This is a genomic window from Planococcus halotolerans, assembly GCF_003289955.1.
GTDB lineage: Bacteria > Bacillota > Bacilli > Bacillales_A > Planococcaceae > Planococcus > Planococcus halotolerans.
The window spans coordinates 859,239-916,909 of record NZ_QLZR01000001.1 but is presented as its reverse complement, the minus strand read 5'-3'; the positions used below and the strand labels follow the sequence as shown (position 1 = coordinate 916,909).

The following is a 57,671-nucleotide window of genomic DNA, read 5'->3' as shown; positions in this document are numbered from 1 at the left end:
ATGCAGCATTTTGCAATTGCCAGAAGCATGCGACGCGATTTGAAGGAATACCTCGATAAACGCGGAGTTGAAATTCCTTATCCTCGAATGGTGATGATGCAGCGTTCACCCGAAGCTTCGAATTCAGCGGCAATTGCCAAGAAGTGAAGATTGAAGAAATCGAATTTTTAGGGTCGGTTGATACGGAAGGAGAATGGGCGATGGAAATGAAGGAATTCGGTTTGAATGATGTCGTCGAAATGAAGAAAGGGCATCCTTGCGGCGCAAACGCCTGGAAGATAATCCGGATGGGCGCCGATATCCGCATCAAATGTGAAGGGTGCCAGCACAGTGTCATGATTCCGAGAGTTGAATTCAATAAAAAAATGAAAAAGGTTCTTGTGAAGGCAGAAACAGAAGCGGAATGATTAATGGACATTTTAGTGTTCTGTTCCTATAATAGAATGGCTGTATAAAAATAAATCGTTTTTCAAAGAAGAAAGGTCGTGAATCCTTTGGCATTAACTGCAGGGATTGTAGGATTACCAAACGTTGGGAAATCCACATTATTTAACGCCATAACAAAAGCAGGCGCGGAAGCAGCAAACTATCCGTTCTGTACAATAGATCCAAACGTCGGAATTGTAGAAGTCCCGGATGAGCGCTTGGACAAACTGACTGAATTAGTCGTACCGAAGAAAACCATTCCGACAGCTTTTGAATTCACCGATATTGCCGGCATCGTTAAAGGAGCCAGCAAAGGGGAAGGTCTTGGAAATAAATTCCTTTCGCATATCCGTGAAGTGGATGCCATCTGCCAGGTTGTACGCTGTTTTGCAGATGACAACATTACGCACGTGTCAGGAAATGTAGATCCGGTTTCTGATATCGAAGTTATCAACCTTGAATTGATCTTGGCTGATATGGAAAGCATCGAAAAGAGAATTGCGCGCGCAGCGAAACTTGTGAAGCAAAAAGACAAAGAGGCTGTTGCTGAAGAGCCGGTTCTTTTCAAATTGCGTGAAGCATTTGAAGACGGAAAGCTTGCGCGGTCCATTGATTTCACAGAAGATGAAATGCGCATTGCAAAAAACTTGAATTTATTGACGTTAAAGCCTATGCTTTATGTTGCCAACGTGTCTGAAGATGAAATTGCTGAAGCTGACAGTAATCCGTATGTACAGAAAGTACGTGAATATGCAGCTGAAGATAATTCGGATGTCATTGTTGTTTGTGCGAAAATCGAGGAAGAAATGGCCGAGCTTGAAGATGAGGAAAAAGAAATGTTCCTTGAAGAACTTGGCATTAAAGAATCGGGCTTGGACCAATTGGTCAAAGCATCGTACAGTTTGCTTGGCCTGGCTACATATTTTACTGCCGGCGTGCAGGAAGTCCGTGCCTGGACATTCAAAAAAGGAATGAAAGCACCGCAATGTGCCGGTATCATCCACTCCGATTTCGAGCGCGGTTTTATTCGTGCAGAAACAGTGGCGTATGAAGATTTAGTGGAAGCCGGTTCAATGGCTGCCGCAAAAGAAGCAGGGAAAGTTCGCCAGGAAGGCAAGGAATATCTTGTCAAAGACGGCGACGTTATGTTGTTTAGATTTAATGTTTAAGACGTTGGATGTTGCCATGGATACAATTCAAAATAACTAGGGCGACATACCGAGTCAGGAATAATAAACCAAACCGGATGCCTATTTGCATCCGGTTTTATTTTGGGAGGGAAAAAACATGTTGTTATTTGTATACGGAACTTTAAAGACAGGTGGAAAATATCATTTCTATTTGGAAGAAGCATCTTTGAAAGCTGAGCAGGCAGTTGCTGCAGGTTCACTTTATGATACAGGTCTTGGCTATCCGGCGATGAGCCTGGAGGGTACAGATCAAATCCACGGCGAAGTTTATGAAATTCCGGAAGTGCTGTGGCCGGCACTCGATTTTCTGGAGGATTGCACAGGGGATGAATTAACCGATCTTTACGAAAAATCGGTAATTCCTGTTGAAGTTAACGGCGAAGTTCTGGAAGCTACAGTTTACCTGGCAAAAGACAAAAGCCTTTTGAAAACGAAGATTTCGAGTGGGAATTGGGATATTGCGTACGTCTAAGAAAAGCGGAAACGGCCGTTCAGCTCCGACAAGCGTAAGGCAGACCAGCAGAGTGGCGTTCTTTGCCACGGCAGCTGGGTTGACTTACGACTCGAGGAGTTGGCCGTTGGAGTCTGGACAATAGAAAAGCGACGGCACCCGCGAGACATTAAAAAGCAAAAATCCCAAAGAACCAGCACGTCTAAGACGCAGCTATTCTTCGGGATTTGGATACTCATCATATACATGAAGACGGGGCTCGGATGGATCATCAAGGATCCAGGCTTCGTCTTTTTCTTTGCGCAATTCCCGGTACATGAAAAAATCTCCAGCAGCACCGGCTGCGAGCATCGCACCGAGCAGCACAAGAACCTGATCCTGGATCCAGAAGCCGATGATGGTTGGAATTACTGCGGTCGTCCAGAAGGGAAGCAGCAGCACCTGGCGCATTTTTTTGTTTTGAAGCGGTGAACTGGTCGTGGCGTAAGCATAGCCTTTCGAAAGTTCCAATCCATAGGTTAGGGACGAGAACGGCACTCTCCCGAAAATGACGAATCCGATCAAGTGGAATAATTCATGCAAAATGATCAGTACGATATAGCCGATTATGAAATAAGCGATGCCTCGGAGAGAGAATCCGAATGCCAAAGGTTCGACTAAGAAATGATAGGCGGACGCAAAAGCAGCTATCAGCAGGATATTGATCCAAAGCATTTTGGTGACGACTTCTTCGAGTTTCAAGTCAATTACGGAGGACGGTTTCATCGATTCACTTCCTTATGATGTGAAAGTCGGTTGCATGGATTTTAATTCACGTTGGATTGGTCGTCTTTGAAGGCAGTCATTCAACACCAATAAAACACAGCTTCTAATGAAAGTATAGCCGATTTCAAAGTGGAAATGACAGTTGCAGCAGTTATCGAATTGTGATACAATACAGTGATGTGAGTAATATTTTTAATTGCTTGCTCCTTGCCCGCTGGAATCAGTAGGGCCCAAGTCCATAAGGAGGTGACAACACGATGAGAGAGTATGAACTAATGTACATTATTCAGCCTGCAATTGAAGAGGAAGCGAAAAAAGCGCTAGTTGAGCGTTTTAACGAAGTCCTTACTACTAACGGTGCTGAAATCATCGAGTCGAAAGAGTGGGGTAAACGTCGTTTAGCTTACGAGATCAACGATTTGCGTGAAGGTTTCTACCAGATCGTAAAAGCTAACGCTGGATCTGAAGCTATCAACGAATTTACACGTCTTGCGAACATTAACGAAGACATTATTCGCCATATCGCTGTACGCAAAGACGCGTAAGCAGCATATGGAGCTGTAAATAACTTTGACTTAAAGGAGGTTGAATTCTGATGATTAACCGAGTTGTATTAGTCGGAAGGCTTACAAAAGATCCAGATCTTCGCTACACACCAAGCGGTGCGGCGGTTGCACGTTTTACACTTGCTGTAAACCGTACATTCTCCAATGCGCAAGGTGAAAAGGAAGCGGATTTTATCAACTGTACTGTTTGGCGCAAACAAGCTGAAAACACAGCGAATTTCCTTAAAAAAGGGAGTTTGGCAGGTGTTGAAGGCCGCATCCAGACAGGCAGCTACGAGGGACAGGATGGAAAACGTGTATATACGACTGAAGTGGTGGCGGACAGCGTTCAATTCCTTGAACCGCGGAATGCCGGAGCCGGTTCAGACCGTTCAGACCGTTCACAAGGGCAACAGCCATCATCCTATCAGCAGAACCAACCGACAAGTCAGCAAAACAATCATACCCGTGTAGACCAGGATCCATTCTCAAGCGGCAGCGGCCCGATCGAAGTATCGGATGACGATTTGCCGTTCTAAGAACGACTGGCCAGAGGGCTTAAAATTTTAACAAAAAGGAGGTAATTCGATATGGCACCACGTCGCGGAGGCAAAAAGCGTAAAAAGGTTTGTTATTTTACGTCAAACAACATCACGCACATCGACTATAAAGATACTGACCTATTGAAGAAATTCATTTCTGAAAGAGGAAAAATCTTGCCACGTCGTGTTACAGGCACAAGCGCTAAATGGCAACGTAAGTTGACAATCGCTATCAAACGCGCTCGTATCATGGCACTTATTCCGTTTGTTGCGGAAGAAAGATAATAACGAAATGCGAAAGCGCCCATGTAGATTTGCCGGGCATAAGACGGACCAGCGAAGTGGCGTTCTTTGCCACGCAGCTGGGCTGGCTTATGACCCAAGAATCTGGGCGCTGGAGTCTGGACAATAACGATTTCAAAAAGACCGGGAAACCGGTCTTTTTTTATTTTGCCTGAGGGGCGAAAAGGGCTGGCGCGGATAAACCGCCGGATGCTGCGGAAAAATGGAGCATAGCCGCGGATAAAGTGGAAATCGCGGTTGGCAAAGCGGAATGTGAACATCAAGCAAGCCGCTGAAGAAGAAAAAGATGCGGTTTTCACGACGAAAACGTTCTTTGAGCCGCCATATCCGTTTTTTGTTCCCGACTTTCAATCGTGTTACAATTATAAGGATGAAATAAACCCGAAAGAAGGGGAAATACAGCTTCATGCAAAATCAACGAACAAGGCAAATTACGAACGGGGCATTGATGGCGGCAGTGTTTACAGTACTGATGGCTATCACTGTATACGTTCCTATTATTAGTTTGGCAACATTGTTTTTCCTGGCTTTGCCGGTAGCCTGGTACAGCGCAAAATATCCATGGAAACCGTCATTGCTGTTTTCACTGGCAACGTTCTTGCTGAGTCTGATCATCGGCGGAGTTTTTGCAGTGCCGGTGGCGCTTCTATACATTCCATTTGGTTTGATGATCGGCTTGTCGATCTATTATGGGAAAAGCAAATTGTATATGTTCATGGGCTCTTCCATTGTCTGGCTGATATCCGTGATGGTGCAATACGTGGCAATGATCTGGCTGTTTGGCATCAATGTCATTGAAGAGTATATTACCGCTTCCAAAGCTACTTTGAAGACAGGAAGCAACTGGATGGAACGTCTGGGCGGCACTGAAGAACAAATCGAAGAATACAATGAAACTGTCGGCACCATGCTGACGACCTTTGAGACGACGCTGCCGGCTCTGATCATTTTATCGGTATTCGTAATTGTCTGGATTCATCTCCTGATCAATTTGCCGATTTTGAAACGGCTTGGCACAGCGGTTCCGAAATTCCCGCCATTTGCTGATATGAAATTGCCGAAATCTGTATTATGGTATTATTTAATCGTATTACTTATTTCGTTGCTATCAGATTTTGAACCGGGAACTATTGTCTTTTTGGCTTTCGCTAACGCTATGGTTATTTTACAGATGCTTTTATTCCTGCAAGGGATCGCTTTCTACCATTTCTACATCCAGCAGGAAGGCTGGCCGAATTGGGTCAAAGCAATCGTCACTGTTTTGGCGTTCCCGCTGCAGGCATTTACAATAATCGTTGGAATCGTGGACCTCGGATTCGATATTCGGGGCTGGGTCAAAAAGGCACATGATTTTAAAGGAAAATAAGGAGCTGAAATGAATGTCGGCTTTTTTTAGGAAAAGGAAGTTGAGGTACCCGTTATTGGCATTGCTGATACTGGGGCTGGTCGCTTCAATTCTGATCGCATTTGTATCAGAATTGATCGCGGGTATATTCTTTTTTCTTTTCGCTGCCGCTTTTGCATTTACGTGGCTGATTGAAAAAAGGACATATGAAGCAACCGAAAAACATATAGAGACCCTTTCTTACCGGATGAAAAAAGTCGGGGAAGAGGCTTTGCTCGAAATGCCAATCGGTATTTTATTGGCAGATGAAGAATTTAAGATTGAATGGGCGAATCCCTATATCAGCTCAGTACTTGAATACGATACATTGATCGGCGAGTCGATCTATAGCCTATCGGATGATTTCCATACCTTGGTGAAGTCGGAAGAAATCAGGGATTTGACGGTTACGCTCGGCGATCGTAAATACCGTGTCTACTATAAATCGGATGACCGCTTGTTCTATTTGTTCGATATTACGGAGCAAGTGGAAATCGAATCGCTGTATTATGCGGACCGGACGGTTATCGGAATCTTGTTTATCGATAATTACGATGAATTGGCGCAGGGAATGGATGACCAGACACGCAGTAACCTGAACAGCCTGGTCACTTCACTGGTCAATGATTGGGGAGCGACTCATGGCATATTCGTCAAACGGGTTTCGTCAGACCGTTTCATGGCAGTATTCAATGAATCAATCCTGAAGCAATTGGAAACTTCGAAGTTTGCCATTCTGGATGATATCAGAGAAGTGACGGCGAAGGATAATCTGGCTCTTACCTTAAGTATCGGGGTGGGTGCCGGTTCTGCATCGCTTGTCGAACTTGGCAGCATGGCGCAATCGGGCCTCGATCTTGTCCTCGGCCGCGGCGGCGACCAAGTGGCAATCAAGCATCCGAGCGGAAAAGTGAAATTTTACGGCGGGAAAACCAATCCGGTCGAAAAACGTACGCGGGTACGCGCACGGGTCATCTCTCACGCTTTGCGTGATTTGATCCAGGACAGCGACCAGGTCTTTATCATGGGCCATAAGATGCCGGATATGGATTCCATCGGCGCGGCTGTCGGTGTCGCCAAAATGGCGGCAATGAATAAAGTCAAAGCAAGCATCGTGCTCGATTTTGATGAATACGACCGCAGTGTCAGCCGGCTGATGGAGGAAATTGAAAGTGACGCTGATCTTTTCGAGCAGTTTATCACGCCGGAAGAGGCGCTTGCCGATATGACGGATAATTCCCTGCTCGTTGTAGTGGATACCCATAAACCGTCAATGGTGATAGAAGAACGGCTGCTTCAGCGGATGGAACGGGTCGTCTTGATCGACCACCACCGCAGAGGCGAAGAATTCATCACCAATACAATGCTTGTTTATATGGAACCTTATGCATCTTCCACAGCCGAATTGGTGACGGAATTGATCGAATATCAACCGAAGCATGAAAAGCTGTCGATGCTTGAAGCGACAGCGATGCTGGCCGGAATTATTGTAGACACCAAAAGCTTTACGCTGCGTACAGGCGCCCGGACGTTTGAGGCGGCATCCTATCTTCGTGCCAATGGCGCAGATACGGTGCTTGTACAGCGTTTATTGAAAGAAGACATGGATACGTATCTTGAGCGCGCCAGAATCGTGGAAACCGTGGAATTTGTCGGAGATGGCATCGCGATTGCCCATGGTGAGCCGGACCGCATCTACAGCCCAGTACTGATTGCGCAAACTGCTGATATTCTGCTGACGATGAAAGATGTCAACGCATCGTTTGTCATAGCGGAACGAAGTGAAGGCGGTGTCGGCATTTCGGCACGATCGCTTGGAGAAGTGAATGTCCAGGTGATCATGGAAAATCTCGGCGGCGGTGGCCACTTAACGAATGCGGCCACACAAATGCCGGATGCCACAATTGATGAAGCAATTGAAAAATTAAGAGAAACCATATCAGAAATTTATGAGGGGGAGCAAACCGAATGAAAGTTATATTCTTGAAAGACGTAAAAGGCAAAGGCAAAAAAGGCGATATTAAAAACGTGGCGGACGGCTACGCGCACAACTACCTATTGAAAAACAACCTGGCGAAAGAAGCCGATCAGGCAGCAATCAGCCAATTGGCCGGCCAGAAGAAAAAAGAGGAAAAAGAAACTGCGCAGGAACTGGCAGAAGCACAGAAATTGAAAGAAGAACTTGAAAGCCTGACAATCGAGCTGCAAACGAAAGCTGGAGAAGGCGGCCGTCTATTCGGTTCAATCACGACCAAACAGATTGCCAAGGAACTTGAAAAAACACATGGCATTAAAATCGATAAACGCAAAATGGAATTGGATGACGCCATCCGTGCACTTGGGTATACAAACGTGCCGGTAAAATTGCACCAGGATGTAACAGCGACGCTCAAAGTTCATGTAACAGAAGAAGCGTAAGGGGATGGACCGATGAACGAAACAATGGATCGTGTCCCTCCGCATAACCAGGAAGCCGAGCAATCGGTTCTTGGTGCCATCTTCTTAGAACCGCAGTCCCTGATTTCGGTCGCGGAAATAGTCATGCCGGAAGATTTCTACCGCATTGCGCACCAGAAAATCTTCCAGACGATGATTAATTTGTCGGACCGGGGGAAAGCGATCGATGTGGTGACTGTCACTGAAGAACTTTCCGCTAAAAAGGAATTGGAAGATGTCGGTGGGCTGTCGTATCTGACGGAAATCGCCAATGCGGTTCCGACTGCGGCGAACGTCGGCCATTACGCCCATATCGTGGAAGAAAAAGCGTTGCTGCGCCGCCTGATCCGTGTAGCCACTTCCATTGTGGAAGACGGCTTTACACGTGAAGACGAAGTCGAAGCATTGCTTGCTGAAGCGGAAAAGAAAATGATGGAAGTATCCAGCCGCAAGAACGCTGGAGATTTCATCCACATCAAAGATGTACTGGTTAAAACGTATGACAATATCGAATTGCTGCATACGCGCAAAGGAGACGTCACAGGGATCCCTACAGGCTTCCGGGACCTTGATAAGGTAACGGCAGGGTTTCAGCGAAACGACCTCATTATCGTGGCTGCACGGCCTTCTGTCGGTAAGACGGCTTTTGCACTTAATGTAGCGCAGAACGTCGCGACCAAGACGGACGAGAACGTGGCCATCTTCTCACTGGAGATGGGGGCGGAACAGCTCGTCATGCGTATGCTTTGTGCGGAAGGCAATATCGATGCGCAGGTGCTGCGTACCGGTGCTTTGCAGAATGAAGACTGGCGCAAGCTGACGATGGCGATGGGCAGTTTATCGAATGCCGGAATTTTCATCGATGATACGCCGGGCATCCGGGTCAATGATATCCGTGCGAAATGCCGCCGCCTGAAACAGGAATACGGCCTTGGCATGATCATGATCGATTATCTTCAATTGATCCAGGGACCAGGTAAATCCGGTGAAAACCGCCAGCAGGAAGTATCGGATATTTCCCGTTCTTTGAAAGGCCTTGCCCGTGAACTTGAAGTACCAGTAATCGCATTGTCGCAGCTGTCCCGTGGAGTAGAGCAACGACAGGACAAGCGCCCGATGATGTCGGATCTTCGTGAATCAGGAAGTATTGAGCAGGATGCCGATATTGTATCGTTCCTGTACCGCGAAGATTATTACGATAAAGAAACAGAAGATCAAAACATGATCGAGATCATTATTGCCAAACAGCGTAACGGTCCGACCGGTACGGTGAAGCTGGCATTTGTGAAGGAATACAATAAATTCGTCACCATCGACTGGAGTCAGCACGAATCCGGCGGAGATTTCTAAACACGAACGTTTAAATGTGGAAACACATTTACGTTCGTGTTTTCTTTGATTTTTGATTGACTAAAGCCCTTTTCATTGATACAATTAACCCTGTTTGAAACAAGGGCGCAAGCCTGACGGAGGTGCGGACAATGACATCAGTCGTAGTAGTAGGAACGCAATGGGGAGACGAAGGAAAAGGGAAAATCACGGATTTTCTATCCGAGCACGCAGAAGTGATTGCACGCTATCAGGGCGGAAATAACGCTGGGCACACAATTATTTTTGGCGGAGAAACGTATAAATTGCATTTGATTCCATCAGGGATCTTCTATAAAGATAAAATTTCAGTGATCGGCAACGGCATGGTCGTGGATCCGAAAGCATTGGTAAAAGAATTGAAAGGCCTTCACGACCGTGGAGTGACTACCGAAAACCTGCGTATTTCCAACCGTGCGCACGTTCTTCTGCCTTATCACATCAAGCAGGATGAAGTCGAAGAAGCGCGCCGCGGCGCCAATAAAATCGGTACTACAGGAAAAGGCATCGGGCCTGCGTATATGGACAAAGCAGCGCGAGTCGGAATCCGTATGGCCGACTTATTGGATCATGTCGTATTCGAAGAAAAACTTCGCATGAACTTGAAAGAGAAAAACCGTCTGTTCGAGAAATTCTACGAAACAGAAGGGTTTACTGTTGAGGAAATCATGGAAGAATATTATCAATACGGCCAGGAAATCGCCAAATACGTAACGGATACTTCTAAAGTATTGAATGATGCATTTGACGAAGGACGCCGTGTCCTATTTGAAGGTGCCCAAGGAGTCATGCTCGATATTGACCAGGGGACTTACCCATTCGTTACATCATCCAACCCGGTTGCCGGCGGTGTGACTATCGGAGCGGGCGTTGGACCAACTACGATTTCCCATGTTATCGGTGTCTGCAAAGCCTATACTTCACGAGTGGGCGACGGGCCTTTCCCGACGGAATTATTCGATGAAGTGGGCCAACAGATCCGCGAAGTCGGCAAGGAATACGGCACAACGACAGGCCGTCCGCGCCGCATCGGCTGGTTCGACAGCGTTGTCGTGCGCCATGCGAGACGTGTCAGCGGATTGACAGACTTAACGGTCAACTCGATCGACGTTTTGACGGGTCTTGAAACAGTGAAAATCTGTACAGCATACAGTTATAAAGGCGAATTGATCACGGAATATCCAGCGAACCTTCGCATGCTGGCTGATTGTGAGCCGGTTTACGAGGAACTTCCAGGCTGGACGGAAGATGTAACGAACTGCAAATCGCTTGGCGAATTGCCGGAAAACGCGCGCCATTACCTGGAGCGCATCGCACAATTGACAGGCGTTCAAATTTCCATCTTCTCTGTGGGACCTGACCGCAACCAGACCAATATTGTGACTAGTGTTTGGAGATAGTATAGAAAAGCGGAAACGGCCGCTCAGCTAAGAGTTGGGCGAAGGTAGTTCGGCCGACTCTTTGCGACGAAGCAAGCGATGCAGGAGCAGCGGTCATAAAAAGCTCACACTAATGACATTCTTTGCCGCCTAGCCAGAGAGACTTACGACTCGAGGGACTGGGTCGCGGAAGTCTAGACACCGAGAAAAAACAAATAGCAAGAAGCCGGACACTTATGTCCGGCTTCTTTTTTTTGTTATGTCAATAAAACGTTAATATTTCAACTTCTAAAATGCTGGAGAAACATGACGAAAAAACCTGCTAAAACCCTTTTATATCCACTTAATGGACTTTAAAAAGATAATTAAATCCAAATTAAAAAAGTAAAAAATAAAAATTCTCAATTAAAGTAATAAACCGGAAGGATTAATGCAGTTTTATTATCCAAAGCATATTCCTGTTATTTTGATATAGAATTGTGATAAAGTGATTGAGGTTTGATTATAATTGGAAATTTAATGAGCAGACAGAAGAAAGGATTGTGAGTGCAAAATGAGAGACTTTTCTATAAAGGGCTTAAATATTAGCGGCTCGAATCTTATTAAAATAATAGCATCCGTATGTTTGGTGGCAGGTTTGAATACGAACCCTGCATCGGCAGCGACAATGAGCAAAAACAACTCTGAAACAGTCGAGAAAGAAGATAAAATACTTTTTACCGGAAAATCGCAGCTTAGACAAAATGAATTGGTCTTGAAAGGCGCTAAGGCATTGCCTTCAGTAGGGTCAGGAAATTTCGTATGGCCGGCACAGGGCGGCTATATTTCAAGTGAAAGAGGGCCGCGCTGGGGCAGACAGCATAAAGGCATCGATATTGCCCAGCCGGACGGTTTTGATATCCTGGCAGCAGATCACGGTGTGGTCAAAGCTGCCGGTGCGGATGGCACATTCGGCAATCGCGTCGTTATAGATCATGGCAATGGCTATGAAACGATTTATGCACATCTCAAATCCATGAATGTCAAAGTCGGCGATAAAGTACCACAGGGGACCAAAATCGGCGTAATGGGAACTACCGGCCGTTCCACTGGAATTCACCTGCATTTTGAAATTTCCAAGAACGGAGCAACCAAAGATCCGTTGAATTATGTAAAACAATAAAATATGGAGTGACTATCGAATTTGCCTAAGCGAGTTTTGATGGACAAAGTGAATGCCGGTGAAAAGGAAATGCTGTTTCTGCTTCGCTGGCATTACTTTTATGTTTGGACAACCAGCGGTTTCTGTAAATTAACAGGCTATTCCGCCAAAAAACAAACAATTATTTCCCGGGAAATATCGCGTAATGAATGAGAGATGCTAAACCGCCTGAACAGTGATAAAGTTAAGGTAGAAAAGTTTACGATCAGGATGGGAATTTCTATTCAAAAAAGGGGAGATCATTGATGAATAAGACGATTTTGGTAGTGGATGATGAAAAGCCGATTGCAGATATTCTGCAATTTAATCTTAAAAAAGAAGGATTCAATGTTGTCTGTGCTTATGACGGGGATGAAGCGATCAAATTAGCGGAGGAAGTAAAACCCGATTTGATGCTTCTGGATATCATGCTGCCGAACCGCGATGGCATGGAAGTATGCCGCGAAGTACGCAAGAAGTATGATTTTCCGATTATCATGCTGACAGCGAAAGACTCGGAAATCGACAAAGTACTCGGCTTGGAATTGGGCGCGGATGATTACGTGACAAAACCGTTCTCGACGAGGGAATTGGTGGCACGCGTGAAAGCCAACCTTCGCCGCCAGAATATCGTTCCTTCTGAAGAGGCCGGACCGAATTCAAACGATATCCAAGTGGGTGCCCTGACAATCCAGCCGGATGCCTATCTGGTTCTTAAACGTGACGAAACGATTGAATTGACGCACCGCGAATTCGAATTGCTGCATTACCTCGGCAAGCATATTGGCCAGGTCATGACGCGTGAGCATTTGCTCCAGACAGTATGGGGCTATGATTATTTTGGGGATGTACGCACAGTGGATGTAACCATTCGCCGCCTGCGTGAAAAAATTGAAGATAACCCGAGCCATCCGGCATGGATCGTTACACGCCGCGGAGTAGGGTATTATTTGCGAAATCCTGAACAGGAGTAGACTGAATGCAGAAAGTGACTTTTTTTAAATCAATTCATGTGAAGATCGTGCTGATTTATATTCTGCTAATCCTATTGGCGATGCAGATTATCGGCCTTTATTTTGTACAGCAATTGGAACAATCGTTGATCACCAGCTTTGAAGAATCCCTTAACGACAGGATTGAAATTATCGAATTCAGTGTGCGGGAAGAGATGATCAGGAACCGGACAGATGACGATTTGACAGTGGAACAAAGCCTCCGTTCAGTATTGAACGGCTTTAAATCCGATGACATTTCTGAAATTCGCGTCGTGAATTCACAGTACCGCATCATCGGCTCTTCAGCCATCGAAAAGCAGCCATTGATCGGACAGCGGTCTGCGGATGAACTGGTAAGGGAAACAATCCTCAGCGGTGAACCTAAACAGCAGATTAAAATAAACAGAGACACTGAACGCCGGGTGTGGGTCGCTACTCAGCCGATTATGACGGTTGGGGGCGAACTGCTCGGAACGCTGTATATAGAGGCAAAAGTGGAAAATGTCTATGATCAAATGGATGAAATCAACTCGATTTTAGCCGGAGGGACGGCTTTGTCTCTGCTCATTACAGCGATTCTTGGAATTCTGGTGGCACAAACCATTTCCAAACCGATTTCGGATATGCGGAAACATGCCCAAGCCATGGCAAAAGGGAATTTCTCCCGTAAAGTCCGGGTTTACGGCGACGATGAAATCGGGCAATTGGCAAAGGCATTCAACCATTTGACGAACAGATTGCAGGAATCCCAGCAATCGACAGAAAGTGAACGCCGAAAACTGGCTTCCATTCTGGCGAATATGACGGATGGCGTATTATCGACGGATCGCAGAGGAAGAATCATCCTGATTAACGATCCGGCATTGCGCCTATTGAATGTTTCACGTGAAACGGTGATGAACCGGCCGATTACTACAGTTCTTGGACTCGAAAGTGAATACACATTCGAAGATTTGATCCATATGAAAGATGCGATTACTCTCGATTTCGGTACTTATGAACAGAGTGCTTTGCTGCGGACAAATTTCTCGGTAATCCAAAAAGAGACCGGATTTGTGAACGGCTTGATCGCTGTATTGCATGATAATACGGAGCAGGAAAAAATCGATATGGAACGCCGTGAATTCGTGGCGAACGTGTCGCATGAGCTGCGTACGCCGCTTACTACGATGCGCAGTTATCTTGAGGCGCTTGCTGAAGGCGCATGGCAGGACAATGATTTGGCTCCGCGTTTCCTTAATGTGACGCAAACAGAAACAGAGCGCATGATCCGTTTGGTAAATGACTTGCTGAAGCTGTCGAAAATGGATTCAGGCGAAACCGAACTCAATAAGGAAATGGTTGATTTCAAAGTATTCTTTAACCGCATCATTGACCGGTTTGAGATGTCGAAATCACAGAATGTCACATTTGAACGCGATATGCCTAAAACTCCTTATTTTGTGGAAATTGATACGGACAAGATGACGCAAGTCTTCGATAATATCATTTCCAATGCACTGAAGTATTCACCTGACGGCGGCAAGGTTTCATTCCAGGTAAAAGAAGTGGATGGCCTGCTGCAAACGAAAATCAGCGACCAGGGGATGGGAATTCCGAAAGAAAATCTTGATAAGATATTCGATCGTTTCTATCGTGTCGACCGGGCGCGTTCAAGGGAAATGGGCGGCACCGGACTGGGGCTGGCGATTTCCAAGGAAGTTATCAATGTCCATGGCGGCACCATTTGGGCGGAAAGTGATTATGGCAAAGGGACAACGATTTTCTTCACGCTTCCATTTGAAACAGACGACGGAGGTGAGTGGGAATGAAATATATCGAACAAATAAAGTCGATCGTCTTGTTCTTGCTTGTATTTCTCAGTCTTGGCTTGACGTTTACAATCTGGAATTTTACGCCGAAGACTTTGGATGCGATTGATGATCCGGCACCTTCACTCGAATCGGCGATTGTCGAAACGAAAAAAATCGAGCAGGTAGTCAGACCGTTGAAAATTCTGATTCACGGGGAAGAAAGTGTTAATGGGACAGTCAATAAAGACCAAATCGACTCATTTTTAAAGTCGATGAACCAATGGGATATAAGTGATTTGACCTTATTGTCGGACGAAGCGACAGTCAACGAGATGAAAGACATTATGCATGATCCGGCACGCGCGGTTGTATACTATCCGGGTGCTGTGCCATTTCCGGTATTCGATGCGATGATGAATATTTCCGACACCAATGTGCCGGAAGCAACTTTTAACCGGATGGTTGTGAACTGGGAAAGTTCTTCGAACGGAGCTCTTGCCGTTTATTTCGTTAATTCGGACTCTGGACGCATCTACGAAGGCACTGTTCAATTAGGTGATTTTGGAAACTTTGAAGAAAGTTTTATCGTGCCTGCTGAAGAATATCCGCTTTATATAACCGATGAATCGATTGGCACTTTGCCGATTTATGTACCGGAGGAACCGGTTGATACCTCGAGCTATGTCTATTTATATGAAGAAACGCCAATGGAAGTATATGCGGACAGGCTCTTTGACGGAACGGTGGACAGTCTTCCCGACGGCGGGTATACAGATAATACCGGTGCCTTTCTGGAAAGGTCAGAAGCCGTTAAAGGGTTGAATTTTGTTCAGTCCAAGGCGGAAACTACAGATCCAGCGATTCCATCGGAACTTGTTTTCAATACGACGAAATTCATCAACGATCACGGTGGTTGGACAAACGATTATTATTATTTTGGCATGGAGCCGATCAACCAGGAAATTGACTACCGGTTATTCATAAATAATCTTCCGGTATTCGGTTCTACTGTATCGACTGCTATAGAAATGCAGTGGGGAACGGCTGAAGGAGAAGAGGATGTCTTCCGCTACGACCGGCCGATATATATATTGGAACCCACAGGCAGGACAGTGACGAAGGATCAGGCATCGGGTTCAGCGGTTCTTGCTGCCTTGTCGCGTTTGAGTGAAGAAGAAAAAGCACAGGTAAAAGAAATTATGCCAGGCTATGAACTGACCAAAAACTCGAACGAACCGGACCGGCTGATGATTGTCGAGCCGAATTGGTATTTCAAAATAAACAACACATGGCTGAAGTTAACGACTGAAGTGTTAGGGGGAGGACCATTTGGACTGGAGTAGAACAAAGTCGATTTTCATCATCGTCTTTTCCATTTTAAATATCTTTTTGTACACCCTGTATTTGGAAAGTTACACAGAAGCCGAAAACTTTTCCGTTCTCACAGAATCAGCGGTGGACGACCGGCTGGCCGGCGATAAAATCACTTATCCGGATGATTTAGAAACAGAACCGGGTGAGGAATCATATATCAGCGGTACCCGGAAAGTGTTCACCAAAGATGATGTGCTGGTTGAAGACACCCGGGTTGCAGTAGAGGATAGATACCTGCTGAATGTGGCATTCAATGAACCTATCCGCATTGGAGACGAAAAAAACAAGGAAAGCCTTGAAGCTTTTCTTGCTGCGAATGTCTATAAAGGCGGAGACTACGTATTATGGGATGTTATTGAAGAAGAAAACAAGGCAATCTTCTATCAGGAAATCAACGGGAAAACGTTGTATCATAGTGATAGCGGAAAAGTGACGCTCCTCTGGAATGGTGAAGGGGAAGCAGTTCGCTACGAACAGACCATCTTTACGGATCTTGTGGAAAATGCCCAAAACAAAGATCTTATCCCACCTAAAAGAGCAATCGAAACTCTTTATGGAAAAGGGACATTGCAGCAGAATTCCGAAATCACTTCAGTGACGCTAGGCTACTCTGTATACGTTGCCGTTTCCGATGATACACGGATGTTCCTGCCAACGTGGCGAGTTAGCGTGGAACTTGAAGACGGTTCGACAGCGGATTATTTTGTGAATGCCATCAAGGATGGGGTCATTGAATTTAACAAGCCGGAAGAAGAAGGTTCTCAATAAGGAGTTTTTACTATGCGTTTTAGTGTATTGGCAAGCGGCTCGAGCGGCAATGCCATCTATATAGAAAATGACCAGCATTCATTTCTCGTGGATGCGGGTCTGAGTGGCCGTAAAATGGAAGAATTATTCGCTTCCATCGGCAAAAAAATGAGTGACCTGGACGGCATCCTTGTCACTCATGAACACAGCGACCATATTAAAGGGCTGGGAATAGTGGCCCGCAAACATAAAGTACCGATTTACGCCAACGCCAAAACGTGGCTGGCGATGGAAAATCTGGTCGGTGCCATTCCGGTTGAACAGCGTTTCCATTTTGATATGGATAGTGTGAAAAATTTCGGTTCATTGGACATCCAGTCATTCGCGGTATCCCATGACGCCGCCGACCCGATGTTTTATGTATTCCACGAAAACGGACGCAAGTTGACGCTGATCACGGATACAGGCTATGTCAGCGACAAGATGAAAGGCATCATCCAGGCATCCGATGCATACGTGTTCGAAAGCAACCATGATGTCGGCATGCTGCAGATGGGCCGCTATCCATGGTCGGTCAAACGCCGTATATTGAGCGACGTCGGCCACGTTTCCAATGAAGACGCTGCAGTCGCCATGAGCGAAGTGATGGCTGAAAAGCCGACAAAAATTTATCTGTCGCATTTGAGCAAAGATAATAATATGAAGGATTTAGCGCGCATGAGCGTAGAGCAGACGCTGCAGACCAAAGGCATCATCGTTGGCGAGTATGTCGATCTGCTGGATACGGACGCGAATGTGCCGACGAAATTGGTGAATGTGTAAGAAAGGCTTCGCACCTGCGAAGTCTTTTTTATATCCTCTTTTAAAGAGGGCTCAAGCTTGCATTGTCAGAATTCTATTCATAAAATTAGAGAAAGAAGTTTTCTGAGAGGATGGAGCAGATGGGGTATTACGATCAGACACCTAATGGAAGACGGCGTTCGAAAGGAGGACGCACATTTTTGGCGGGATTGGGCGGCGTGCTGGTTGGTGCATTGCTGATCTGGCTGCTGTTTAATTCGCGTCCGGATTTAATGCCGGGCAACAGCGCGCAAACGTCACAAAACCAGACTGAAACTGTTGAAACCAGCGAAGAGGGGCAGACGGAGCAGCGTTCAGTGGAAGTAACGAATGACGTCACCGAGGCTGTGGAAATTGCCGATGATACCGTTGTTGGCATTACAAACCTGCAGGCGGGATCGGATTTCTTCTCCGAATCTCCAAACCAGGCAGTGGGCACAGGCTCAGGAGTTATTTATAAAAATGAAGACGGCACAGCGTTCGTAGTGACCAATCATCACGTCGTGACTGGAGCCACTGATATTGAAGTAACGATGCCGGACGGCGCAAAAAAAGCGGCGACGCTTGTCGGCAGTGATGTCTGGACAGATTTGGCCGTCCTCAGCATGGATGGTGAAGGAATAGGAGACATTGCCGAATTCGGTGATTCGGATGTTCTGAAACAAGGGGAAACGGTCATTGCCATCGGTAATCCGCTTGGACTTGATTTTTATGGATCGGTAACGACCGGCGTTGTGTCCGGTAAGGACCGGGCAGTCCCTGTCGACATCGATGGAGATAACGTGATCGACTGGCAGGTTGATGTGCTCCAAACAGATGCGGCCATCAATCCTGGAAACAGCGGTGGTGCACTGATCAATATCAGCGGCCAGCTGATTGGCATCAATTCGATGAAGATCAATGCGGCAACTGCGGAAGGCATTGGTTTTGCGATTCCGATCAACACAGCAATCCCAATTATTGAAACGCTGGAGTCGGAAGGACAGATGATCCGTCCGGCAATGGGCATCACCTTGATGGACTTAAACGAAGTGCCGCAGATGTACCGGGAAGATACACTGAACTTGCCAGCTGACGTTACTTCCGGTGTCGTGGTCAATTCGGTGATTCCGGATTCCGGAGCTGCTGAGGCGGGTCTGCAGGAGTTTGACGTCATTGTCGAAATGGACGGCGAACCGATTGACGGCAGTATTGCACTGCGCAAACATCTTTACGAAGAAAAGGAAATAGGCGAAACGCTGCAGGTAAAAGCGTATCGTGACGGTGAACTACTGGAGTTCGAATTCGAGCTTGTGGACAATTCATCTTTACAATAATAAAGAAAAGCGTAAGCGACCGTGTAGATTCGACGGGCATAAGACGATCTGGCGAAGCGGCGTGTTTTTGCCGCATAGCCAGAGTGGCTTATGACACTAGAATCTGGGCGCTGGAGTCTGGACAAGGTATATCGCTCTTTAAAGCATTATCAAGTTATAGAAGTGAATACTTTCTTTTCTTAAAAGAATGAGCCGGAGAGAAATCTCCGGCTTTTTGTATGCAGGAAAAATGGAGTTTCAGGCGAAATTAATAGAGAGCAGAAATAGAAGAACGGAGGATGGAAATGTTCAGATCGATGGATGATTTTTATGAAGTCTGGAGAGATGAAGCCAAAGGGACACAGCAGGTACTCGAGTCATTGACGGATGAATCGCTGCATCAGGAGTTTACAGAAGGCTACCGCAGTCTGGGGCGTCTGGGCTGGCATCTGGCAACAACTCTGGAGGAAATGGTTTCGCTTACGGGTCTTCAATTTTCAGGAGCGGATTTCAGCAAGCCGGTACCCGATACGGCAGAAGAAATTGCAGAAGCCTATAGATTCACCAACCAATCAATGATTACGGCAATGAAAGAAAACTGGACAGACGAAACACTGGATGAAGAACACGATCTGTACGGTGAAACATGGACGGTGGCCACTCTTTTGAAAGTGCTGCTGCTGCATCAAGTGCATCACCGGGCACAGATGACTGTATTAATGCGCCAAGCTGGATTGAAAGTGCCGGGGCTCTATGGACCCGCTAAAGAAGAATGGGCTGCGATGGGTGCAGAACCTCCAATAGTATAAGATTTACCGTGGAGCTGATGAGCTCTGCGGTTTTTTACTGAAATTTTTTCTTTCTCTTCTTTTGCTTTGTAACATTATTGTAAAATTTGTTAAGTAAAATCATAGAATACAGTTGTATCGTTCGGAAAAGCATAAAAATGACATGTGGATAACTTTCATGCGAAATGAGAAACAGCAACTATCCACAGAAGGAAAAAAAGATGATTATACGTAAACGCTTTCTTCTGTTACAATGACTTGTGGATAAAAGTGAATGAATTGTGCATAACTGTGTTGAATATTCGGAAATCGAAAGGAATGGAATTTATGGAGATTAAATGCTGCAAAACCCACGTGGAACATGGCTTGGATGTGTTTGTCGCAAAGACAGAAAGTTATCCTATCCTAACAGAATTATCAGAAGACGAAAAGTTATCCACAAAATGCGAGTACTGTGAAGAGCCCGCTTTGTATCTTGTGGCCAGTTCTTAATTCGCCACAACATGTAGAAATACTTGTGGATATGTGTATAACAATGGTGGATAACTTGTTTGTAAATTTACTGTAAAGGGGGATATCTTGTGAATATCTCAATTATCACTGTAGGAAAACTGAAAGAGAAATACCTGAAATCAGGAATTGAAGAATATACGAAGCGGCTGGGGAGCTACAGCAAAATAAGCGAAATCGAAGTGGCGGACGAAAAAGCGCCGGAGCAATTGAGCGATGCGGACATGGAAATCGTCAAAAAGAAGGAAGGCGACCGAATCCTTGCAAAAATCCCAGCCGATGCCTATGTGATCGCATTGGCAATCGACGGCAAGATGAAAACATCAGAAGGGCTGGCGAAAGACCTGGAATCCCTAATGACTTACGGACGCAGCAAAATCGTCTTTGTCATCGGCGGATCGCTCGGCTTGCATGATGAGGTATTGAAGCGGGCGGACGAGAAGCTGTCATTCTCCAAGATGACGTTCCCGCATCAGTTGATGAAGTTGATATTAGTGGAGCAAGTGTATAGGGCGTTTAGGATTATGAAGGGTGAACCGTACCATAAGTAAGCACAAAGTTTTTATTATATGAAGCGTCAAAGTATAGTTCAATTGCTTTGACGCTTCTTTCTGTTGGTGAATTTCCTTCGTAAATAGTAATTTTACTAATTATTGAGTGAAGAAACACTTTTTGTTTTTCCACTGGAATTGTAGGTAAAATACTAGAAAAAGTTTTCAAAACTTCCTGTATCTTTTCTGCCGAAGCTTCCTTAATAACTGGCTCATTTAATTTGAATTCAACGCTTTTTTGAATTTCATTTAATTTGTTCTTTTCATGGTCAAGTTCCCTAATCTTATCAAGAAGCGAAGTGGGAGGAGAATCAGTTTTTTCAATTAGGGATAAAAACTTTTTTATATTCTTCTCTACTTGTTTTAACTGGCTAGAAATATTAGCTTGTTGGTCTAAGAGTGGCTTTTTAACATCCACAATTTTGCTATTAACTTTTCCAACTAAAGATTCGAGTAAAATTGGGTTTGAAGTAACTTCTCCTAGTTTGTCAAAAACAAATTTTTCTACATCATCAGCCCTCACCAAATTGGAATTGCAAACTGCACTACCTTTGTAATGAAAATCACCACATTGATAGTATCTTCTATATTCATTAGTGTTTTTATCCTTAACCCTGTGTCCTATCATACCTTGATTGCATTTCGGGCAACGCAGAAGAGTTGTTAATGGAAAATGACCGTGAAAAACTTTGGTTGGTTTATTCGATTTTTGTTCGAATTTAACTAAGGTTTTTTCCCAAATTTCTTCACTAATAATTGGTTGATGTTCACCCTTTACCAAAATAACATTTTGCCCTTTTCCAGCTCTTCTTTTCTCATTCCAGTTTTCATAGTGATTAAAACGAATATAACCTACATACATTGGATTTGTAATGATTTGTCTGATTGAATTGATAGAGAATTTTGCATTTCTTTTAGTAGTATAACCTTCATGATTTAACTGATTTGCAATTGCTTTAAAACCTTTTCCGCCTATATACAAGTTGAAAATATGTCTTACAAGATTTGCTTCCCTATCATTAATTTCTAGTTTTTTTTCTTTCGACGAGTATCCTAAGACACTTCCGCCATTCCATTTACCTTCCTTTGCTCGTTGATTCATGCCCATCTTAACGTTATCGATTATGATATTTCTTTCAAGTTCAGAAAATGTCCCCATTATTTGTAGCATAGCTTTTCCCATGGCTGTTGTTGCATCAATATTTTCGCTATAACTAAAAAATTCAATATCATTCTTATTCAGTAAATCCATTATATTCAAAAAATCAATTTGACTACGTGATAATCTAGAGACTTTCCAAACGACGAGCATATCAAACTTATTTTTTTTGTATCTTCAAGGAGTAGCTGCAATGCAGGTCTATCAGTAGATTTAGCACTTAGTCCCTCATCTTTGTAAATTTCCACCACGGTAAAATCATTTTTTCGACAGTAGTCCATTAAATTTTGTACCTGTCCTGCAATTGAATAACCATCCAAGGCCTGTTCTTCTGTAGATACCCTTACATAAAGGACAGCTCTTTTATTTTTCATTCTGACTCTCCCATCTCTTCAACAATATTTCTACTGTTGGTTTTTTTGTAGTATTGTTTAACCGTGTTTAAAAGGATATCCCTATTTTCATCACTTAAACGAGAAAAATCATTCTCAAAAAGCGAGAAAAAGAAAGCAGCATTTTCTTCTGTTTCCATTAATTTGTTTAAGTTATGTAAGACTAAATCTGCCTTCGTACTATCATATTGTCCTAGTACAGACAAATTCTTATCAGCCAATTCCAAAAACCTACTTTTCTTCTTACCGATCTCCTCGAACTTTTTTACATAATAATAGGATTCGATTTTTTCATTTAATTCTTCATGAAGTTTAATTCCTGACTCCACATAACTACGCTTTTCTTCTTTCGAATGAATACCATAGTAAGTTAACAGTTTTTCAGCGTCTGTCTGGTTAAGACCTAACTTGACTAGTATTTCCAAACATGTGTCATATGAAGGGTTTTTTATTTTTTCTCTTTCTAGCTGGGAAACGTAGGTCACTGCTTTTCCTACTCTTTGTGATAAGACTTTGGATGGTATACCAGCCTGTTTTCTTAAATTTTTAAGCTCTTGACCAAAACTAGAATTACTCAATTTACCCGCTCCTTTTCCGTTGTTAAAACAAATATAGCATTAAGGTAGCATGTTGTCAAATTAAAGTAGCATATAAATTTGACTAAATACTACTTTAATGCTACTATAAGTTTATAACCAGAAAGGAGGAAATAAAATGGAGAAAGCAAAAGGCAGTCAGTATGATTTGTTTCTCGAAAATTTAGCATCAATAATTTTTGATTTAATTGCAAACGCCGAAGTAGCATCCTAAAAAGTACATATAGTGTTTCTTATAACATATGAAATTTACTCTCATATTTAAGAAAGAAGTGTTGCCAATTGTTTGATACAGTAAAACTGAAATTGGAAAGCATACATATAAGTGAGACGAAGCTACAACAATTAAATGCTAGTAAGGTAGTTACATACTATAAAAAAGAAACTGGAGAATTGATCGATAAGTATCAATTCTCCACATTGGATATCCCTTTTATAATTTATTTCACTGATTCACAACGGTTACTACTTCAATTATCAATTCCCAAATTTTTATTTGGTGAAAATGTTACTAATATTAAACCTAGAGATATTGATATTTTTTGGGAGAAGCTAAAAACACAAATGTACGAATTGTTAGGTGTTGAAGTCGAAAAGGAGGAATGGGTAATACAGAGGGTAGATATTTGTTGGAACTTTCAAGTGGGAAGTAAAGTTTCTGAGTATATTGATCATCTAGGAAAAAAGAAACTACCTCGCAAAAACACAATTTGTATAAACCAAAATGAAACAGTAATGTACAAAAACAAAAGCAACAGCATTATGTTTTACGATAAACAAAAAGAGTGTGAAAAGCGTAAACAAAACTCAGAAATAATACATAAGGCTAAAGGGATTTTAAGACTGGAAATTACTCCCTCAATGCACGATGTCAAAAAATATATTGTCAGAAGACAAGCACATCAGGTTTTAAGTGTTAAATTTTTTAAATTTATTGTTGAAAAAACCTTGCGATTAATTTCTCTTAATGAAATATCAGATGACAAAGTAAAAATAACTCAGGAGTGGTTAAATGGGAAAAAGCATGCCAGAGTAGAAACAGTTTTAGGATTTCAACGTATTCACCAATCAATAGGTGTAGTTAGAACCAAAGAGCTTTACGGTTCTACATACTATTCAAGAATTAAGTTGATTGAAGAGATAGGTTTTCCGATTGATAATACGCTGCCGCCATTAAAAATAAAGTGGGAGGAACTGAGCGTTACTGAATAAAAGTAGAATTTTATCCATTTGTACATACTCTTCCTTCCAATCTGTTATCCAGAAAATATTAAAAAGCCGACAAAAGTGGCTTAGAATCCGCTCTATTGACACGTTTCTTTCGTGTGAAATTTGACGTGGAAATATAGACACTTTTACAACAACCAAAAACAGTTGAATATGCATAGTTTATAAAGGTATACCTTTAAGGATGGTATACATACATTTAATTCGATGTTTATAAAGGTCTGTTTTGTGATTTATAAACGTTTTTAAATTAGCTAGTATCTTTTTAAACATAATGAATATTTAAAATTAATTCGAAGATTAAAAGGAGTGGTTATAGTGGAAAAAAAGACTTTTTATTATATACGAGTCTCCAGTAAAGATCAAAATGAAGCAAGACAGCTTGCTGAGATAAAAGGCTTAGGAATTAATGAACGAGATGTTTTTATCGATAAAGAGAGCGGAAAAGATTTTAACAGAACTGGTTATCAAACTTTAAAGAAATGCTTACGTGAAGGTGATTTATTATATGTTAAATCGATTGATCGTTTTGGTAGAAATTCGAAGGAAATAAAAAGAGAATGGGAAGAAATAACTCAAAGTATTAAAGCAGATATAAAAGTTTTAGATATGCCCTTGTTGGACACAACTCAGCATAAAGATATTTTAGGAACTTTCGTTAATGATTTAGTGCTTCAAGTATTAGCATTTGTAAGTGAGCGAGAAAGAGAAACTATACTACTACGTCAGTCGGAGGGGATTGCAATTGCTAAAGCAGAAGGTAAACATTTAGGGAGACCTTCAATAAGTTTAAATAGTCTTTCGCAATCCCAACTTCAAACTCTTAGTGAAAAGTATGCTGTCTGGAAAGCTAGAGAGATTACGGGAACTTACTTTGCAGACTTATTAAAACTAAAAAAGAATACTTTTTATAAAATTATAAAAGAATTCGAGGGTATTGAGAGAAATAAAAAATAAATGATTTTACGCCGTGTATTACGTTATTTACAGGGTGTAGTTTTAACCTTTTGTTGCATGTAAATGTTCACACAGAGGATAGGCACTTCCATCTCTCTAATCGAAGCCCTTAGCGAAAATATATAATAAAGATCTGCAAAGAAATAATCCCTTGTCTTGATAGTGATCGGAATATAAGGTAAAATCTTCATTAATAAGAACTTATGTTCTGTTTTTTAAAAGGAATAATAAATGAGGTTATCAGAAATAAAACCAACTAATAGAAATAGTTGGTTTTATAATTGTATTAAATTATTCGAATGAAAAAGTCGGTAGTAGTGATTTGGTAGAGTTCAAGGGTGCTTCCTCTTAAATCTCTTGTCCTCAAGGCTGCATTGGCACTTCCCCAGTGCAATAAGGTTGGGACATTCCCTTGGCTAGCGACCCGGTGTGGAGCATGGCTGATCATTAAATCATAAGGACCGTGATTTACGCCGAAAATTTCTATTGTGAAAGTTCCTATTGCTTCCTCTTTCGGGGGTGAAATACTACTCCAAGATAAGGACCCAAATATATCATTTCTAAAATAAGTTTGCCAAGGAATTAAGTTGCCCCTTACCTCAAAATCAGCTTGAGAAAGGCGGAGATTCCCGGTTCTTTTAGTGCTACTGCCAGGAGAAACATATTGAGCGTCAGATTGTGATAAATCTAATTTCCTCCATACAAGCACACCTGGAGGAGCAGTACCAGGAACAGGAGCAGTACCAGGAACAGGAGCAGTACCAGGAACAGGAGCAGTACCAGGAACAGGAGCAGTACCAGGAACAGGAGCAGTACCAGGAACAGGAGCAGTACCAGGAACAGGAGCAGTACCAGGAACAGGAGCAGTACCAGGAATAGGAGCAGTACCAGGAATAGGAGCAGTACCAGGAACAGGAGCGGTACCAGGAACAGGAGCAGTACCAGGAATAGGAGCAGTACCAGGAATAGGAGCAGTGCCAGTACCTGGGGGAATTAAGGACGAACGAGTATGATTGGTTGGCCTTAAACTAGCTTGTATTCTTGGGGTAGGTGTACTCGTACCGGAAGCTGCTGTTCCAGAGGTGCTGCTTGAATTAGTAAATGATCTAGAAGGTGCATTTTCATTCTCTAATTTACCATTAAGAAAAAGAGCATCAATGTCTGTGACATCATTTATTCTTTGAACGTTATTAGGGTGATTAGATATTAAATCATTAAAAGGCTGAGTAAGAGAATTTAATAGTTCGGAATCCTCTGTAACAGTTAAATCTAAGGAAATTACTAAATTTCCCTCGAAATTTCTAGATAAACCAGCACCAGTAAAATTTGAACTTCCAATAATAATGTAAGCACTATTTGGACTTAGTCCAAGATACATTTTAGGATGGAAAATGATATCAGAACTCCCGGTGTCTACTGTAAATACAGTCACTCCTAGATTATGTAATTCTAATATAGCTTGATAGGAAGTTACTCCATTATCTATTGCAACATAAAAAGTAGTATTGTGAGCAAAACTTGATAATTGAGACTGAAAAGCTAAAACAGCATTGCTTCTCAAGTAAGCGGTACTAAAAATAACATTGGACGGGTTAGTAGCAAATAAATTAGTGATTTCACTTTCTGTATTAATTGTCGGATGAATACCTTGTAAATAAAAGTTTAAATTAGCCATCAATATCTCCTTTCTTTTTTATAACTTAATTGTAAAATTTATGCATACTAAATACAATATCACATAAAAATAAAAATAAATTATTAGTCATGGAATAATTTAAAAAGAAAAGCTAATTCTAATTAAATCTAGTATCACTTTTTTCTTGCATTATATTTCTTAAGCTTATACACCTCGTTGATGTTAGGTTTTTGTATATTACATGAAGAACGAATGTACTTTATCTAATTAATATTACTTTATTTAAAATATGTTAGAATCAAGGAAGGTGATAAATAAATGAGATTAAGAGAAAATGCATCAGTTGAGAAATTGGCAGGCAGGTACTATACTCCTTACGAATTAGCAGAATTCATTGTTAAATGGGGTACTTCGGATATCGATGTCCAGAATATATTAGAGCCAAGTTGTGGGGATGGCGTATTTTTGGAAACTCTGCGAAATATTGATTTAAAGTTTAACTGTACAGCAGTTGAAATATTCGAAGAAGAGGCCCTTATAGCTCAAAATCGATTGATTTTAGATGATAGATTTAATATTGTAGTATCAGATTTTTATGAAAGATATACTAATTTTTTACAGCACGAAAAATATCAATTTATAATGGGTAATCCGCCATATATCAGGTATCAATATCTGTCTCCAGAACAAAGAGATATTCAATCAAATATTCTAAAAATGAGTGGAATGAATGCAAATAAATTAATAAATGCCTGGGTTGCTTTTGTAGTAGCTGCTATTAATGTAATGGATGAAAATTCTAAGATAGGATTTATTATTCCAGCCGAATTATTACAAGTGAAATATTCTGAACAATTGAGAATGTATTTGATGAGAGAGCTAAGTGAAATTACTATTATTACTTTTAACGAATTAATATTTCCTGATGTAGAACAAGAAGTTGTAGTTTTAATGGGAAGAAAAAAAGCAAATCATATAGGTAGCCATGTTATGAAAATACTAGAGTTCGAGAATGTTCGTGATTTAATAACCAACTATAAGCATGTAGATTCAACTAGTCATTTTCAAGCTATAGATATGAATACAGTAAAATGGACTAAATATTTTTTGAATTTAGAAGAGAATAAATTAGTTCAAGAAATTAAGAACAGCACTAACTGCTTAACTTTTGGAGAAATTGCAGAAGTAGATGTTGGCATAACAACCGGAAATAATAAGTTTTTTTGTGTTGATCATACGACTGCTTTAGAATATGATCTATTAAAAGTTTCAAGGCCATTAATTGCTAGGAGTGTTAATATTCCCGGTGTAACCTTTGGAAATGAAGATTGGCAGTTCAATATCCAAAAAGGGGCTAGAACTTATCTTCTGGATTTTAATAATATTTCAGAAGATCAATTAACAGAAGGACAAAGAAGATATATAAGGCAAGGAGAAGAAAATGAAGAAAATGTGGGTTACAAATGTCGGATTAGACAGAGGTGGTATGTAGTTCCTTCTATATGGGAACCAGATGCATTCTTTTTAAGAAGAAACTACCACTATCCTAAATTTGTAATCAATCAAAATAACACAGTAAGTACAGATACGATGCACCGTGTAGCTTTTAATATAGGAATAGATTCTAAAAGAGCTGTTTTATCATACTATAATAGTATAGGTTTTGCTTTTACAGAATTGGAAGCAAGAAGTTATGGTGGTGGAGTATTAGAAATCCTACCGAGAGAACTAGAAAATGTTCGTATTCCTAATTTGTTCGATATAGATATAGAAGAAGAAATAGTAGACATGCTTTTTGATGCTCTAAATAATACAATTCGTGAAGAAAGAAATATTGAAGAAGCACTAGATTTAATCGATGAACTAATTCTTGTAGATCGATTGAATTTTTCAAGAGAAGACATTCAAGCTTTTAGAGGAATATGGCACAAACTAAAGAGTAGACGATTAGGTCGTGGAATCAATCCTGAAATAATAGAAGTCTAATGTATATGTGATATTTATGAATATATTTTGAGCCTTAGCAAAGTGAAAATTGCTAAGGTTTTATTATTAGTAAGATAATGAAGCTATTTCAATAGATTTATTCCCAGAGAGTAAGGTAACAAGTAGACTATCAGGAGATTTAAAATCATAAAATACTGTTTAGTTTTAAAATAAATTAGTGTAGCTTAAGGAGCTTTTAATTAAAAAGAGAAATTACAATTTTAGTTCGCTTAAGCTAATATATTTATAAAAATTATATTTGCCGAATTGACCGTGTTCTTGGGTGATGTTCGGTGAGCCGTATCATAAGTAAATGAGGTTTATACTATTAAATAAACTCTAACTTATATATGATTTTTCCAAATGCTAAAGGCAATTCAGTTTTTAAACCGAATTTTAATGTTTTCTTTACACCGATAAATCAAATTAATTCAGTTATTGAAACTATCTAGTGGAAACAGGTTTTTATCATTTGGATATGCTAACATTGGGTTAAATTCTGTTATTTTAGTCGAATACATCCATGGTAAGGCTACTGTGCTTATTGGGATAACCCAAACAATGAAGCAATTGGACCGATTTACTTTTTTTCAAAAATTTATAATAATAAAGAATGGATTTTTATTTGGTAGTATCTCTCAAGGCGTTTTTATCACTCGGGTTAAGAGAGCTTGAAGCATAGAAGGCGGGACTGAAATTAATGAAAAAAATTGGATTTGATTCGGAGAAATATTTGCAGGAACAATCAACCTACATCCTAGAACGGGTGCAGCAGTACGATAAACTTTACTTAGAATTTGGCGGAAAATTGATAGGCGACAAACATGCCAAGCGTGTCTTGCCTGGATTTGATGAAGATGCCAAAATCAAACTATTGCATACGCTGAAAGAAAATGCGGAAATCATCATTTGTGTGTACGCTGGAGACATCGAACGAAACAAAGTCCGTGAAGATTACGGCATCACTTATGACCAAGATGTCTTGCGCTTAATCGATGAATATCGGGCATATGGCATTTCTGTCAACAGTGTGTTGATCACGCGGTATCAAGGGCAACCAACAGTCAAAGTATTTATGACAAAGCTTGAGAGAAGCGGAATTAGCGTCTGTATTCACCGCGAAATCGAAGGTTATCCGACAAACGTGGACGCGGTCCTTGGGGAAGAAGGATTTGCGACGAATCCTTATATTAAAACGACAAAGCCAATCGTGGTAGTAACGGCCCCTGGCCCGGGCAGCGGAAAGCTTGCCACCTGCCTTAACCAAATGTACCATGAGAATAAACTGGGAAATGAAGTCGGCTATGCCAAGTTTGAGACTTTTCCAGTTTGGAACTTACCGTTAAAGCACCCGGTAAACATCGCTTATGAAGCGGCTACCGTCGATTTAAAAGACGTAAATATGATTGATAATTATCACTATGAAGCATATGAAAAAGTAGCGGTCAATTACAATCGTGATATTGAGACGTTTCCTGTCATCAAACGGATCATCGAAAGGATTACCGGCAAAGCGTCTGTTTACAACTCACCGACTGATATGGGGGTTAATCGTCTGAAATCAGGCATCACGGATGATAGCGTTGTACAGGAAGCTGCCAAGCAGGAAATCATTCGGCGCAGTTTCGTCGTAGAGAACGATTTTAAAAAAGGGCTTGCCGATGAAGACAGTGTACGCCACATGCAAGTGATTCTCGAAGAGACCGGTTTAAAGAAAGAGGACCGGGCACCTGTATTGCCGGCCCGTCATTATGCGAAAGCAATCCAAGCGCAACTTGACAGTACGAATTTACAAGCCGTAATTGCGATGGAGCTGCCGAATGGAGAGATGATCACCGGTCGAACGACAACGTTGATGGATGCTTCGGCAGCCGCGATTCTGAATGGGTTGAAGAAATTGACCAATATTTCCGATGAAATTGATTTGTTGTCGCCGATGATTTTACAAACGATTCAACGTTTGAAAACCGATGACTTGAATAGCCGCGTCCCGACATTAAGCGCCAATGAAGTGCTGATTGCACTGGCAATCAGTGCGGTCACCAATCCTACTTCTGAATTGGCTTATAAGCAGTTGCCAAATTTAAGAGACACCCAAGCGCATTCTACGGTTATATTGAATAGAGAAAACGAACAGACCTTTAAGAAGCTTGGTATCGACATCACCAATGATCCGGTATATCCAACTGAGAACCTATATTACAATTAGATTTTAGAAAACACCTGCCTTTTTCTTCTTACATAGAAGTCTGAGGCAGGTGTTTTTCATTTATAGAGCTTACTAGAAAGGTTCATTCTTCTTTTAATGAGAAGACGGCACCTTTTTGCTTTATTGAATTAATCAAGCGCTACTTGCGAAAGACTGTAAAAAATAACTTTACTTCACCAGACAGGAAATAAACCTCTCTATGTTAAATAGTTAAGATAATCCTATCCTGCTTCGTGAAATCTTTTAAACTTTCAGGATCGCCGGCTTATGCTTTATGAATACGATTTAGACAGCTTTCAATCGCAATCGTCTTATTTAAAACTACGTCATCCATCTCTGAAAACACTGCACTTATACTCATTATTAATAATAAGAATATACTTCCGAAAAGTAATTGAAGAAGAGCTAAATTCAACCTTGATTTATCAAATTGAAGATTTAAAAAATATTACAATAGAAGCCCGTGAAGTTTTTGAGCTATCTTCAAGTGTTTTGGTGACAGTAAATAGCGCAAAATCCTTATATAATTCCATACAGGAAACGGGGAAAAACACACTGGATGCAGTTCAGTTTTGGAAAGACAATAAAGAGATTGCTGAAATTGAAACAGATATAAAAAAGGATTTTAAAAAGGATTTAGCAGCTTCTCAAGAGAAGCTTGAAAATTTACCTGATGAATTAGCTTTACAATCCATAGACACTGTTACATCAATAAATAATATTCAAAAGGAGCTGCAAACTATAAAGGTAGCTCAAATGATCATTAGTCAATAAAGATAAAGGTATTAGAATCCTTCTTTTTAAACTTTTGAATGTAAATTATAAATGAAGGACCACACGCTAAATAGCGAATAGTAAAAGACGATTCCTAATAAATCCAGGAGTCGTCTTTTGCTATTACTTTCAATCTTCAAAGATTTTAAAGTCGGCAAAATAAACTTCGTTCAAAGCAGAAAATCTTTAGAAAGCTATAGAACTGTAAAATTCCCTTTATCAATTATTTGAAAATAAAGAAACTTATTCGTATACTTAGTTCGGGGTATAAACAAAGTGGAATGAGAAAAAATTTTATCTGCGCAATACAAAAAATATAGAATATCTTATGTTACGGATCAGAAAATGGAGGGGTTAGATTGAAAAAGATAGTTGTAACAGGCGGAAGTGGCCTGCTTGGCCGAGAGGTTATAAAAGAATTTTTAGACCATGGCTATGAAGTGGTCAATGCAGACATCAAGCATCCCAAAGAAGTTCTTTGCAGAACAGTCATAACCGATTTAACGAATCTGGGTGAAGTATATGGTGTACTGGCTGGTGCGGATGCAGTTGTCCATCTGGCGGCGATTCCGGTTGCATACTCACATCCAAACGAAGTGACTTTCCAGAATAATGTCATGTCCACTTATAACATTTTAGAAGCTGCTGGAAGCTTAGGGATTAAAAAGGCTGTAATCTCATCGAGTGAGTCGTCTTACGGGATTTGTTTTTCAAAGCAGGATCTGCAACCGCAATATGTACCTATAGATGAGGATCATCCGCGACTGCCTGAGGAAAGTTACGGTTTATCCAAGATCGTAAATGAAAACACGGCTGATATGATCCACCGCAGAACGGGTATGCAGGTGGTTTCCTTCAGATTGGGAAATGTCATTGCCCCTGAAATGTATCAGAATTTCCCTGGTTTCATCCACGATCCTGAACAGCGAAAAACGATTTTGTGGAGTTATATTGATACACGCGATGCGGCTGCTGCTTACCGATTGGCTGTTGAGGCTGATGGACTCGGTTCCGTCGCCCTTAATATCGGAGCGGATGAAACGAGTATGGATATCGAGAGCAAACAATTGATGGAAACTTGCTATCCGGATGTAAAAGACTTCCGAAAAGAACTGACAGGCTTCGAGCCGTTATTAAACAGCGAAAAGGCGAAGAAACTGCTGAATTGGAAACCTGTTCATAAATGGAGAAACTATGTAAGCCTGTAAGCCCATGTATTGAAATTTTATAAAAGGAGTGATCAGTATGTTGAATCATATTCAAAGTACAACCACCTTACATAATGGTGTGAAAATGCCTTGGCTGGGCCTGGGTGTCTTTAAGGTCGAAGACGGGGAAGAAGTGGGGAATTCAGTAAAAGCCGCGCTTGAAGCCGGCTACAGAAGTATTGATACGGCCGCCATCTATGGCAATGAAGAAGGAGTCGGCAAAGCGATTGCTGAATCCGGTGTACCCCGAGAAGAATTATTCATTACGACAAAAGTTTGGAACGCCGATCATGGCTATGAAGAGACCCTTGCTGCTTTTGATGCAAGTATGAAGAAACTGGGCTTGGACTATTTGGATCTTTATTTAATTCACTGGCCGCTTCCTTCTCAAGGGAAATCACCAGAAACCTGGAAAGCGCTTGAGAAGCTTTATAAGGACGGACGTGTCCGGGCTATTGGAGTGAGTAACTTTAAGGTTCATCATCTTGAAGAAATTATTGCAGATGCTGAAATAACGCCGATGGTCAATCAAGTGGAATATCATCCCCGGTTTAATCAGCAGGAATTGCATGATTTCTGTAAAGCGCACAAAATTCAACTTGAAGCGTGGTCTCCTTTAATGCAGGGAGGATTGCTTGATGATCCTATTTTGATTGACATTGCGGCAAAATATAATAAATCCACTGCCCAAATTATTATCCGCTGGGATATGCAAACGGGAGTAGTGACGATTCCAAAGTCAGTAAAACCGCATCGTATTGCTGAAAATGCGGATGTGTTCGATTTTGAGCTTTCCCCGGAAGATATGGACAAAATCAATGCCCTTAATAAGGATCAGCGTATGTTTGCAGATCCGGATGAGTTTGACCGGGTATAGGTGCTGAATGAAGACTTGAATCATCATGGATTTCACGGTCCATTGAAATGAGTTCATAGTGAAAGAACGGACACAGCTGCAACACCTGAGTTGCCATTGCACACAATCAAACATTGTTATACTAAAGGAGCACCAGAAGCTGCGTAACAGCACTGGCTGCTCTTTTTTTACATATGCTATTCTTTAGTCAGAGAAGGAGTGAGCAACATGGCTTTTAAGGAAAGCGTATATATTGATGCACCTGTGGAAACCGTATTTGCCATCATAACGGATTTTGAACAGGCTCCAAAGATTATGGATAATGTAATAAAAGCGGAAAAGCTGACAGAGGGAACTCTGCAGGTAGGAACTCAAATCAAGGAAACCAGAAATGTAAGGGCCAATGAAATAGTTACCGTCCTTCATGTCATTGAATTTATTCCAAATCAAAAGTATACGGTGAAAAGTGAGAGTGGAGGTATGACGGTGATATATCAGTATCAGTTCCTGGCCAATGAGAATGGAACGACCGTTGACTTCACTGGCTCAATAAAATCAAAAGGATTGAAAAATGCTTTTATCAGACCTTTTTTCGAAAAGATCTTAAAAAAAGAAGATGAGAATCATTTGGTGAGGTTGAGGGAGTATATTGAACAGGAAAAAACCGACTGAATTCCATTGAACATTTACGAGGAGGGCTCAAAAATGATCACCGAAACCGATTTAAAACATTTGCACCGTTGTGTGGAATTGGCGGAAACGGCTTTGGAGAAAGGCGACGAGCCGTTCGGATCCGTGCTGGTTTCAGCCGATGGCGAAGTGCTTTTTGAAGACCATAACCATGTGGCGGGAGGCGACCATACGCAACATCCGGAATTTGCGATTGCCAGGTGGGCGGCCAATAACCTGTCTCCTGAAGAACGAAGCAAGGCGACGGTTTATACGTCTGGCGAACATTGCCCGATGTGTGCAGCGGCTCACGGCTGGGTCGGTCTTGGCAGGATCGTATACGCAAGTTCATCTGAACAATTGGCCGGCTGGTTAAGTGAGTTGGAGGTTACGCCGTCGCCTGTCCGGAATTTGGCCATTGAAGATGTAATTAAAGCCCCGGTAGTCGATGGCCCGGTCCCTGAATTGGCAGAACAAGTCCGTCTGCTCCATCGCCAGTTACATGCAAGGAGAAGGTAAACAGGTCGCTTTATAAACGTGTACACTGTTTACATACCATTATTCATGCCAGTTATTTTTATAATTAGGAGAGCATCTGAAGCTGAAGAACAGCTTTAGATGCTCTTTTTTTGCAGAGTGGTTTTTCTTTAAAATTCAATCCACAGGAAGAAGTCTGCTGGAAAACAGCACCGATTTTTCTACTGTGAAATTCAATTTTCAGTTGCAGAAATTGCCTAGATGAATGTCACAAACTTACAAAATATTTTTATATATGACTTTGACACAAATAAAATAAAGAAGTAAACTATTCTGAGTGGATTAGTCGGATTAACGCGTTAAAGTGTTTGCGTTTCGATTAATTCTATTACAAGTGAAGGAGAGTGGATACAGGTGGATATTTTGTTTGTTTTATTGAATGTTTTAATTATGCTCGCACTTATCGGTATTTTATTTTACATGCAGAAAAAACATGTTTCTTTCAGTAAACGTGTACTTACCGGGCTAGTTCTTGGTATATTGCTGGGGACATTTTTGCAGATGGCTTATCAGCCGGACTCTGCGGTAGTCAGCACCACCACTGACTGGTTTAATATTGTCGGCAGAGGCTATGTAAGCCTATTGATGATGATTGTAATCCCGCTTATTATGGTGTCGATCATTCAGTCGATTATCAATTTGGATAAGTCTTCTGATTTAGGGAAAATGTCAGCATGGATCATCGGTATCTTGGTGGCAACCGCAATGGCAGCAGCACTTGTCGGTATTGCTGCCGCTTCAGTCTTTAACTTGGATGCTGGACAAATCCAGGCCGGACAAGCGGAAAGTGATCGGGGCATCGCTTTGGAAGAAAGATTAGGTACGGTTGAAGATATGACGATACCACAGCAAATCTTAAGTTTTATCCCGTCGAATCCATTTTTGGACATGACAGGCGCCCGTGCCACTTCCACAATCGCAATAGTCATTTTTTCAATTATTGTCGGGGTTGCTGTTCTTGGAGTCCGCAGAAAACAAGAAGAGCAGGCACAGGTTTTTATTAATTGGATGAATGCCATTTATGCGATTGTAATGCGGATCGTTACACTGATCCTTCGGTTGACGCCATATGGTATTTTAGCGTTGATGGCAAATACAGTCGCAAGCACGAATGTCGGAGGAATTCTGGAATTAGGTAAATTTGTGGGGGCTTCTTATGCGGCCTTATTAGCGATGTTTATTATACATTTAATCGTAATCGGCTTGTTTGGACTCAATCCGTTAACATTCCTCCGGAAAGTACTGCCAGTGCTCGGCTTCGCCTTTACATCACGCTCGAGCGCAGGTACGATTCCGCTTAATATTCAAACGCAGAAAAATAGCCTTGGAGTAGATCAGGGCAGTGCCAATATGTCTGCCTCATTCGGGGCGACCATCGGTCAAAATGGATGTGCGGGAATCTATCCAGCGATGTTGGCTGTTATGATCGCTCCATCGCAGGGAATCGATCCATTCACTCCTATGTTCATCGCTCAATTGGTTCTGATCGTTGGAATAACCTCGTTTGGTATTGCCGGAGTTGGCGGCGGTGCAACTTTTGCAGCGTTGATCGTACTTTCTTCCATGGGTCTTCCTGTAGCTTTAGCGGGTCTGCTTATTTCTGTAGAGCCATTGATCGATATGGGCCGTACAGCATTAAATGTAAATGGAGCAATGTTATCAGGTACATTAACTTCCAAGATCATGAAGAAGCTCAATATAAAAACATTTAATGATACTGGGACAATAGAAAAAGAAGTGACTATTTAAAAGCTGTGCTTTTCCTGGTTCCCTAAATGAACAAAATGAAGTGAAGGACCTCTATCAAATGATGGAGGTCCTTTTAAAATGAATCTTTATCAGCGGTGGCTCCGTTCAGGAAAATGTTCCAGGCATAAATTGGCTTCTTTGTTGATATTGGAACAATGACGGAAGTCAGGAAGTGGGTGAATCGAAAAAACAAAGCTGCTTCCGATATTAGAAAACTGACTTTTAAGAGCAGCCCTTTCTTCGCTCCAAAACTTGTTATAATGTAAGAGCACCAAAAGCTGACTCAGCTTTGGATGCTCTTTTTTTGTACGCAACACGGATTTTACTAGCCAGGGAGTTGGAATAAAAGATGAATAAGAAAGACATAGCCGATATCCGCAAACGGTTTAAGCTGGATACGGATTTATTGAAAATCGCTGAAATTTATAATGTATATATCCAAAAGGAAAGCAGTGAAATTTTTCACGAAGAGAGCCGCTCCTTTTCTTTATTGGACCGCGAGCAGCAGGAACTGTTTCTTGCTAACTTCAAAAAGGTATTGGGCGGAAAGCTGGATCAGAAGCTGTTTGAAGTGAAGTTCCAGCCACAGGAAGAAGGACAGACGGACCACACGCAGCATCTTCTTTATGAAGGGCTTGAGGCGGATGACACGGCCGAGTGGCAAGAGAATATGCAGCATCTTGCGTTGAAAATGGTGCAGGACAAGCAGTATGAAAAGGACATGGTCGTCACGTTCATTCGAGGGACTTATTTTAAGGCGACAAAGCGCGAGGCGGATGAAACGGAAATCGATATGCGTGATGAAGTGTTCACGACGCCGTTCATCTTGTGCAGCATGAACACGACCGAGCTGCCGAAAAGTTCGCTGGTGTTCGATTTCGTCGAGAAGGAATTCAAGTCGAACCTGGTGACGGATCCGGTCATCAAATTGACTTCGCCGATCGGTGGATTCCTGTTCCCGAGCTTTACGGACAACGCAGCCGACATTCATCACGTACTTTACGCGGCGAGCAAAGCGAATAAACCGGATTTCCAGTTTATCGAGAATGTGCTGAACGGTGATGAAATCGTCACGGCCGAGGAAGACAAAGCGGTGTTCGAGGAAATCGTCAAAGCCGTCATCGGGGACGAAGTAAATTCGAAAACACTGGCCAATGTTTACGATGAAATCAACGCCATGCTGGTGGTCGATGAGGAGTACGACGACGAAGACGAAGATGCACCTGTACTGGATGCGAAAGAGATGGAGCGTGTGCTGAAGGCGAGCGGCGTGAAGGATTTGAGCACGGAAAAAGTGGAGCGGGCATTCCAGCAGGTCGTAGAAGACCGCAATTACGAGATGAAAGCCAGCCACATTGTGCCAAGCTATGCTTCAAAATCGATTAAGATCAGCACAAAAGTAGCGGATATCAAGATCAGCCCGCAAGACTTACGTTACGTCAAAGAAGTCAATTACAACGGCAAGCGCTGTTTGCTGATTGAAGTGGAAGAAGACACGATCATTGAAGGATTTAAGCTGATTGCTGAAGAGGAATTGGAGTAGAGGAGGAAGTTGGCTTTCTCATTCAGCACTTATTTTACAACAAAACGCTTTAAATTAAATTGACTTTTCAAACAACAGAATGTAGGATAATGAATAACCAATTGAATAATGACTTTCTTATCAAGAGAGGTGGAGGGATTTGGCCCTTTGAAGCCTCAGCAACAGACTGCAAAGTACTGTGCTAAATCCAAAAGCGCTACAGCTTGAAGATGAGAAGAGAATTTTGACTTTATAATGCCAAACCCTCTTCTTTATCCAGGAAGAGGGTTTTTTATTGCCCTCTATCCATAATCCCCAAGGAGGAATTTTATATGACCATCAAAACACTGGAAACCATCGAAGCCATCAAATTGCTGAAAGAAAAGAGCTGGGTTGACCTGACCCATGCATTCGGACCGGATTCGCCGCATTTTTCGGCTTTCGAAGATGCAGAATTCGAAACCTTGTTTACACATGACGATGGATTTTTTGCCCAGCGCTTCACATTTCCCGGGCAATATGGAACTCATCTGGACGCACCGATCCATTTTGTGCGTGATACCCGCTACCTCCATGAACTGGAGTTAAAGGAATTGGTCTTGCCGCTTGTAGTAATCGATAAATCGAAAGAAGTGGAAGAGAACCATGACTTTACGTTAGGGATTGCCGATATTGAACAATTTGAAGCGCAGCACGGAACAATCGAGGAAGGTACTTTCGTTGCGCTGCGCACAGACTGGAGCAAGCGTTGGCCGGATAAAGAAGCATTTGATAATAAAGATGGAGAAGGTGTTAGCCATGCTCCGGGTTGGTCAGTAGAAGCATTGAAATTCCTCTTTGAAGAAAGAAGGGTACAGGCAGTTGGACACGAAACCTTCGACACCGATTCCGCCAGCGACTACCGGAAGAACGGAGCTTTGCTCGGTGAGTATTACGTGCTCGATCAGGATACTTATCAGGTCGAGTTGCTTGCGAACCTGGACCAGGTTCCGGCTAAAGGGGCGGTCATATTCAATATCGTCCCGAAAGCCGAAAATGCTTCAGGATTCCCGGTGCGTTCATTCGCCATATTGCCGTAAGGGATGAACTCAAAAGAGCAGATAGCGCAAGAAACGCTGTCTGCTCTTTTACATGCTTAAACTATTTTGTCCTGAATCTTTCAAGAGAAAAGATGGAAATATCATATTGACTCTGACCAGCCACAGCCATCTGGCTCAAAACTTCTCCCATCACACTGCCGAATTTAAAGCCGTGTCCTGAAAAACCGCAGGCAAAAATGACGCGGTTATTGTCCGGATGAAAATCTATGATGAAGTTATTGTCGCTTGATATGGTATATAAACAAGTTTTCCCTTGATTGAGTTTGCCGTTTGCGTGAGGCATATAGGTTTCAAGTGCCGTCCTTAACTCACCTTCATCCGTTTCGTAATGTCCGAAGTTCTGCGTTTGCATGTTGGGGTCAATGGCATGTCCACCATCTGATCTTCCGATTTTAAGACCGTCACCGTTCAAGTCAGGAAAACCGTAATACTTTTTGCCATGGTCTTCTACATAAAACGATGGAAAGTGGGCTGCATTATATAGTTCTGCAGGTGATTCAAACCATCCGACAGTTTTCCTGGTGGGCTGTATAGGAAGGTCCAGATCCGGCAGCAGTTTTGCTGCCCATGCACCGGCAGTGACAATTACTTTTTTTGCATAAAATGCCGTATGTTCAGTAATAATCTTCACGCCATACTCGTCGTTAGCATCAATGTGCTGAACAGCTGTATTGGTAACAAGCGTTGCGCCGTTTTTAATAGCTGTTTCTTTATAAGCGCGGATCGCGTTTTCGCTGTATATAATGCCTGATTGGGATTCAAAGCACCCGATAAAATCGTCGGGCACAGAAAAACCGGGCCACCTCTCTTTAATTTCAGCGCTATTCAATATCTCCAGCGGCAAATCGTATTTTTTGGCAGAAACCATTGTTTCTGCAAGAAAAGTGGAGTCTCCTGGACCAAATCCAAGGATGCCGGTTTTTTCGAATATTTTATAGCCGGTCTGCTTTTCAAGTTCTTCCCATAATTGCTGTGCACGCTTCACTAACGTAACGTATTGATGTCCTTCGCCGTATGCATGCCGGATCAGGCGGGTATCGCCGTGGTGGCTTCCTTTTATATGAGGTGGATCGAAGGCGTCGATCAATAAAGTTTTTGCATCTTGTTGGGCTAAAAATGCACCGGCAGCCATTCCCATTGTGCCGGCACCGATTATTGCGACATCATAAACTATGTCTTTTGTCATCGTCATTCCACTCCGTTCTTTATTGGAATCAAATCTTTTCTAAGCTTGAAAAGTTATGGAGAACTTTATCATAAATAATGACGGAAAAATATATTCGAATGCTGAAAAAATATTGCAACGGCTAAAAGAAAAGTATAATGAATTGAAATGAAATTTATTCTACCAAACTTGTCAGGAGCTAATCCAATGAACGAAATCATCCAACAAAAATTAATGGATATAGAAGAGAAACACGGAGTTAAAATTCTATACGCAGTGGAATCAGGGAGCAGGGCATGGGGCTTTCCTTCAAAAGACAGTGACTACGATGTGCGGTTCATTTATATCAATCAGCCGGATTGGTATCTGTCGATTGACCCGCAGGGAATCGGTACAAAACGGGATGTAATCGAAGAGCCGATCAATGATTTGCTTGATATCAGCGGCTGGGAAATTACAAAAGCGCTGCGATTGTTCAGGAAAAACAACCCGCCTTTGCTGGAATGGCTGAGAAGCGAGATTGTTTATTATCAAAAATATGCCTTTGTCGATAATATGCGGACATTGGAATCCGATGTGTTTTACCCGAATTCGATGCTTTATCATTATTTGAACATGGCGAAAAAGAATTACCGGGAGTATCTGCAGGGACCAGAAGTGAGGATTAAAAAGTACTTTTATGTCCTGCGGCCAGTCATGGCTTGCAAATGGATTGAGAAATATAATATGACACCGCCGATCAGTTTCCATGAGTTGCTGGAGGATACTGTTCCGGAAGGTAAATTGAAAAATGAAATAAACCAGCTGTTGAAGCGCAAGCTGGCTGGTGATGAATTTGATATTGAACCGCGTATTGACGTGATCAATCAGTTTGTGGAATTTGAGATGGAGCGGCTCGAAGAATATGCCAAATCACTCAATATCGAAGTGAAAGATCCAACGGAACTTTTAGATGGATTGTTCAGAGACACCTTGAAAGAGGTTTGGCAGGAATATTAAGCATTAAGTAATCATGAAAAATTGACCTTACCTGAGTGATAAGGTTTTTATTCGCCAAAAACCAATATCAGAACATTCCTATTAATGTTATTATTTATCGTAAGGAGTGATGAATTTGGAATTACAGGATGTCATACATAATCATAAATCGATACGCGAATACGAAGACCGCGAGATCAGCCAGGAATTGCTGGATGAAATATTGGAGGCTGGCATACGGGCTTCTTCGAGCGGCAATATGCAGACCTATTCGATTGTTGTGACGAAAGATAAAGAGCTGCGCGGAAAATTGTATGAAGCGCATATGGAGCAGTCGATGGTGGTGGATGCCCCGGTCCTGGTGACGTTTTGCGCGGATTTCAACCGGATGAGAAAATGGCTGGTGCTCAATGATGCACCGGTTCATTTCGATAATTTCATGAGCCTCATGATCGGCGCCATCGATGCCACTTTGGCGTCGCAGAATTGCGCGCTGGCAGCAGAGAATCGGGGACTGGGGATTTGCTATATGGGATCGACGCTGGCGAACTGCGACCAAATCGGGGAACTGTTGAATTTGCCGGAAAATGTTGTGCCGATTGTCGGCTTTTCGCTCGGATATCCTGCAGAAGATCCGGCACCGCGTGACCGTTTGCCGCTGGAGGGAATCGTCCATTACGAGCAGTATCAGGATTACGCAGATGACGACATTCTGAAAATCTATGAGGAACGGAATGAAAAAGGGTGGAACCGGTATATGGCTATTCCACGACTGAAAGAAATGGTGGAAGAGCTGGGTGTGAAAAATCTGGCCCAGGTGTATACGATGGCGAAGTACACGAAAGAATCGCATACCGGCTTTTCGCAGAAAGTGCTCAATTATTTGGAGAAGCAGAATTTCATGAATAACGATTGAGCTTCTTTAAAGCTAGTAAAAGCCCGCAGTCCGGATATATCGGAATAGCGGGCTTTTGAGTTGTGGTTTTATTCTTATGCCAATTTGCATCACCTTCATAGGAAATTTATAGATTTATTGAGCTAGCTAAAGAATTTTACGTTCATACCCTATAAAATAGGTAGCTTTTCTTTATTGCAGCCTGGAAATGGTATATAATTATCATTTAGAAGTAGAACTATTTACTTTATGGCAAGTGGCGATAGATTTTACGAAAAACTGAGGCAAAGAGATGACTTCCGGAAAGACTGGCTTGAGCACGAATAAGGCAGGATGGCCGGCATTTTTTTGCAAATATATGGGATAAGGAAGGGTATAATGAGCAGTGTACCAAAGAAAACAGACGTTATCTTAATCGGAGCCGGCGTGATGAGCGCGACATTGGGTTCAATGTTGAAAGAGCTGTCACCGGACTGGGAAATCAAAGTATTTGAGAAGCTCGAAAAAGCGGGAGCGGAAAGCTCCAATGAGTGGAATAATGCAGGTACAGGACATGCAGCGTTATGCGAATTGAACTACACGCCGGAGAAAGCGGACGGCTCGATCGAGATTGATAAAGCGATTAAAATCAATGAACAGTTCCACCTTTCCAGACAGTTCTGGTCGTTCCTTGTAAATAAAAAACGCATCAGCAACCCACAGGACTTCATCATGCCGATTCCTCATATGAGTATGGTGCAGGGCGAAGACAATGTGCGATTCCTGAAAAACCGTTTTGAAGCGTTGACGCAGGTTCCATTGTTCAACGGCATGGAATTCTCGGATTCACCTGAAAAGCTGAAAGAATGGTTCCCATTGATAATGGAAGGCCGTACGACAACGGAGCCGATCGCGGCAACGAAAATCGACACTGGAACGGATGTTAACTTCGGCGCATTGACTGAAATGCTGTTCGAGCATCTGGAACAGGAAAATGTCGAGGTGAATTATGAGCATACCGTCAAAAACATCAAACGTTTAAGCGACGGCACGTGGGAAGTTAAAGTCCACGATGTGAAAAATGACAAAATCGAATACCATACATCAAAATTCGTCTTTATCGGCGGCGGCGGCGGAAGCTTGCCTTTATTGCAGAAAACAGGCATTCCGGAATCCAAGCAAATCGGCGGATTCCCGGTAAGCGGCTTGTTCCTTGTCTGCAACAAACCTGAGCTTGTCAATCAGCACCACGGTAAAGTCTACGGTAAAGCGAAAGTCGGCGCACCGCCGATGTCCGTGCCGCATTTGGACACGCGCTATATCGACAATAAAAAATCGTTGCTGTTCGGACCATTTGCAGGCTTCTCACCGAAGTTCCTGAAAACAGGCTCGAACTTGGACTTGATTGGATCGGTTAAACCGAACAACGTCTTGACGATGCTTGCAGCTGGAGCAAAAGAAATGGGCTTGACGAAATACCTCGTTCAACAGGTTATGCTGTCAGATGAAAAACGCGTCGAAGAATTGCGCGAGTTCATCCCGAACGCAAAACTTGAAGACTGGGACGTAGTCGTAGCCGGCCAGCGCGTCCAGGTCATCAAAGACACAGACGATAAAGGTAAAGGAACACTTCAGTTCGGTACGGAAATCGTAACAGCTGATGACGGTTCGATTGCCGCACTTCTTGGCGCATCTCCGGGTGCTTCTACAGCAGTGCATGCAATGCTCGAGATTTTCAATAAATGCTTCCCGGAACAAAAAGAAGCATGGGAGCCAAAAATCCGTGAAATGGTGCCATCTTACGGCGTATCGTTAGTGGACAACCCTGAATTGTTCAAGGAAATCCATGAAATGACCGACAGAGCGCTTGGTTTGAATAATACTGAAGTTGATACGAACGAAACAGTCGGAGCAGGAGCTCAGTCTGTTAAAGAAAAAGCGTAAATAGATGAATGAAGGAGGAAGTCCCGGGTGGGGCTTTCTCTTTTTTTGGTTTGTGTGCGGAAAATGGAATTTGTGCGCGGAAAACGAAGTTTGTGCGCGCAGAACCATTTTTGTGTTGTTTTTGATATTTTTACGCTTTCAATCAAGCTTTCAAATTCCCACATCAAAGTTCAAAAGCCTGGAGCGGATGTTTTTCGCCACGCGAAAAACTCCAATGTCTTGAAGGGAGCTTTCGCGTTCGCGAAAGCTTTTTCATCTTAAAGCTTTTAATTTACCAATAAAGGGATTTACATATAATGCATAGAAACACTATAAATTGGTATATTTAAGTGGTTGGCTATTATATTGTTCAACTAACGAAGCAATTTAGCATAATAAAAATGAATATTTCAGAAAGAGATTTTTGTAAAAGGAGAATGTTATGGATAGAAAAATCTGCATTGCTTTAATTGTTTTTGTCTTTTTCTTAATATGGCTGTACTTAGCGATATATGAATCTTCAATAGAGCATTGGTGGTCAGTCAATGAGGTAGAACAGACAACTGAAGATTCCGTTCAGATAGGTGTCTCTTTCATAAAAGTGTTAGGTGGGACAGTTATATTTATTGTTAGTGCCTTTATATTTTATTTATTTACGGGAAGAAGGAGTTAAAGCTTATTTTTCAAAAGAGGCTTTAGGTTGATACTCAATATTTCGATACAAGCAATTAGCAAACATTAAAGAGCAGATCATATAAGGGAGCGGAAATGAATGGAGTTCAAACTTGGAGGCGGGAGGCTTATGCTGCCTTCTTTGCATGTTATGATTATGGCAATCATTATTATTTACCTATTGGTAAAATGGAGCAAGGAACTGGAGATGCGCCAGTTTACGGTTTATTTTTATTTTTTGATCAGTGCCTATATCATGCCGATTTACTCCCGCTATTCAGAAGCAGAAGGTGAGTTTCAACTTTGGTTCCCGGTAGGATTTGTGGTCGTTTTCTTTTACTCATTCCGCAGTGAAAGGTATCACCGCTCTAAAATGAAAGCCTGCTTTTTAGGACTGGGCATTGCATTCTATCAGATAATTTCCCACTATATTGGATAGATTGTATAAGCAGTAATCTCTACGTATATATATATATATATATATATAAGTTGAACTAATAATTTTTAATAAATGATATTCCACAAAACACTTTCGCTTGGTCCTCAAGCGTCTCTGCTGTTTTGCTTTATGTCTATAGAAGTTTCTCTCAGCAAAGGCGCGGTTCCGGACTGGCCGGAGCAATAAGACGAGTGCTCTTCTCGGCTTATTGCGGGAGGCTTGTCCATAGCGGCGAAGCGGTATTTATTCTATTTCTTATGTTAAACCTATTTAGATACTCGAGAACGCCCCACTACATATGCAATTATGATGACACATAAAAAGGAGAAAGCTTCAATTTTAGAAGCTCTCTCCTTTATTAATTTATTTTTGGAAACCTCTCTTAAAGAACGGCACTTTCTTCAATACGATAACCACCGGAATGGCGACGATGATGCCGACAACGTTTTGGACCAGGTTGCCCGGGATTGAGGCGGCTGGAATGATCAAGTTGCTGAAGATGATTGCTTCACCGATATAATAGACGGCAAGCATGACTGGTATTGATGCAATGGCTCCAAAGATGTTGAATGCTTTGCTGCCACCCATGCGGCTCGCGGACCAGGCGATTTGGCCGACGATATAGCCCTGCAGGCCGCGTGCAATGAATGAAATCGGCGCCCATGCTGTCCAGCCGGATACCAAATCGAATAATCCCATTCCGAAAGCGCCGGCAAGAGCCGCTTTTTTAGGGCCGAATAACATGGCGATGATGAACAGCATAGCTGTTCCGAGGTGGACGAGTCCGCCGTTTGCGGCAATCGGCAAACGGATGTTCAATAATAATGTAGCTACAAATACCAGAGCAATGGCCATCGACGTGAGGATCAGGTCGAATGTACTTTTGCTGGAAACCCTTGTTGGTGCAGTTGTTTTTTGCATGAGTTTTACCTTCTTTCTTTGATTCTCTTGTCTGTCTTGCATTCCAGCTAAGAATAGCAAAGCGTTGACCCAGTTAAAAGTGCCAATTCCGTTAAATTCTTAGGGGTCAGATTAATAAGTCATATTGACCCGCGTATCAGCGGGTTCTTTTTGGTAAAATGTAGGAAGCAACTGAACCAGTATCAGATATGGAGATAAATTCAGAGCAACGCAATTTTAATTTGCCTTAGATAGATTGGAGAATACTTGTATGGAAAACGAACAGTCGCGATATTCGAGGCTTGCCAATATAACACAAATCATTAATACGAAATTGGAGTTGCGGGAAGTTCTGCAGCAGGTGACAACGGCTATTTCAGAGGAAATTGTCCAATGCAGTTCGGTCGGAATCTATTTGCCTGAGGGGGACGGAACTTATCGTGGTTTTGCAGGAAAACCGGAGCAGATGGGCGGAATGACTCTGCAATCGCAGGTGATTGACCCGGCAACAGATCCTCTCGCAGCGGAAGTGATCGAGACCCGGAAAACCATTTATATACGGGACACTTCAACCGACCAGCGTCCGGATCCAAGATCGGTTGAAGCTTTCCAGATCAAGTCTTTACTGGCGTTGCCGATATCCTTTAACGAGGAACTATTCGGTCTTGTGTTCCTGTTCGATTACGGCACGCCGATGAACTTAACGCAGGCGGAGATTGAAAGCGTCGAAGCTTACGTGAACATGGCGGCCGTCGCGATTCAAAACGCGAAGTCCCTTTCCCAGAAAGAAAAATTGCTTGAAGAAAAGCAATTGCTGCTGGATTTGACTCAAGAGCTGTCGCTGTGTTCCACGATTCGGGAAAGCTTGAAAACCTGCTTTGCCTATTTGGAAAAAACGGCTGCCGGCTGTGATTTTGCTGCCCATATTGTAAAGCCTTCTTTGGCCCAAGGCGGCAAGCAGACAGCATTCTATAAAGCAGGCGAAAAGACGGAAGCGGAATGGAATGAAAACCTGAAACAGCTCGGTTCGCTGGCAAACTATACGGACTTGCTGAATGATGCGGTTTCACTCCGTAAGCGGATGCGTTTAGTGATGGCTGACGATATGGATTTGATGCTCTTTCCGCTGGTTTCGATGGGAAAAGTGCAAGGAGTTATTTCAGCAATAAGCCCGTTGGAACGAAAGGATTATATTAAAGATCCGCAGATTCTCCTGGCGCAATCGATTGTAGACGCGACTGCGCCTGTGTTCTCGAATTTATTGTACATGGACCAATTGGAAGTGATGGTCGAAGAGCGGACGAGTGCGCTGTACGCTGCAAACAAGCGGGTCAACAGTGTCGTCGAGAGTATTACCGACGGATTTTTCGCGCTGAATAAAGAATGGGAATATGTTTATATGAATCAGCATCATTTTCTGCCTGGAGGAAGAAGACCAGAAGATGTGATGGGCAAAAATATCTGGGAGGTTTTTCCGGAAATCGTGGATACGGTAATTTATACGGAATTTCACCGTGCGATGCACGAACGGGTCACGGTGCGTTTTGAGACGCTATCCGAAGAAGAAGATTATTGGTATGAAGTAACGGCTTATCCTTTTGATGACGGCATTTGCTGCATGCTGAAGAATATCAAGGAAAAGAAAAAATATGAAAAAGAGTTGAAGAGATTGGCGAACCTGGATTTGATTGGCCAGATGGCAGCGGGAATCAGCCATGAAATCCGCAATCCGATGACGACGGTCAGAGGATTTCTGCAATTGTTGAAAACGGATGAATTATTGGTGCCGCATGCCGGACATTTCAATTTGATGATTGATGAACTGGACCGCGCAAATGCAATCATCACCGAATTCCTGTCGGTCGGCAACACGCGGACTTCAGACATGAAAATGATGAATCTGAACACCATCATCCATGACATTTCACCGATAATAAAAATTGACACCTTCAACCAAAACAAACATCTTGAGATTTACACGCAGGAAATTCCGGACTTATTGTTGAACCATAACGAAATCCGGCAAATGATCATTAATTTGTACCGCAATGGCCTTGAAGCGATGGAAGAGGGGCAGACGCTGACAATCGGGACGTATGTGGAGAACGATAATTGTGTCATGCTGGCTGTGCAGGACCAGGGAAGCGGCATAGATTCCGAGATTATCGAGAAAATCGGAACGCCTTTCTACACAACAAAAGACGAGGGAACCGGCCTGGGTCTCGGCATCTGCTACGCTGTAGCGGCGCGACACAATGCCACGATTGAAATTGAAACCGGACCTGAAGGCACGATTTTCTTCACACGATTTCCTATTGATAAGACGGATTGAAAAAGGCTAAGGGGGATGGGCAATGAGACAGCTTTATATGAAACAGAAAGTGTTTAGTCTAAGCGGCAAATTCACGGTTAAGGACAAGGAACAGCAGGATGTCTATTACGTCGAAGGCAGCTTCCTGCAAATTCCGAAGACGTTTACCATCATGGATCCCACCCGCAAGGACATCGCGTTGATTACCAAAAAAGTATTCAGTCTGTTGCCGAAGTTTTTCGTGGAAGTGGACGGCCGTGAAGTGTTGACGATCAAAAAGGAATTCACTTTTTTCAAAGCGAAATACACGATTGATGCTGAAGGCGTCGAAGTGCGCGGCAATTGGTGGGATATGAATTTTGAGGTATTGCAGCACGGCAAAGTCGTCGGTTCCGTCAGCAAGCAATGGCTGACCTGGGGCGATACTTACGAGGTCAAGGTGCTGGATGAAGAGATGGAGCATCTGCTTATTGCGCTTGTCGTGGCAATCGATTGTGTGAAGGCGGATGAAGCGGCTACGGCTGCGGCAACATGATGGACGACCGGTATATTTTCGAATCCGAACGGCTCGGTTTCCGGAGATGGAAGTCTGACGATAGGGGAGCGTTTGCCCGCATGAATGCGGATCCTCAGGTGATGGAGTATTTTCCGAATATGCTAACGCAAATTGAGTCGGACAAGCTGATTGAGCGATTCGAGCAGCATACAGAGGAAAAAGGCTTTGGAATATGGGCAGTCGAACGCAAGGAAGACAGGGTGTTCATCGGCTTTATCGGATTGCTTGAAGTCGGCTTTGACGCCGGTTTCCAAGGTGCCGTTGAAATCGGCTGGCGGCTGGACAATAAATTCTGGAAACGGGGCTATGCCACAGAAGGAGCAAAATCTTGTCTGGATTACGCATTCGGCGTTTTGGGCATGAACGAAATTGTGTCATTTACAGCGACACTCAACCATCCTTCCGAAACGGTCATGCAGCGGATCGGGATGAAAAAAGCGGGCGAATTCGACCATCCGAAATTGGAAGAAGGCAGCCCGTTGAAAAGGCATGTGTTGTATAAGATCACGGCGGCAGAATACGCCTCGCAGTGAGCGAAATACATTGACTTATTGCCTGTTAGGCCTTATTGTTAGAGACGCGATGAGCTCATTTGCGTAAGACGGACAAGCATTCCCTAGAGGAACACGTTGTGGAGCGTGGCTTGGACGCCGCAAATATCGATACACCCTGCCTTTTGGCGGGGTGTTTTTTGTTTTTCAGGCGGATTGAAACATTTACGTGCGATTAAGTCAATTTGCGTGCGTTCACCCAAAATCTCCGTGTCAAATCCTCTCTTCAGAAATATATTTGTGATTTTTCTGACTATGTGATAATCTTTGAGGGAACAACTGAATACATGCACCACTGGGGGAGCCGGTTACCGGCTGAGACGAGCAACGCTCGGACCCTTTGAACCTGATCTGGATTATACCAGCGGAGGGAAGTGGGCGAGCGTATGCCGGATTTCTCTATTCCTTTGTGTATATGATTGCCGCTTTCCTTTACTGGAAAGCGGTATTTTATTTTGCCTGAAAGGGGCTGGAGAAGATGAAATTTACACAGGAAGTGCGACAAGAGTGCGAGGGGTTATGGCAAGCGAGTTTTGATCACCCATTTGTGAAAGGGATTGCGGACGGCAGTTTGCCGGTGGAGATATTCCGCTATTACGTGATGCAGGACGCTTATTATCTGACGAATTTTGCGAAGATGCAGGCGGTCGGCGCACTCAAGGCACCGGATCTGGCCACGACGAAAAGCTTTGCGCATCACTCGGAGCAGACGTGTGCGGCGGAAATGGCGCTTCATGAATCATTCATGGGCATGCTTGGAGTAACGGAGGAAGATTGGAAAAAATTCGAACCGTCGCCGAGTGCATATGCTTATGTGTCGCATATGTACCGGGCGATGGAAGGTGATCTTGCGGATGTACTGGCAACGATTTTGCCGTGCTACTGGCTTTATTATGAAATTGGAGAGAACTTGAAAGATGCCGAACCGGGGCATCCGATTTACGACCGGTGGATCGAGACTTATGGTTCGGAATGGTTTGGCGAATTGGTGCAGGAGCAGATCGGACGGATGGATCGTTTGGCGGAAGGGCTGTCGGCGGTTCGGCGTCAGGAATTGAAGGACCGTTTCCGTCGCAGCAGCTATTACGAATGGAATTTCTGGCAGCAGGCCTGGACGATGGAGACATGGGAATTGCCGGTGCAAGTAAAGGCAGGTGTGGGATATGATCAATAAAATCCGCAGCGAAAACCCGATCATCCATTGCATCACCAATCACGTCGTCTCAAATTTCCAGGCGAACGGCCTGCTCGCAATCGGCGCTTCTCCGATCATGGGCGAGGCACAAGAGGAAGTGGAAGAACTTGTCGCCATTTCACGCGCCTTGTCATTAAATATTGGAACGTTGAATAAAGACACGCTGGACAGCATGGTACTTGCCGGGAAAAGAGCGAATAAGGAAAAGATCCCGGTGGTTTTGGATCCGGTGGGAGCAGGAGCAACCGCTTTTCGGAGAGAAGCCGTGCAGAAGCTTTTAACGGAAATTGATGTCAGTGTGCTACGCTGCAACGCGGGTGAACTTGCCGCAATCGGCGGCGTGGAATGGGCGTCTAAAGGTGTCGATGCCGGGGAAGGCAATATCGACCTGGTGGAACTGGCGACTCGAGTGGCAAAAGAATATAACTTGGTTGTGGCGGTGACAGGCGAGACCGATATTGTGGCCGACGGTTCGCGGGTGGAGAAGATTACAGGCGGCGACCCGATGATGGGTTCGGTAACCGGAATGGGCTGCCTGCTCAGTGCTGTAACAGCCGCTTTCACGGCAGTATCTCCTGACGATCCAACAACTGCGGTGATTGAAGGTCTCAAGTTTTACGGGGCAGCCGGTGAAAAAGCAGCGGCATCTTCGGAAGGACCCGGCAGTTTCCGCGACACATTCCTGGATGTTTTATTCGGCATGGAAATTGAAGAAGACGGCTTCGACTTTGAAAAAGGGGAAGGAGTGGATGTACTGTGGCAGCGATCAAGCAGGTATTGACGATTGCCGGTTCGGATTCCGGCGGCGGAGCGGGCATACAGGCGGATATAAAGACATTCCAGGAGCTCGGCGTTTTCGGTACATCGGCCATTACAGTGGTAACGGCGCAGAATACATGCGGCGTGCACGGGGTCTATCCCATGCCTGTTGGAGCAGTGAAAGCACAGATTGATGCAATCGGAGCGGATTTTGCCATTAAGGCAGTGAAAACAGGAATGCTCTTCGACGCTGAAATCATAGCTGAAACGGCGGCCGGAATCGAAAGACACGGTTGGCATAATCTTGTCGTGGATCCGGTGATGATTGCAAAAGGCGGCGCAACGTTGCTGCAGGAAGAAGCACTCGAGGCAATGCGGACATTACTATTACCATTGTCAGCGGTCATCACGCCGAATATCCCGGAAGCGGAAATGCTGAGCGGCATGGAAATCCATGATGCAGCAGACAGAAAAAGAGCGGCTGAAGCGATTCTCGCTTTTGGAGCGAAAGCCGTTGTCATCAAAGGAGGACATGCCAACAATCCGCTGATTGCAGAAGATTATTGCCTCGATCAGAACGGTGAATCATTTGTGCTGCGTTCTGTGCGCATACAAACGCAACAGACGCACGGCACCGGCTGTACATTTTCAGCGGCTTTAACAGCTGAATTGGCTAAAGGGCAGACATTGCCGGAAGCTTTGGTGACGGCAAAACGCTTTATCCAGGCGGCTCTTACGCATCAATTGCATATTGGTGCAGGACACGGCCCGACCAACCATGCCGCTTTCCGCCAATTTACAACGGAAGGGGATGTGCAATTTGTTCAATAAACCTTCTGTCTATTTCATTATGGGCACGCAGAATGCTTCAGGAAAAGATCCTTTAAAAGTATTGGAAGAAGCTTTAAAAGGAGGCATCACCCATTTCCAGCTTCGTGAAAAAGGAACTGGAGCTTTGCGGGGGCAAAACTTGGTGGAGTTTGCGGAAAAATGCCAGGAGTTATGCACCCAATATCAAATACCTTTCTTAATCAATGATGATGTCGACTTGGCGTTAGCAGTCGGTGCTGATGGTATTCATATAGGACAGGAAGACATGGATTGCGGGCAGGTGCGGGCGCTGATCGGCAAGGAAAAAATGTTGGGTGTTTCCGTTCATTCACTCGAAGAAGCAAGGATTGCCATCGATGCCGGTGCAGATTATCTTGGCATGGGTCCTGTATACGGTACGCGGTCGAAAGCGGATGCCAAACGTCCGGCAGGCACAGTCGGCATCGAAGAAGTCATCGGTCAATTTCCGCACATACCAGTCTTCGGCATTGGTGGAATCACACCGCAAAATGCCCCAGCTGTCTGGCAGGCGGGAGCTTCTGGTGTGGCAGTCATTTCGGCGCTGTCAGGGGCTGACGATATCGCTTTGCAAATCGCGCACTTCAAGAATTCATATAAAGGGGTATTGATATGAAAACAAAAAAGCTTGTCGTAATGTCAATGTTCGTGGCACTGGCGGTCGCAGGTTCGGCGTTTGTATCGTTTCCGGCAGGAATAGCACGCGCTTATCCAATCCAGCACGCCATCAATGTCATCGCGGCTGTACTTTTCGGGCCCATCCCTGCCGTAACGATAGCCTTCGTCACAGGTGTCGTACGGGTGCTGACAGGCACAGGATCGCTGTTGGCATTTCCGGGAGGCATGATCGGCGCATTGCTTGCCGGATTACTATATAAAATGTCCGGGCGCATCGGACTGGCGGCAGCGGGCGAAATCATCGGGACCGGCATCATCGCATCATTGATTGCAGTGCCGTATGCCAAATTGTTGATGGGCACTGAAACCGCAGCGCTATTCTTCATGCCGCCGTTTCTTGTATCGAGTATCAGCGGGGCGATATTGGGTGTAGTGCTGGTATACAGATTGGAAAAAACAAAAGCGAAGGAATTATTGTATTGAACAGATGAACTACTAACGATCCGGCGGGACCTCTTCAGGTCTCAGCCGGTTTTCTAATTGTAATAAAAAGGTGAATTTAAAGCGGATAAAATCGGGTAAACAGGAGGGAAATACGTATATAAATCATGTGAGAGCTTAACCATCACAAAAGAGGTGAAGAACGATGGATCTGCAGAAAATTATACAGAATCAAAAAGCGCATAAGCATATGTCGCAGGATGAAACGGCAGCTGCTAAATACGGCATGGCAGCGAGTGCGATAAAAGAAGCGACGGAAATTGGGGAACAGGTACTCGAAGATGGCGGCAATGCAATCGATGCCATTATCGCCATCCAATTTGCGCTGTCTGTAGTTGAAGGGATGAATACCGGGATCGCTGCGGGCGGTTTCCTGATTCATTATGACAATGAAAGCAAGAAAACAATCGTCATCGATGGCCATAGCCAAGCACCTTCCGAAGTGACGCCGGAACTTTTCGTCAATGAAGAGGGCGAAGCGGTTCCTTTTGATGAACGTTCCACCAGTGCCAAGGCTGTAGGCGTGCCGGGTATTCTGAAGATGATGGGCGAAGCGCATGAAAGATATGGATCTATGCCGCTGGAACGGCTGGTGGATCCTGCGATCGAGCTGGCTGAAAATGAATTTGAGGTAAATTCGTTATGGGAAAGAACGATTGAGCAGTTTAAAGACAGAATGGGCGAAGAAACAAAGAAAGTCTTCGTGCCAAACGGCAAGCCATTGAAAGAAGGAGACAAAATCCGGCAGCCTGATTTGGCGAAAACATTGAAGATTATAAAAAAACAGGGCTTCAATGCCGTCTATGAAGGCGAAATTGCTGATGCCATACTTGAAACGATTGAAAGCCATGGCGGCCTGATGACGAAAGAAGATGTACAGAATTATAAAGTGGCTATTCGAGAGCCGCTTTGGAGTACGTACAAAGAACTTGATCTTGCCTTTCCGCCGCCTCCGAATGTCGGCGGATTCAGCATTGCACAAATGCTGAAAATACTAGAACCCTTTGAAATTGAAAAACATCATCCCCATTCTTGGGAAAAATATCATCTTTTAAGCGAAGTCATGCGGCTGACTTTAGCGGACAAAGAAGCGTATATGGGTGATCCGGAATTTATTGATATTCCGATGGAAGGGCTTTTCCATCCGAAATATATAGAAGAACGCAGAAACCGTATCAGCTTTGATGAACGCTTGAAAAAGGTGAAAGAAGGCAATCCATGGGATTACGAGGAGAGGGATTCCACCAATAAACTGCATGGTGTGCATTACGAGGAAGGAATGGAAACAACGCATTTCACAGCGGTTGACCGCTGGGGTAATATAGCGGCCTGCACATCGTCGATTGAGCGGATTTTCGGTTCAGGCATTATGGTGCCGGGCTACGGATTCCTGTTGAATAATGATTTGACCGATTTTAATCCTGAACCGGGAACGAAAAATGAACCGAATGCGAAGAAATACGCCATCAGCTCCAAAGCGCCGACCATCGTTTTCCATGAAGGCAAGCCATTCTTTACACTTGGCTCGCCAGGCGCGACAACGATTGTTGCATCCGTTCTTCAAGTGTTATTAAATGTTGTTGAGTACAAAATGGATTTGAAGGAAGCGATTCAGGAACCGCGAATTTACATTACGCCGGATTTGAAAATCCAATGGGAAGACGGCATTAATGACGAAGCGATGGAGAAATTGACGGAACTCGGATACGAATTGGACCGAAGCTATACGGAAGTGACGGCGGATACCCGTGTGGGTGATGTTCAGGCCATTTTGATTGATCCGGAAACCGGGCATACGTATGGAGCAGCTGATTCACCTCGTCCGGGGGAAGCGGCAGGACCGGATGAGCCGCCTGAAGAGTGAAATATGGATTAATCTTGGGAAGGCTTGGGAGTTAAGTTATTGGCTCTCAAGCCTTTTTGGTGTTTGGTTGAAATCTTGCGGGCGATTAAAATTTTTTGTGGGCGATTAGCACACCGATACGGGCGTTCCAGCATAAATCAAACCAAAAAAGAGCTTGAGCGGTATATCGCTTAAGCTCTTCGAACGATAAAGCCCATATGCCGGCCGCTTTTTTTGTCTTCGCGATAGGAAAATCCTTCGGGGTTCATATACGTACATGTCTGATCGATTGAAATATTGCCCGTAGGAATTCCTGCCAGTTCACATTGTTTTTTGACGGTCAACTGGTTATCGATATGGTATTTGCCGGTTTCCACGTTATGGTACATGAATTCGTCAGCATAGCCGAGTGCTTTGAATTTCAAATAAACATCTTCATCCACTTCAAATTTTTCCTGGTTCAACGCAGCACCAATCTGGACATGGAAATCTTCCGGATTGCAGTCTTCCTCTTGCTTCAAGTGTTCGAAAAGCTTTAACGTCACTTCTTTGATGGTGCCTTGCCAGCCGGAATGTACGGCTCCGATGAGTCCTTTGGTTTCATTGTACAAAAGGACCGGCACGCAATCGGCTGCGAATGTACATAGAAGAACATCGGTTTCATAGCTGTATAATGCATCGGTATCCGCAACAGCATGCTCGGTATCAGTGGAGCCGCGTCCTTTGTCTGCGGCCTCGACACGATAAAAGTTAGCACTGTGTGTCTGGTTGGCGCACACGAAATTGGTCAAATTGAGACCGAGGAAATCCGCCAGTTTTCTGCGATTTTCCACAATCAGCGAAGGATTTTCGCAGGCATGGAGCGCCATATTATTAAGTTCGAATTCGTCAGCATCTTTCATGGTAAGACCGGCTGTAAAATTTGCCGAATTGACATAGAGTTTTGTTTTCATAAGATCACCTGCTTCTACTATATAAGAGCTGATTTTCATTGTATAGAAAAATCCATAAGAAAAAGGAGGGCAATTTGCCCTCCAATTTCCTGTTACACAATAAGCGCTTACGAATTGTTGCCTCCGCTGTGGCTATTTTTTCCGCCTTTGCGGCCGGCTTCTTCGCGGCTCATCTTGTTGCCCCCGGAATTATTGCCTCCGGAGTTGTTTCCGCCACTGTTGCTGTTCTCTCCACCTTTGGAACCGATTTCTTCATAGAAATCGCTGCCTTGGTTTTGGGAAGTGGCTTGTCCACCTTTTTGGCCAATATCTTCATAGAACCCTTTATCATGGTTCTGTGAAGTGGCCTCTCCGCCTTTTTCCCCAATATCTTCGTAGAATTCTTGTCCATGGCTGTTCGCAGTCGCTTCTCCACCAAGACGTCCAGCTTCTTCGCGACTCATTTTGTTGTTATTGTTATTGTCTGCCATTTCTAACTCCTCCTTTGATAGTATTGGGTGTTACATTAACTGTTCTTCCCGGCTAACAATCACTCAAACATTTCTTCCCCCTTTGTAAAGTGCTTGTAATATTTCCTATATTGCGTAAACCATTAAAGCTTTACGGCAACAAAAAACGCCATTTGTATGGCGGAGTGAGTACACAGAATCAATTTTCAATTTTACTTATTGGTCCTAATAAAAGAACCACATAGCTAATGATGATTCATCCTTCCGTCGGAAGCATAAATATCCGAATTTTTCAGAGTTGTTCGTTTTAATTTGTATATGGGTTAAGAAAGGGAATTGCGAGAAGACTTCGATTTTTTTAGATAGTTGTTAAATTCTATGGTATACAGAAAGGGATTGAGCAGAACTTCATTATAAATAATATCTTAATAGTAGTATATTATTCCTGCTGCTTCCTGATAGAATAGGAATAAAGAGAAGAAAAAATTGCGGAAGTGGGAACTACATGGAAAAGGCGAACCAGATCGGTTTGGATTATGAATATTGGGCAAAGAAAATCCTTTATTTTTATGGCTTGCTGGCTATAGTTGCAATCGGGGGCCAATTAGTCGGTCTGATTGTCACGGTTTTTTATTATTCCTATTATATAGAAGACTATATCTCATTGCGTATGATCTGGCCGACCAGCTTCATCAT

60 protein-coding genes and 2 riboswitches (2 of these 62 cut by a window edge) are annotated in these 57,671 nt (G+C 43.2%); of the genes, 51 read left to right on the top strand and 9 right to left on the bottom strand.

Annotation, left to right across the window (positions count from 1 at the left end; all coding sequences use genetic code 11):
- The 4 genes from DP120_RS04545 to DP120_RS04530 form a co-directional block, all read left to right on the top strand.
- On the top strand, window positions 1-147 hold the 3' portion of the coding sequence (locus DP120_RS04545) for a mechanosensitive ion channel family protein (protein ID WP_112222346.1). The gene continues 708 nt to the left of window position 1, outside the view; only the last 147 of its 855 coding nucleotides appear in the window; its start codon lies beyond the left edge, outside the window; its stop codon occupies window positions 145-147.
- A 53-nt stretch (window positions 148-200) separates the two neighbouring features.
- On the top strand, window positions 201-407 hold the full coding sequence (locus tag DP120_RS04540; RefSeq protein ID WP_084243437.1) for a DUF951 domain-containing protein: 207 nt from the start codon (window positions 201-203) through the stop codon (window positions 405-407).
- 87 nt (window positions 408-494) lie between these two features.
- Window positions 495-1,595: a redox-regulated ATPase YchF gene (gene ychF / locus DP120_RS04535; protein WP_112222344.1), complete on the top strand. Its 1,101-nt coding sequence runs from the start codon at window positions 495-497 to the stop codon at window positions 1,593-1,595.
- A 118-nt stretch (window positions 1,596-1,713) separates the two neighbouring features.
- A complete protein-coding gene (locus tag DP120_RS04530) occupies window positions 1,714-2,088 on the top strand; it encodes a gamma-glutamylcyclotransferase family protein (RefSeq protein ID WP_112222209.1) in 375 nt (124 codons plus the stop codon).
- A 192-nt stretch (window positions 2,089-2,280) separates the two neighbouring features.
- Here the strand turns inward: DP120_RS04530 and DP120_RS04525 are convergent, their stop codons facing one another.
- Window positions 2,281-2,832, bottom strand: coding sequence for a DUF3267 domain-containing protein (locus tag DP120_RS04525; RefSeq protein WP_112222207.1), 552 nt, complete (start codon window positions 2,830-2,832; stop codon window positions 2,281-2,283).
- Window positions 2,833-3,089: 257 nt separating this feature from the next.
- Here DP120_RS04525 and rpsF point away from each other — a divergent pair, with 257 nt between their 5' ends.
- The 20 genes from rpsF (at window position 3,090) to rlmH (ending at window position 20,862) form a co-directional block, all read left to right on the top strand.
- Window positions 3,090-3,377 carry a 30S ribosomal protein S6 gene (gene rpsF, locus DP120_RS04520; protein ID WP_112222206.1) on the top strand — a complete coding sequence of 96 codons (288 nt, stop codon included), beginning with the start codon at window positions 3,090-3,092 and terminating at the stop codon, window positions 3,375-3,377.
- A 50-nt stretch (window positions 3,378-3,427) separates the two neighbouring features.
- Window positions 3,428-3,916: a single-stranded DNA-binding protein gene (ssb, locus tag DP120_RS04515; protein ID WP_112222204.1), complete on the top strand. Its 489-nt coding sequence runs from the start codon at window positions 3,428-3,430 to the stop codon at window positions 3,914-3,916.
- A 51-nt stretch (window positions 3,917-3,967) separates the two neighbouring features.
- Window positions 3,968-4,204, top strand: coding sequence for a 30S ribosomal protein S18 (gene rpsR, locus DP120_RS04510; RefSeq protein WP_084243442.1), 237 nt, complete (start codon window positions 3,968-3,970; stop codon window positions 4,202-4,204).
- A 255-nt stretch (window positions 4,205-4,459) separates the two neighbouring features.
- Complete coding sequence (locus tag DP120_RS18370) at window positions 4,460-4,726, top strand: hypothetical protein (RefSeq protein ID WP_165843716.1); 267 nt, start codon at window positions 4,460-4,462, stop codon at window positions 4,724-4,726.
- Window positions 4,695-5,588: a YybS family protein gene (locus DP120_RS04505; RefSeq protein WP_240611966.1), complete on the top strand. Its 894-nt coding sequence runs from the start codon at window positions 4,695-4,697 to the stop codon at window positions 5,586-5,588. Before DP120_RS18370 ends, DP120_RS04505 begins: the two co-directional genes overlap by 32 nt.
- Before the next feature lie 13 nt (window positions 5,589-5,601).
- On the top strand, window positions 5,602-7,578 hold the full coding sequence (locus tag DP120_RS04500; RefSeq protein WP_112222200.1) for a DHH family phosphoesterase: 1,977 nt from the start codon (window positions 5,602-5,604) through the stop codon (window positions 7,576-7,578).
- A complete protein-coding gene (rplI, locus tag DP120_RS04495; RefSeq protein ID WP_112222198.1) occupies window positions 7,575-8,024 on the top strand; it encodes a 50S ribosomal protein L9 in 450 nt (149 codons plus the stop codon). The genes DP120_RS04500 and rplI overlap by 4 nt, the downstream gene beginning before the upstream one ends.
- A gap of 12 nt (window positions 8,025-8,036) precedes the next feature.
- Window positions 8,037-9,392 carry a replicative DNA helicase gene (dnaB, locus tag DP120_RS04490; RefSeq protein WP_112222196.1) on the top strand — a complete coding sequence of 452 codons (1,356 nt, stop codon included), beginning with the start codon at window positions 8,037-8,039 and terminating at the stop codon, window positions 9,390-9,392.
- Window positions 9,393-9,523: 131 nt separating this feature from the next.
- On the top strand, window positions 9,524-10,810 hold the full coding sequence (locus tag DP120_RS04485; RefSeq protein WP_112222194.1) for an adenylosuccinate synthase: 1,287 nt from the start codon (window positions 9,524-9,526) through the stop codon (window positions 10,808-10,810).
- Between the two features lie 607 nt (window positions 10,811-11,417).
- On the top strand, window positions 11,418-11,951 hold the full coding sequence (locus tag DP120_RS04480) for a M23 family metallopeptidase (RefSeq protein ID WP_276310392.1): 534 nt from the start codon (window positions 11,418-11,420) through the stop codon (window positions 11,949-11,951).
- Between the two features lie 39 nt (window positions 11,952-11,990).
- The gene (locus DP120_RS18365) at window positions 11,991-12,143 is read left to right on the top strand and encodes a hypothetical protein (RefSeq protein WP_165843715.1); all 153 of its coding nucleotides are present in this window, start codon (window positions 11,991-11,993) and stop codon (window positions 12,141-12,143) included.
- A gap of 92 nt (window positions 12,144-12,235) precedes the next feature.
- Entirely contained in the window at window positions 12,236-12,943 is a 708-nt protein-coding gene (gene yycF / locus DP120_RS04475) for a response regulator YycF (protein WP_033543226.1), read from the top strand.
- A gap of 5 nt (window positions 12,944-12,948) precedes the next feature.
- The gene (gene walK, locus DP120_RS04470; RefSeq protein WP_112222190.1) at window positions 12,949-14,775 is read left to right on the top strand and encodes a cell wall metabolism sensor histidine kinase WalK; all 1,827 of its coding nucleotides are present in this window, start codon (window positions 12,949-12,951) and stop codon (window positions 14,773-14,775) included.
- On the top strand, window positions 14,772-16,100 hold the full coding sequence (locus DP120_RS04465) for a YycH family regulatory protein (protein ID WP_112222188.1): 1,329 nt from the start codon (window positions 14,772-14,774) through the stop codon (window positions 16,098-16,100). The genes walK and DP120_RS04465 overlap by 4 nt, the downstream gene beginning before the upstream one ends.
- On the top strand, window positions 16,087-16,899 hold the full coding sequence (locus DP120_RS04460) for a two-component system regulatory protein YycI (RefSeq protein ID WP_112222186.1): 813 nt from the start codon (window positions 16,087-16,089) through the stop codon (window positions 16,897-16,899). Before DP120_RS04465 ends, DP120_RS04460 begins: the two co-directional genes overlap by 14 nt.
- A gap of 12 nt (window positions 16,900-16,911) precedes the next feature.
- Window positions 16,912-17,700: an MBL fold metallo-hydrolase gene (locus DP120_RS04455; RefSeq protein WP_112222184.1), complete on the top strand. Its 789-nt coding sequence runs from the start codon at window positions 16,912-16,914 to the stop codon at window positions 17,698-17,700.
- A gap of 119 nt (window positions 17,701-17,819) precedes the next feature.
- On the top strand, window positions 17,820-19,034 hold the full coding sequence (locus tag DP120_RS04450) for a S1C family serine protease (RefSeq protein ID WP_112222182.1): 1,215 nt from the start codon (window positions 17,820-17,822) through the stop codon (window positions 19,032-19,034).
- Window positions 19,035-19,318: 284 nt separating this feature from the next.
- Window positions 19,319-19,822, top strand: coding sequence for a DinB family protein (locus DP120_RS04445; protein ID WP_112222180.1), 504 nt, complete (start codon window positions 19,319-19,321; stop codon window positions 19,820-19,822).
- Window positions 19,823-20,119: 297 nt separating this feature from the next.
- Window positions 20,120-20,293: a CxxH/CxxC protein gene (locus tag DP120_RS04440; protein ID WP_338066462.1), complete on the top strand. Its 174-nt coding sequence runs from the start codon at window positions 20,120-20,122 to the stop codon at window positions 20,291-20,293.
- A gap of 89 nt (window positions 20,294-20,382) precedes the next feature.
- Window positions 20,383-20,862 carry a 23S rRNA (pseudouridine(1915)-N(3))-methyltransferase RlmH gene (gene rlmH, locus DP120_RS04435; protein WP_084243459.1) on the top strand — a complete coding sequence of 160 codons (480 nt, stop codon included), beginning with the start codon at window positions 20,383-20,385 and terminating at the stop codon, window positions 20,860-20,862.
- On the opposite strand, the gene DP120_RS18760 is transcribed toward rlmH, so the two are convergent.
- Genes DP120_RS18760 through DP120_RS04420 form a run of 3 tightly spaced genes read right to left on the bottom strand, consistent with a single transcriptional unit; the run spans window position 20,834 to window position 22,991 of the window.
- Window positions 20,834-22,174, bottom strand: coding sequence for a recombinase family protein (locus DP120_RS18760; RefSeq protein WP_112222176.1), 1,341 nt, complete (start codon window positions 22,172-22,174; stop codon window positions 20,834-20,836). The two genes, rlmH and DP120_RS18760, sit on opposite strands and share 29 nt — an antisense overlap.
- Complete coding sequence (locus DP120_RS18755; RefSeq protein WP_112222174.1) at window positions 22,120-22,395, bottom strand: recombinase family protein; 276 nt, start codon at window positions 22,393-22,395, stop codon at window positions 22,120-22,122. The genes DP120_RS18760 and DP120_RS18755 overlap by 55 nt, the downstream gene beginning before the upstream one ends.
- Window positions 22,392-22,991, bottom strand: a complete 600-nt coding sequence (locus DP120_RS04420; RefSeq protein ID WP_165843714.1) for a helix-turn-helix domain-containing protein — start codon at window positions 22,989-22,991, stop codon at window positions 22,392-22,394. The genes DP120_RS18755 and DP120_RS04420 overlap by 4 nt, the downstream gene beginning before the upstream one ends.
- Before the next feature lie 300 nt (window positions 22,992-23,291).
- Here DP120_RS04420 and DP120_RS04415 point away from each other — a divergent pair, with 300 nt between their 5' ends.
- A complete protein-coding gene (locus DP120_RS04415) occupies window positions 23,292-24,221 on the top strand; it encodes a phage/plasmid replication domain-containing protein (RefSeq protein ID WP_112222170.1) in 930 nt (309 codons plus the stop codon).
- 333 nt (window positions 24,222-24,554) lie between these two features.
- Window positions 24,555-25,193 (top strand): recombinase family protein, encoded by a 639-nt coding sequence (locus DP120_RS04410; RefSeq protein ID WP_112222168.1) that lies wholly within the window; start codon window positions 24,555-24,557, stop codon window positions 25,191-25,193.
- A 286-nt stretch (window positions 25,194-25,479) separates the two neighbouring features.
- Here DP120_RS04410 and DP120_RS18600 read toward each other — a convergent pair whose 3' ends face one another.
- On the bottom strand, window positions 25,480-26,868 hold the full coding sequence (locus DP120_RS18600) for a phospholipase D family protein (RefSeq protein ID WP_205854501.1): 1,389 nt from the start codon (window positions 26,866-26,868) through the stop codon (window positions 25,480-25,482).
- A gap of 279 nt (window positions 26,869-27,147) precedes the next feature.
- Here DP120_RS18600 and DP120_RS04400 point away from each other — a divergent pair, with 279 nt between their 5' ends.
- The 10 genes from DP120_RS04400 to DP120_RS04355 all read left to right on the top strand — a co-directional run bounded on the left by DP120_RS04400 (window position 27,148) and on the right by DP120_RS04355 (window position 39,418).
- On the top strand, window positions 27,148-28,815 hold the full coding sequence (locus DP120_RS04400; protein ID WP_112222166.1) for an Eco57I restriction-modification methylase domain-containing protein: 1,668 nt from the start codon (window positions 27,148-27,150) through the stop codon (window positions 28,813-28,815).
- Between the two features lie 700 nt (window positions 28,816-29,515).
- On the top strand, window positions 29,516-31,024 hold the full coding sequence (locus DP120_RS04395) for a DUF1846 domain-containing protein (RefSeq protein ID WP_112222164.1): 1,509 nt from the start codon (window positions 29,516-29,518) through the stop codon (window positions 31,022-31,024).
- 267 nt (window positions 31,025-31,291) lie between these two features.
- On the top strand, window positions 31,292-31,798 hold the full coding sequence (locus DP120_RS04390) for a hypothetical protein (RefSeq protein ID WP_112222162.1): 507 nt from the start codon (window positions 31,292-31,294) through the stop codon (window positions 31,796-31,798).
- 359 nt (window positions 31,799-32,157) lie between these two features.
- Entirely contained in the window at window positions 32,158-33,006 is an 849-nt protein-coding gene (locus DP120_RS04385) for an NAD-dependent epimerase/dehydratase family protein (RefSeq protein ID WP_112222160.1), read from the top strand.
- A gap of 37 nt (window positions 33,007-33,043) precedes the next feature.
- Window positions 33,044-33,883: an aldo/keto reductase gene (locus DP120_RS04380; RefSeq protein WP_112222158.1), complete on the top strand. Its 840-nt coding sequence runs from the start codon at window positions 33,044-33,046 to the stop codon at window positions 33,881-33,883.
- Between the two features lie 207 nt (window positions 33,884-34,090).
- A complete protein-coding gene (locus DP120_RS04375) occupies window positions 34,091-34,534 on the top strand; it encodes an SRPBCC family protein (RefSeq protein ID WP_112222156.1) in 444 nt (147 codons plus the stop codon).
- 33 nt (window positions 34,535-34,567) lie between these two features.
- The gene (locus DP120_RS04370; protein ID WP_112222154.1) at window positions 34,568-35,050 is read left to right on the top strand and encodes a nucleoside deaminase; all 483 of its coding nucleotides are present in this window, start codon (window positions 34,568-34,570) and stop codon (window positions 35,048-35,050) included.
- Between the two features lie 372 nt (window positions 35,051-35,422).
- Entirely contained in the window at window positions 35,423-36,817 is a 1,395-nt protein-coding gene (locus tag DP120_RS04365; RefSeq protein ID WP_112222152.1) for an L-cystine transporter, read from the top strand.
- 349 nt (window positions 36,818-37,166) lie between these two features.
- Entirely contained in the window at window positions 37,167-38,360 is a 1,194-nt protein-coding gene (locus tag DP120_RS04360; protein ID WP_112222150.1) for a DUF4317 domain-containing protein, read from the top strand.
- A gap of 114 nt (window positions 38,361-38,474) precedes the next feature.
- A riboswitch (SAM riboswitch) is annotated at window positions 38,475-38,576 on the top strand.
- A 95-nt stretch (window positions 38,577-38,671) separates the two neighbouring features.
- Window positions 38,672-39,418, top strand: coding sequence for a cyclase family protein (locus tag DP120_RS04355; protein ID WP_112222148.1), 747 nt, complete (start codon window positions 38,672-38,674; stop codon window positions 39,416-39,418).
- A gap of 61 nt (window positions 39,419-39,479) precedes the next feature.
- On the opposite strand, the gene solA is transcribed toward DP120_RS04355, so the two are convergent.
- Window positions 39,480-40,625, bottom strand: a complete 1,146-nt coding sequence (solA, locus tag DP120_RS04350; protein WP_112222146.1) for an N-methyl-L-tryptophan oxidase — start codon at window positions 40,623-40,625, stop codon at window positions 39,480-39,482.
- Between the two features lie 186 nt (window positions 40,626-40,811).
- Here solA and DP120_RS04345 point away from each other — a divergent pair, with 186 nt between their 5' ends.
- From DP120_RS04345 to DP120_RS04320, 5 genes are all read left to right on the top strand, one after another.
- Window positions 40,812-41,603, top strand: a complete 792-nt coding sequence (locus tag DP120_RS04345) for a nucleotidyltransferase domain-containing protein (protein ID WP_112222144.1) — start codon at window positions 40,812-40,814, stop codon at window positions 41,601-41,603.
- Between the two features lie 115 nt (window positions 41,604-41,718).
- Entirely contained in the window at window positions 41,719-42,498 is a 780-nt protein-coding gene (locus DP120_RS04340) for a nitroreductase family protein (RefSeq protein WP_112222142.1), read from the top strand.
- Between the two features lie 357 nt (window positions 42,499-42,855).
- The gene (locus tag DP120_RS04335) at window positions 42,856-44,400 is read left to right on the top strand and encodes a malate:quinone oxidoreductase (protein WP_112222140.1); all 1,545 of its coding nucleotides are present in this window, start codon (window positions 42,856-42,858) and stop codon (window positions 44,398-44,400) included.
- A gap of 421 nt (window positions 44,401-44,821) precedes the next feature.
- Window positions 44,822-45,052 (top strand): hypothetical protein, encoded by a 231-nt coding sequence (locus DP120_RS18595; protein ID WP_112222138.1) that lies wholly within the window; start codon window positions 44,822-44,824, stop codon window positions 45,050-45,052.
- Between the two features lie 99 nt (window positions 45,053-45,151).
- A complete protein-coding gene (locus tag DP120_RS04320) occupies window positions 45,152-45,490 on the top strand; it encodes a hypothetical protein (protein WP_112222136.1) in 339 nt (112 codons plus the stop codon).
- 363 nt (window positions 45,491-45,853) lie between these two features.
- Here the strand turns inward: DP120_RS04320 and DP120_RS04315 are convergent, their stop codons facing one another.
- On the bottom strand, window positions 45,854-46,411 hold the full coding sequence (locus tag DP120_RS04315; protein WP_112222134.1) for an ECF transporter S component: 558 nt from the start codon (window positions 46,409-46,411) through the stop codon (window positions 45,854-45,856).
- Between the two features lie 250 nt (window positions 46,412-46,661).
- Here DP120_RS04315 and DP120_RS04310 point away from each other — a divergent pair, with 250 nt between their 5' ends.
- From DP120_RS04310 to ggt, 9 genes are all read left to right on the top strand, one after another.
- Window positions 46,662-48,722, top strand: a complete 2,061-nt coding sequence (locus DP120_RS04310) for a GAF domain-containing sensor histidine kinase (protein WP_112222132.1) — start codon at window positions 46,662-46,664, stop codon at window positions 48,720-48,722.
- Window positions 48,723-48,744: 22 nt separating this feature from the next.
- Window positions 48,745-49,236 (top strand): LURP-one-related/scramblase family protein, encoded by a 492-nt coding sequence (locus DP120_RS04305; protein ID WP_112222130.1) that lies wholly within the window; start codon window positions 48,745-48,747, stop codon window positions 49,234-49,236.
- A complete protein-coding gene (locus tag DP120_RS04300) occupies window positions 49,233-49,790 on the top strand; it encodes a GNAT family N-acetyltransferase (RefSeq protein WP_240611965.1) in 558 nt (185 codons plus the stop codon). Before DP120_RS04305 ends, DP120_RS04300 begins: the two co-directional genes overlap by 4 nt.
- A gap of 305 nt (window positions 49,791-50,095) precedes the next feature.
- Window positions 50,096-50,198, top strand: a riboswitch (TPP riboswitch).
- A gap of 88 nt (window positions 50,199-50,286) precedes the next feature.
- Window positions 50,287-50,982: a thiaminase II gene (gene tenA, locus DP120_RS04295; RefSeq protein ID WP_112222128.1), complete on the top strand. Its 696-nt coding sequence runs from the start codon at window positions 50,287-50,289 to the stop codon at window positions 50,980-50,982.
- Window positions 50,972-51,784: a hydroxyethylthiazole kinase gene (gene thiM, locus DP120_RS04290; protein WP_112222126.1), complete on the top strand. Its 813-nt coding sequence runs from the start codon at window positions 50,972-50,974 to the stop codon at window positions 51,782-51,784. Before tenA ends, thiM begins: the two co-directional genes overlap by 11 nt.
- Window positions 51,760-52,593 (top strand): bifunctional hydroxymethylpyrimidine kinase/phosphomethylpyrimidine kinase, encoded by an 834-nt coding sequence (thiD, locus tag DP120_RS04285; protein WP_112222124.1) that lies wholly within the window; start codon window positions 51,760-51,762, stop codon window positions 52,591-52,593. Before thiM ends, thiD begins: the two co-directional genes overlap by 25 nt.
- Entirely contained in the window at window positions 52,583-53,227 is a 645-nt protein-coding gene (gene thiE / locus DP120_RS04280; protein WP_276310391.1) for a thiamine phosphate synthase, read from the top strand. The genes thiD and thiE overlap by 11 nt, the downstream gene beginning before the upstream one ends.
- Window positions 53,224-53,712 (top strand): energy coupling factor transporter S component ThiW, encoded by a 489-nt coding sequence (thiW, locus tag DP120_RS04275; RefSeq protein WP_112222120.1) that lies wholly within the window; start codon window positions 53,224-53,226, stop codon window positions 53,710-53,712. Before thiE ends, thiW begins: the two co-directional genes overlap by 4 nt.
- Before the next feature lie 163 nt (window positions 53,713-53,875).
- Complete coding sequence (gene ggt / locus DP120_RS04270; protein WP_112222118.1) at window positions 53,876-55,594, top strand: gamma-glutamyltransferase; 1,719 nt, start codon at window positions 53,876-53,878, stop codon at window positions 55,592-55,594.
- Window positions 55,595-55,764: 170 nt separating this feature from the next.
- On the opposite strand, the gene pgeF is transcribed toward ggt, so the two are convergent.
- The gene (pgeF, locus tag DP120_RS04265) at window positions 55,765-56,526 is read right to left on the bottom strand and encodes a peptidoglycan editing factor PgeF (RefSeq protein WP_112222116.1); all 762 of its coding nucleotides are present in this window, start codon (window positions 56,524-56,526) and stop codon (window positions 55,765-55,767) included.
- A 107-nt stretch (window positions 56,527-56,633) separates the two neighbouring features.
- The gene (locus tag DP120_RS04260) at window positions 56,634-56,996 is read right to left on the bottom strand and encodes a general stress protein (RefSeq protein WP_112222114.1); all 363 of its coding nucleotides are present in this window, start codon (window positions 56,994-56,996) and stop codon (window positions 56,634-56,636) included.
- Window positions 56,997-57,480: 484 nt separating this feature from the next.
- On the opposite strand from DP120_RS04260, the gene DP120_RS04255 reads away from it, so the two are divergent.
- On the top strand, window positions 57,481-57,671 hold the start of the coding sequence (locus DP120_RS04255) for a GGDEF domain-containing protein (protein WP_112222112.1). 925 nt of this gene lie beyond the right edge of the window; 191 of the gene's 1,116 nt are visible here — the first part of the coding sequence; the start codon lies at window positions 57,481-57,483; its stop codon lies off the right edge, out of view.

What these genes read in the sequence shown, in the direction of transcription:
- pgeF (WP_112222116.1), bottom strand. Translation starts at nt 56,526, where the DNA reads ATGAAAACAAAACTCTATGTCAATTCGGCAAATTTTACAGCCGGTCTT.
- DP120_RS04360 (WP_112222150.1), top strand. Translation starts at nt 37,167, where the DNA reads ATGAATAAGAAAGACATAGCCGATATCCGCAAACGGTTTAAGCTGGAT.
- DP120_RS04530 (WP_112222209.1), top strand. Translation starts at nt 1,714, where the DNA reads ATGTTGTTATTTGTATACGGAACTTTAAAGACAGGTGGAAAATATCAT.
- thiW (WP_112222120.1), top strand. Translation starts at nt 53,224, where the DNA reads ATGAAAACAAAAAAGCTTGTCGTAATGTCAATGTTCGTGGCACTGGCG.
- DP120_RS04300 (WP_240611965.1), top strand. Translation starts at nt 49,233, where the DNA reads ATGATGGACGACCGGTATATTTTCGAATCCGAACGGCTCGGTTTCCGG.
- DP120_RS04320 (WP_112222136.1), top strand. Translation starts at nt 45,152, where the DNA reads ATGGAGTTCAAACTTGGAGGCGGGAGGCTTATGCTGCCTTCTTTGCAT.
- DP120_RS04525 (WP_112222207.1), bottom strand. Translation starts at nt 2,832, where the DNA reads ATGAAACCGTCCTCCGTAATTGACTTGAAACTCGAAGAAGTCGTCACC.
- DP120_RS18600 (WP_205854501.1), bottom strand. Translation starts at nt 26,868, where the DNA reads ATGGCTAATTTAAACTTTTATTTACAAGGTATTCATCCGACAATTAAT.
- thiM (WP_112222126.1), top strand. Translation starts at nt 50,972, where the DNA reads ATGATCAATAAAATCCGCAGCGAAAACCCGATCATCCATTGCATCACC.
- yycF (WP_033543226.1), top strand. Translation starts at nt 12,236, where the DNA reads ATGAATAAGACGATTTTGGTAGTGGATGATGAAAAGCCGATTGCAGAT.
- rpsR (WP_084243442.1), top strand. Translation starts at nt 3,968, where the DNA reads ATGGCACCACGTCGCGGAGGCAAAAAGCGTAAAAAGGTTTGTTATTTT.
- DP120_RS04390 (WP_112222162.1), top strand. Translation starts at nt 31,292, where the DNA reads ATGCTTTATGAATACGATTTAGACAGCTTTCAATCGCAATCGTCTTAT.
- DP120_RS18760 (WP_112222176.1), bottom strand. Translation starts at nt 22,174, where the DNA reads ATGCTCGTCGTTTGGAAAGTCTCTAGATTATCACGTAGTCAAATTGAT.
- DP120_RS04260 (WP_112222114.1), bottom strand. Translation starts at nt 56,996, where the DNA reads ATGGCAGACAATAACAATAACAACAAAATGAGTCGCGAAGAAGCTGGA.
- ssb (WP_112222204.1), top strand. Translation starts at nt 3,428, where the DNA reads ATGATTAACCGAGTTGTATTAGTCGGAAGGCTTACAAAAGATCCAGAT.
- dnaB (WP_112222196.1), top strand. Translation starts at nt 8,037, where the DNA reads ATGAACGAAACAATGGATCGTGTCCCTCCGCATAACCAGGAAGCCGAG.
- rpsF (WP_112222206.1), top strand. Translation starts at nt 3,090, where the DNA reads ATGAGAGAGTATGAACTAATGTACATTATTCAGCCTGCAATTGAAGAG.
- DP120_RS18755 (WP_112222174.1), bottom strand. Translation starts at nt 22,395, where the DNA reads ATGAAAAATAAAAGAGCTGTCCTTTATGTAAGGGTATCTACAGAAGAA.
- ggt (WP_112222118.1), top strand. Translation starts at nt 53,876, where the DNA reads ATGGATCTGCAGAAAATTATACAGAATCAAAAAGCGCATAAGCATATG.
- solA (WP_112222146.1), bottom strand. Translation starts at nt 40,625, where the DNA reads ATGACAAAAGACATAGTTTATGATGTCGCAATAATCGGTGCCGGCACA.
- DP120_RS04465 (WP_112222188.1), top strand. Translation starts at nt 14,772, where the DNA reads ATGAAATATATCGAACAAATAAAGTCGATCGTCTTGTTCTTGCTTGTA.
- DP120_RS04345 (WP_112222144.1), top strand. Translation starts at nt 40,812, where the DNA reads ATGAACGAAATCATCCAACAAAAATTAATGGATATAGAAGAGAAACAC.
- DP120_RS04440 (WP_338066462.1), top strand. Translation starts at nt 20,120, where the DNA reads ATGGAATTTATGGAGATTAAATGCTGCAAAACCCACGTGGAACATGGC.
- rplI (WP_112222198.1), top strand. Translation starts at nt 7,575, where the DNA reads ATGAAAGTTATATTCTTGAAAGACGTAAAAGGCAAAGGCAAAAAAGGC.
- DP120_RS04485 (WP_112222194.1), top strand. Translation starts at nt 9,524, where the DNA reads ATGACATCAGTCGTAGTAGTAGGAACGCAATGGGGAGACGAAGGAAAA.
- DP120_RS04305 (WP_112222130.1), top strand. Translation starts at nt 48,745, where the DNA reads ATGAGACAGCTTTATATGAAACAGAAAGTGTTTAGTCTAAGCGGCAAA.
- DP120_RS04370 (WP_112222154.1), top strand. Translation starts at nt 34,568, where the DNA reads ATGATCACCGAAACCGATTTAAAACATTTGCACCGTTGTGTGGAATTG.
- DP120_RS04500 (WP_112222200.1), top strand. Translation starts at nt 5,602, where the DNA reads ATGTCGGCTTTTTTTAGGAAAAGGAAGTTGAGGTACCCGTTATTGGCA.
- DP120_RS04400 (WP_112222166.1), top strand. Translation starts at nt 27,148, where the DNA reads ATGAGATTAAGAGAAAATGCATCAGTTGAGAAATTGGCAGGCAGGTAC.
- DP120_RS04335 (WP_112222140.1), top strand. Translation starts at nt 42,856, where the DNA reads ATGAGCAGTGTACCAAAGAAAACAGACGTTATCTTAATCGGAGCCGGC.
- DP120_RS04310 (WP_112222132.1), top strand. Translation starts at nt 46,662, where the DNA reads ATGGAAAACGAACAGTCGCGATATTCGAGGCTTGCCAATATAACACAA.
- DP120_RS18365 (WP_165843715.1), top strand. Translation starts at nt 11,991, where the DNA reads ATGGACAAAGTGAATGCCGGTGAAAAGGAAATGCTGTTTCTGCTTCGC.
- DP120_RS04395 (WP_112222164.1), top strand. Translation starts at nt 29,516, where the DNA reads ATGAAAAAAATTGGATTTGATTCGGAGAAATATTTGCAGGAACAATCA.
- DP120_RS18595 (WP_112222138.1), top strand. Translation starts at nt 44,822, where the DNA reads ATGGATAGAAAAATCTGCATTGCTTTAATTGTTTTTGTCTTTTTCTTA.
- DP120_RS04505 (WP_240611966.1), top strand. Translation starts at nt 4,695, where the DNA reads ATGGCTATCACTGTATACGTTCCTATTATTAGTTTGGCAACATTGTTT.
- DP120_RS04380 (WP_112222158.1), top strand. Translation starts at nt 33,044, where the DNA reads ATGTTGAATCATATTCAAAGTACAACCACCTTACATAATGGTGTGAAA.
- DP120_RS04355 (WP_112222148.1), top strand. Translation starts at nt 38,672, where the DNA reads ATGACCATCAAAACACTGGAAACCATCGAAGCCATCAAATTGCTGAAA.
- DP120_RS04540 (WP_084243437.1), top strand. Translation starts at nt 201, where the DNA reads ATGGAAATGAAGGAATTCGGTTTGAATGATGTCGTCGAAATGAAGAAA.
- tenA (WP_112222128.1), top strand. Translation starts at nt 50,287, where the DNA reads ATGAAATTTACACAGGAAGTGCGACAAGAGTGCGAGGGGTTATGGCAA.
- DP120_RS04450 (WP_112222182.1), top strand. Translation starts at nt 17,820, where the DNA reads ATGGGGTATTACGATCAGACACCTAATGGAAGACGGCGTTCGAAAGGA.
- DP120_RS04455 (WP_112222184.1), top strand. Translation starts at nt 16,912, where the DNA reads ATGCGTTTTAGTGTATTGGCAAGCGGCTCGAGCGGCAATGCCATCTAT.
- DP120_RS04445 (WP_112222180.1), top strand. Translation starts at nt 19,319, where the DNA reads ATGTTCAGATCGATGGATGATTTTTATGAAGTCTGGAGAGATGAAGCC.
- DP120_RS04315 (WP_112222134.1), bottom strand. Translation starts at nt 46,411, where the DNA reads ATGCAAAAAACAACTGCACCAACAAGGGTTTCCAGCAAAAGTACATTC.
- DP120_RS04375 (WP_112222156.1), top strand. Translation starts at nt 34,091, where the DNA reads ATGGCTTTTAAGGAAAGCGTATATATTGATGCACCTGTGGAAACCGTA.
- walK (WP_112222190.1), top strand. Translation starts at nt 12,949, where the DNA reads ATGCAGAAAGTGACTTTTTTTAAATCAATTCATGTGAAGATCGTGCTG.